General features: G+C 72.3%; 54 protein-coding genes. 34 read left to right on the top strand and 20 right to left on the bottom strand.

Annotated features, from left to right (window positions below; genetic code table 11):
- Positions 1 to 634, top strand: a 634-nt coding sequence (locus tag GB864_RS05685; RefSeq protein WP_160423374.1) for an HAD-IC family P-type ATPase, incomplete at its 5' end; no start/stop codon positions are given.
- Between the two features lie 48 nt (positions 635 to 682).
- On the opposite strand, the gene GB864_RS05680 is transcribed toward GB864_RS05685, so the two are convergent.
- Positions 683 to 922, bottom strand: a complete 240-nt coding sequence (locus GB864_RS05680) for a hypothetical protein (protein WP_160423373.1) — start codon at positions 920 to 922, stop codon at positions 683 to 685.
- Positions 923 to 1203: 281 nt separating this feature from the next.
- On the opposite strand from GB864_RS05680, the gene GB864_RS05675 reads away from it, so the two are divergent.
- The 6 genes from GB864_RS05675 to GB864_RS05650 all read left to right on the top strand — a co-directional run bounded on the left by GB864_RS05675 (position 1204) and on the right by GB864_RS05650 (position 8153).
- A complete protein-coding gene (locus tag GB864_RS05675; RefSeq protein WP_160423372.1) occupies positions 1204 to 3330 on the top strand; it encodes a DEAD/DEAH box helicase in 2127 nt (708 codons plus the stop codon).
- Between the two features lie 93 nt (positions 3331 to 3423).
- Positions 3424 to 4455, top strand: coding sequence for a 6-phosphofructokinase (locus GB864_RS05670; protein WP_160423371.1), 1032 nt, complete (start codon positions 3424 to 3426; stop codon positions 4453 to 4455).
- 13 nt (positions 4456 to 4468) lie between these two features.
- Positions 4469 to 4948 (top strand): 8-oxo-dGTP diphosphatase, encoded by a 480-nt coding sequence (locus tag GB864_RS05665; RefSeq protein ID WP_160423370.1) that lies wholly within the window; start codon positions 4469 to 4471, stop codon positions 4946 to 4948.
- 148 nt (positions 4949 to 5096) lie between these two features.
- Complete coding sequence (locus tag GB864_RS05660; RefSeq protein WP_160423369.1) at positions 5097 to 6281, top strand: inorganic phosphate transporter; 1185 nt, start codon at positions 5097 to 5099, stop codon at positions 6279 to 6281.
- Positions 6278 to 6628: a peptidase gene (locus GB864_RS05655; RefSeq protein WP_160423368.1), complete on the top strand. Its 351-nt coding sequence runs from the start codon at positions 6278 to 6280 to the stop codon at positions 6626 to 6628. The genes GB864_RS05660 and GB864_RS05655 overlap by 4 nt, the downstream gene beginning before the upstream one ends.
- 70 nt (positions 6629 to 6698) lie before the next feature.
- A complete protein-coding gene (locus GB864_RS05650) occupies positions 6699 to 8153 on the top strand; it encodes an NCS2 family permease (RefSeq protein WP_160423367.1) in 1455 nt (484 codons plus the stop codon).
- Between the two features lie 100 nt (positions 8154 to 8253).
- On the opposite strand, the gene GB864_RS05645 is transcribed toward GB864_RS05650, so the two are convergent.
- Complete coding sequence (locus tag GB864_RS05645; protein ID WP_160423366.1) at positions 8254 to 9543, bottom strand: uracil-xanthine permease family protein; 1290 nt, start codon at positions 9541 to 9543, stop codon at positions 8254 to 8256.
- A gap of 154 nt (positions 9544 to 9697) precedes the next feature.
- Between GB864_RS05645 and GB864_RS05640 the strand changes: the two genes are divergently transcribed.
- Both GB864_RS05640 and GB864_RS05635 read left to right on the top strand, forming a co-directional pair.
- Positions 9698 to 10015 carry a DUF4190 domain-containing protein gene (locus tag GB864_RS05640; RefSeq protein ID WP_202106998.1) on the top strand — a complete coding sequence of 106 codons (318 nt, stop codon included), beginning with the start codon at positions 9698 to 9700 and terminating at the stop codon, positions 10013 to 10015.
- 98 nt (positions 10016 to 10113) lie between these two features.
- Positions 10114 to 11583: an aspartate ammonia-lyase gene (locus tag GB864_RS05635; RefSeq protein ID WP_160423365.1), complete on the top strand. Its 1470-nt coding sequence runs from the start codon at positions 10114 to 10116 to the stop codon at positions 11581 to 11583.
- Between the two features lie 50 nt (positions 11584 to 11633).
- Here GB864_RS05635 and GB864_RS05630 read toward each other — a convergent pair whose 3' ends face one another.
- Entirely contained in the window at positions 11634 to 12512 is an 879-nt protein-coding gene (locus GB864_RS05630; RefSeq protein WP_160423364.1) for a fumarylacetoacetate hydrolase family protein, read from the bottom strand.
- 133 nt (positions 12513 to 12645) lie between these two features.
- Here GB864_RS05630 and GB864_RS05625 point away from each other — a divergent pair, with 133 nt between their 5' ends.
- From GB864_RS05625 to GB864_RS05610, 4 genes are all read left to right on the top strand, one after another.
- Positions 12646 to 14067, top strand: coding sequence for an FAD-binding oxidoreductase (locus GB864_RS05625; RefSeq protein ID WP_202106997.1), 1422 nt, complete (start codon positions 12646 to 12648; stop codon positions 14065 to 14067).
- A 10-nt stretch (positions 14068 to 14077) separates the two neighbouring features.
- Complete coding sequence (locus GB864_RS05620) at positions 14078 to 15238, top strand: PrsW family intramembrane metalloprotease (RefSeq protein WP_336603890.1); 1161 nt, start codon at positions 14078 to 14080, stop codon at positions 15236 to 15238.
- A 284-nt stretch (positions 15239 to 15522) separates the two neighbouring features.
- Entirely contained in the window at positions 15523 to 15894 is a 372-nt protein-coding gene (locus GB864_RS05615) for an FKBP-type peptidyl-prolyl cis-trans isomerase (RefSeq protein ID WP_160423363.1), read from the top strand.
- A gap of 110 nt (positions 15895 to 16004) precedes the next feature.
- Positions 16005 to 16799 carry a lysoplasmalogenase family protein gene (locus GB864_RS05610; RefSeq protein ID WP_160423362.1) on the top strand — a complete coding sequence of 265 codons (795 nt, stop codon included), beginning with the start codon at positions 16005 to 16007 and terminating at the stop codon, positions 16797 to 16799.
- Here the strand turns inward: GB864_RS05610 and GB864_RS05605 are convergent.
- Both GB864_RS05605 and GB864_RS05600 read right to left on the bottom strand, forming a co-directional pair.
- Positions 16705 to 17010 carry a protealysin inhibitor emfourin gene (locus GB864_RS05605; protein WP_160423361.1) on the bottom strand — a complete coding sequence of 102 codons (306 nt, stop codon included), beginning with the start codon at positions 17008 to 17010 and terminating at the stop codon, positions 16705 to 16707. The genes GB864_RS05610 and GB864_RS05605 overlap by 95 nt on opposite strands.
- A gap of 50 nt (positions 17011 to 17060) precedes the next feature.
- Positions 17061 to 18122: a M4 family metallopeptidase gene (locus GB864_RS05600; RefSeq protein WP_160423360.1), complete on the bottom strand. Its 1062-nt coding sequence runs from the start codon at positions 18120 to 18122 to the stop codon at positions 17061 to 17063.
- A 104-nt stretch (positions 18123 to 18226) separates the two neighbouring features.
- On the opposite strand from GB864_RS05600, the gene GB864_RS05595 reads away from it, so the two are divergent.
- Both GB864_RS05595 and GB864_RS05590 read left to right on the top strand, forming a co-directional pair.
- Positions 18227 to 19087 carry a CPBP family intramembrane glutamic endopeptidase gene (locus GB864_RS05595; protein WP_160423381.1) on the top strand — a complete coding sequence of 287 codons (861 nt, stop codon included), beginning with the start codon at positions 18227 to 18229 and terminating at the stop codon, positions 19085 to 19087.
- Between the two features lie 367 nt (positions 19088 to 19454).
- Positions 19455 to 19985 (top strand): AAA family ATPase, encoded by a 531-nt coding sequence (locus tag GB864_RS05590; RefSeq protein WP_160423359.1) that lies wholly within the window; start codon positions 19455 to 19457, stop codon positions 19983 to 19985.
- Positions 19986 to 20347: 362 nt separating this feature from the next.
- Here the strand turns inward: GB864_RS05590 and GB864_RS05585 are convergent, their stop codons facing one another.
- The gene (locus tag GB864_RS05585) at positions 20348 to 20746 is read right to left on the bottom strand and encodes a DUF488 domain-containing protein (RefSeq protein ID WP_160423358.1); all 399 of its coding nucleotides are present in this window, start codon (positions 20744 to 20746) and stop codon (positions 20348 to 20350) included.
- A 224-nt stretch (positions 20747 to 20970) separates the two neighbouring features.
- On the opposite strand from GB864_RS05585, the gene pflB reads away from it, so the two are divergent.
- The 3 genes from pflB (at position 20971) to rpsO (ending at position 24491) form a co-directional block, all read left to right on the top strand.
- A complete protein-coding gene (pflB, locus tag GB864_RS05580) occupies positions 20971 to 23241 on the top strand; it encodes a formate C-acetyltransferase (protein ID WP_160423357.1) in 2271 nt (756 codons plus the stop codon).
- Between the two features lie 2 nt (positions 23242 to 23243).
- Positions 23244 to 24053, top strand: a complete 810-nt coding sequence (pflA, locus tag GB864_RS05575) for a pyruvate formate-lyase-activating protein (RefSeq protein WP_160423356.1) — start codon at positions 23244 to 23246, stop codon at positions 24051 to 24053.
- A 168-nt stretch (positions 24054 to 24221) separates the two neighbouring features.
- Positions 24222 to 24491, top strand: coding sequence for a 30S ribosomal protein S15 (gene rpsO / locus GB864_RS05570; protein ID WP_160423355.1), 270 nt, complete (start codon positions 24222 to 24224; stop codon positions 24489 to 24491).
- A gap of 113 nt (positions 24492 to 24604) precedes the next feature.
- Here rpsO and GB864_RS05565 read toward each other — a convergent pair whose 3' ends face one another.
- Positions 24605 to 28213, bottom strand: coding sequence for a DUF3376 domain-containing protein (locus GB864_RS05565; RefSeq protein WP_160423354.1), 3609 nt, complete (start codon positions 28211 to 28213; stop codon positions 24605 to 24607).
- Positions 28214 to 28337: 124 nt separating this feature from the next.
- Positions 28338 to 28883 carry a CGNR zinc finger domain-containing protein gene (locus GB864_RS05560; RefSeq protein WP_160423353.1) on the bottom strand — a complete coding sequence of 182 codons (546 nt, stop codon included), beginning with the start codon at positions 28881 to 28883 and terminating at the stop codon, positions 28338 to 28340.
- A 100-nt stretch (positions 28884 to 28983) separates the two neighbouring features.
- Here GB864_RS05560 and GB864_RS05555 point away from each other — a divergent pair, with 100 nt between their 5' ends.
- From GB864_RS05555 to GB864_RS05545, 3 genes are read left to right on the top strand one after another with little or no spacing between them, the layout of a single operon-like run.
- Complete coding sequence (locus tag GB864_RS05555; protein ID WP_336603889.1) at positions 28984 to 30111, top strand: EamA family transporter; 1128 nt, start codon at positions 28984 to 28986, stop codon at positions 30109 to 30111.
- An 18-nt stretch (positions 30112 to 30129) separates the two neighbouring features.
- The gene (locus tag GB864_RS05550; protein ID WP_160423351.1) at positions 30130 to 30744 is read left to right on the top strand and encodes a hypothetical protein; all 615 of its coding nucleotides are present in this window, start codon (positions 30130 to 30132) and stop codon (positions 30742 to 30744) included.
- Between the two features lie 56 nt (positions 30745 to 30800).
- Positions 30801 to 31457 carry an HNH endonuclease family protein gene (locus GB864_RS05545; RefSeq protein ID WP_336603888.1) on the top strand — a complete coding sequence of 219 codons (657 nt, stop codon included), beginning with the start codon at positions 30801 to 30803 and terminating at the stop codon, positions 31455 to 31457.
- Positions 31458 to 31475: 18 nt separating this feature from the next.
- On the opposite strand, the gene GB864_RS05540 is transcribed toward GB864_RS05545, so the two are convergent.
- On the bottom strand, positions 31476 to 31859 hold the full coding sequence (locus tag GB864_RS05540; protein WP_336603887.1) for an SHOCT domain-containing protein: 384 nt from the start codon (positions 31857 to 31859) through the stop codon (positions 31476 to 31478).
- Positions 31860 to 31980: 121 nt separating this feature from the next.
- Positions 31981 to 32376 (bottom strand): thioredoxin, encoded by a 396-nt coding sequence (gene trxA / locus GB864_RS05535; RefSeq protein WP_160423350.1) that lies wholly within the window; start codon positions 32374 to 32376, stop codon positions 31981 to 31983.
- A 141-nt stretch (positions 32377 to 32517) separates the two neighbouring features.
- On the opposite strand from trxA, the gene GB864_RS05530 reads away from it, so the two are divergent.
- On the top strand, positions 32518 to 33450 hold the full coding sequence (locus GB864_RS05530) for an alpha/beta fold hydrolase (RefSeq protein WP_160423349.1): 933 nt from the start codon (positions 32518 to 32520) through the stop codon (positions 33448 to 33450).
- Here the strand turns inward: GB864_RS05530 and GB864_RS05525 are convergent.
- Positions 33437 to 34186, bottom strand: coding sequence for a glycosyltransferase family 2 protein (locus tag GB864_RS05525; protein ID WP_160423348.1), 750 nt, complete (start codon positions 34184 to 34186; stop codon positions 33437 to 33439). The two genes, GB864_RS05530 and GB864_RS05525, sit on opposite strands and share 14 nt — an antisense overlap.
- A gap of 83 nt (positions 34187 to 34269) precedes the next feature.
- Here GB864_RS05525 and GB864_RS05520 point away from each other — a divergent pair, with 83 nt between their 5' ends.
- The 5 genes from GB864_RS05520 (at position 34270) to GB864_RS18925 (ending at position 40740) form a co-directional block, all read left to right on the top strand.
- The gene (locus GB864_RS05520; protein WP_160423347.1) at positions 34270 to 34755 is read left to right on the top strand and encodes a SixA phosphatase family protein; all 486 of its coding nucleotides are present in this window, start codon (positions 34270 to 34272) and stop codon (positions 34753 to 34755) included.
- Positions 34756 to 34894: 139 nt separating this feature from the next.
- A complete protein-coding gene (locus tag GB864_RS05515) occupies positions 34895 to 36523 on the top strand; it encodes a M28 family metallopeptidase (RefSeq protein ID WP_160423346.1) in 1629 nt (542 codons plus the stop codon).
- A gap of 185 nt (positions 36524 to 36708) precedes the next feature.
- Entirely contained in the window at positions 36709 to 37938 is a 1230-nt protein-coding gene (locus GB864_RS05510; protein ID WP_160423345.1) for an LLM class flavin-dependent oxidoreductase, read from the top strand.
- The gene (locus tag GB864_RS05505; RefSeq protein WP_160423344.1) at positions 37935 to 38564 is read left to right on the top strand and encodes a CE1759 family FMN reductase; all 630 of its coding nucleotides are present in this window, start codon (positions 37935 to 37937) and stop codon (positions 38562 to 38564) included. Before GB864_RS05510 ends, GB864_RS05505 begins: the two co-directional genes overlap by 4 nt.
- Before the next feature lie 169 nt (positions 38565 to 38733).
- A complete protein-coding gene (locus GB864_RS18925) occupies positions 38734 to 40740 on the top strand; it encodes a glycosyltransferase (RefSeq protein WP_160423343.1) in 2007 nt (668 codons plus the stop codon).
- A gap of 88 nt (positions 40741 to 40828) precedes the next feature.
- On the opposite strand, the gene GB864_RS05495 is transcribed toward GB864_RS18925, so the two are convergent.
- From GB864_RS05495 to GB864_RS05485, 3 genes are all read right to left on the bottom strand, one after another.
- Complete coding sequence (locus GB864_RS05495) at positions 40829 to 41230, bottom strand: DUF779 domain-containing protein (protein ID WP_336603886.1); 402 nt, start codon at positions 41228 to 41230, stop codon at positions 40829 to 40831.
- 12 nt (positions 41231 to 41242) lie between these two features.
- Positions 41243 to 42829, bottom strand: a complete 1587-nt coding sequence (gene exaC / locus GB864_RS05490) for an acetaldehyde dehydrogenase ExaC (protein ID WP_160423342.1) — start codon at positions 42827 to 42829, stop codon at positions 41243 to 41245.
- A gap of 196 nt (positions 42830 to 43025) precedes the next feature.
- A complete protein-coding gene (locus tag GB864_RS05485; RefSeq protein WP_236778904.1) occupies positions 43026 to 44252 on the bottom strand; it encodes a GAF domain-containing protein in 1227 nt (408 codons plus the stop codon).
- Between the two features lie 347 nt (positions 44253 to 44599).
- Between GB864_RS05485 and GB864_RS05480 the strand changes: the two genes are divergently transcribed.
- Positions 44600 to 46861 (top strand): polyribonucleotide nucleotidyltransferase, encoded by a 2262-nt coding sequence (locus tag GB864_RS05480; RefSeq protein WP_160423340.1) that lies wholly within the window; start codon positions 44600 to 44602, stop codon positions 46859 to 46861.
- Positions 46862 to 46955: 94 nt separating this feature from the next.
- Here GB864_RS05480 and GB864_RS05475 read toward each other — a convergent pair whose 3' ends face one another.
- A complete protein-coding gene (locus GB864_RS05475) occupies positions 46956 to 47678 on the bottom strand; it encodes an MBL fold metallo-hydrolase (RefSeq protein WP_160423339.1) in 723 nt (240 codons plus the stop codon).
- A gap of 79 nt (positions 47679 to 47757) precedes the next feature.
- Between GB864_RS05475 and GB864_RS05470 the strand changes: the two genes are divergently transcribed.
- From GB864_RS05470 to GB864_RS05455, 4 genes are all read left to right on the top strand, one after another.
- Complete coding sequence (locus GB864_RS05470) at positions 47758 to 48354, top strand: TetR/AcrR family transcriptional regulator (RefSeq protein WP_160423338.1); 597 nt, start codon at positions 47758 to 47760, stop codon at positions 48352 to 48354.
- 88 nt (positions 48355 to 48442) lie between these two features.
- Positions 48443 to 49585: an aldo/keto reductase gene (locus tag GB864_RS05465; RefSeq protein WP_336603885.1), complete on the top strand. Its 1143-nt coding sequence runs from the start codon at positions 48443 to 48445 to the stop codon at positions 49583 to 49585.
- Between the two features lie 54 nt (positions 49586 to 49639).
- Positions 49640 to 51076 (top strand): M16 family metallopeptidase, encoded by a 1437-nt coding sequence (locus tag GB864_RS05460; protein WP_160423337.1) that lies wholly within the window; start codon positions 49640 to 49642, stop codon positions 51074 to 51076.
- On the top strand, positions 51073 to 51675 hold the full coding sequence (locus GB864_RS05455; RefSeq protein WP_160423336.1) for a histidine phosphatase family protein: 603 nt from the start codon (positions 51073 to 51075) through the stop codon (positions 51673 to 51675). Before GB864_RS05460 ends, GB864_RS05455 begins: the two co-directional genes overlap by 4 nt.
- A 38-nt stretch (positions 51676 to 51713) precedes the next feature.
- Here GB864_RS05455 and GB864_RS05450 read toward each other — a convergent pair whose 3' ends face one another.
- On the bottom strand, positions 51714 to 52199 hold the full coding sequence (locus GB864_RS05450) for a GNAT family N-acetyltransferase (RefSeq protein ID WP_160423335.1): 486 nt from the start codon (positions 52197 to 52199) through the stop codon (positions 51714 to 51716).
- Between the two features lie 85 nt (positions 52200 to 52284).
- Between GB864_RS05450 and dapB the strand changes: the two genes are divergently transcribed.
- Positions 52285 to 53034 carry a 4-hydroxy-tetrahydrodipicolinate reductase gene (gene dapB / locus GB864_RS05445; protein ID WP_336603884.1) on the top strand — a complete coding sequence of 250 codons (750 nt, stop codon included), beginning with the start codon at positions 52285 to 52287 and terminating at the stop codon, positions 53032 to 53034.
- Positions 53035 to 53065: 31 nt separating this feature from the next.
- Entirely contained in the window at positions 53066 to 53497 is a 432-nt protein-coding gene (locus GB864_RS05440; RefSeq protein ID WP_202106999.1) for a tetratricopeptide repeat protein, read from the top strand.
- Here GB864_RS05440 and GB864_RS05435 read toward each other — a convergent pair.
- The 4 genes from GB864_RS05435 to GB864_RS05420 all read right to left on the bottom strand — a co-directional run.
- Positions 53454 to 54377 carry a TIGR01777 family oxidoreductase gene (locus tag GB864_RS05435; RefSeq protein ID WP_160423334.1) on the bottom strand — a complete coding sequence of 308 codons (924 nt, stop codon included), beginning with the start codon at positions 54375 to 54377 and terminating at the stop codon, positions 53454 to 53456. The two genes, GB864_RS05440 and GB864_RS05435, sit on opposite strands and share 44 nt — an antisense overlap.
- Entirely contained in the window at positions 54377 to 54802 is a 426-nt protein-coding gene (locus GB864_RS05430) for an OsmC family peroxiredoxin (protein WP_160423333.1), read from the bottom strand. Before GB864_RS05430 ends, GB864_RS05435 begins: the two co-directional genes overlap by 1 nt.
- Before the next feature lie 70 nt (positions 54803 to 54872).
- Positions 54873 to 55337: a DUF4395 domain-containing protein gene (locus GB864_RS05425; RefSeq protein ID WP_160423332.1), complete on the bottom strand. Its 465-nt coding sequence runs from the start codon at positions 55335 to 55337 to the stop codon at positions 54873 to 54875.
- A partial coding sequence (locus tag GB864_RS05420) for a thioredoxin family protein (RefSeq protein ID WP_160423331.1) occupies positions 55324 to 55763 on the bottom strand: 440 nt, incomplete at its 5' end. The genes GB864_RS05425 and GB864_RS05420, both read right to left, overlap by 14 nt.

Below are 55763 nucleotides of genomic sequence, written 5' to 3'. Positions count from 1 at the left end.
CGCGCTGCCGGCGCCCCTCGCCGAGGCGGCGGACGCGGCCGACGGCACCCTCGTGGCCGTCGCGCGCGCGGGACGCGCGCTCGGTCTCCTCGAGCTCCGCGACGAGCCCGCCGAGGGCGCGGCCGACGCGATCGCCTCGCTCCGTGGTCTCGGGCTCCGTCCCGTGCTCCTCACGGGAGACCGCCGGGCACCGGCCGAGCGGCTCGCCGCCCAGGTCGGCATCGCCGCCGACGACGTGCGCTGGGGCGTCGACCCCGAGGGCAAGCTCGCCGAGGTGCGTTCCCGGCAGGCGGCGGGGGAGCGGGTCGCGATGGTCGGCGACGGCGTCAACGACGCGGCCGCGCTCGCGGCATCGGATCTCGGCATCGCCATGGGCGGCGGCACGGACGCGGCGCTCGCCGCGAGCGACCTCGCACTCGTCCGCAGCGACCCTCGTGCGATCCCGGAAGCGGTCTCGCTCGCCCGCGCGACGCTCGGCACGATCCGCGGCAACCTGTTCTGGGCCTTCGCCTACAACGCGCTCGCGATCCCGCTCGCCGTGCTCGGCATCCTGCCCGCGGCGGCGGCGGCGGTCGCGATGGCGGCCTCGTCGATCTTCGTCGTGCTCAACTCGCTGCGCCTCGCGCGGCGCTGACGGGCGCACCCCTCCCGGGTCGCCGCGGCGACGCTCGTCGCGGGCGGCCTACTCCTCGCCGTCGTCGTCGACGTCCGCGGCCTCGGCGGCACCGGTCGCTTCCGGGGCGCCGTCGCCGAGGTCGACGCGTCGTTCCGCATCGACGCCGAGCGGCTCGTCTTCGAGCGAGTCGTCGACCGGTCGGTCCTCGTCGGCCGCCGCGAGCGCGTACTCGTGCTCGAGCTCCTCGGCTTCGAGGTCTTCGTCTTCGGGCGTGAAGCCGTCGCCCGTCCCCACGAGTCCTGACATATCCTCAGTGTAATCCCGTGGGTTCGCGGCGTCCGCGTGTCCCGTGGTGCGAAGGTGAGGATTCGGGGCGTAGAATAGTCGACGCCTGACCGGCTCGTTCCCGTGGTCGACGGCGTGCGAACTGCACGCGGTGCTCGACCGCCCGCCGCGTCCGCGGCACCTTCAGCGGAAGCCGCGACCCGACAGTGCTCCATCGAGCCGCAGGCCGTTTCGTGCGGCACGGCTGCGCGCGACGGACCGGAAGCGGTCGCGCGAGGGGCGCGGCCCGAGACTGGAGGACCATGGCTCAGACGAGGCAGCGATCGCGCGTGCGATCGCGCGACGACGACGCCCCCGTCATCCCGATCCTCGCCCGCAAGGTGCGCGAGGTCGAGGCGAAGGCCCAGAAGGGCCGGCTCGGCCCCACGAACCGCACGAAGTTCCAGGTCATCGCGCTGCTCATGCGCGAGGAGCGCGCCCGGGTGAAGGCCGACGGCGAGATCGGCGAGGCCGCCCGCGCCGAGCTGCTGAAGCGCCTCGACGGCATCGCCCAGATCCTCGCACGCACCGCGGCGCGCGACACCAGCCTCATCGCCCTCCTCGAGCCCGACGCCTCCGTCGGCCAGGTCGCGCAGCGCTTCCGCCGCGACTGGCTGCTCGAATCCGGCGCGGAACTCAGCCCCGACGAACTCATCATCACCCGCGACCCCGAGCCGACCCCCATCCAGCCGGCCGCGAACCAGGTCGTGCCGGCGTCGGTGAAGTCGTTCCACCTCGCGAACCCGTTCCTCGCCCCCGACCTCGAGAGCGCTCCGGAGCCGGCCGTCCCGGTGCGCCGCCTCGCGAACTGGGAACTCCTCGGCCCGCTCTTCAAGTCGTTCGAGCAGGGCGCCGGCGGCCGCGCCGCGAGCATGGAACTGCCGCCCACGCCGAAGGTCGACCGGCTCTCGCCGCGCGGCCTCGAGCTCATGCCCCACCAGGTGCGCTTCATCGAGTCGGCGCGCGAGGGCCACCGCACGTTCCTCCTCGCCGACGAGCCCGGCCTCGGCAAGACCGCGCAGTCGGTGCTCGCCGCCTCCGTCGCCGACGCGTACCCGCTGCTCGCGATCGTCCCGAACGTCGTCAAGATGAACTGGGCCCGCGAGGTCGAGCGCTGGACGCCGCACCGTCGCGCCACGGTCATCCACGGCGATGGCGCTGGTCTCGACGCGTTCGCCGACGTCATCATCGTCAACTACGACGTGCTCGATCGGCACATGTCCTGGCTCGGCGAGTACGGCTTCAAGGGCATGGTCGTCGACGAGGCGCACTTCATCAAGAACCTGCAGTCGCAGCGCTCGAAGAACGTGCTCGCCCTCGCCGACCGCATCCGCCAGCGCACGCCCGGCCACGACCCGCTGCTGCTCGCGCTCACCGGCACCCCGCTCATCAACGACGTCGACGACTTCCGCGCGATCTGGCGCTTCCTCGGCTGGATCGAGGGCGACAAGCCGTCCGCCCAACTGCTCGGCAAGCTCGAGGAGAACGGCCTCACCCCGGCCGAGCACGGGTTCTACCCGGAGGCGCGGCAGACGGTCGTCGACCTCGGCATCGTGCGCCGCCGCAAGGTCGACGTCGCCGCCGACCTGCCCGCCAAGCGCATCGCCGACCTCCCCGTCGAACTCGACGACGAGCTCGGCCGCTCGATCCGCGCCGCCGAGCGGGAGCTCGGCCACCGCCTGCTCGCACGCTTCACCTCCCTCGTCGAAGCACGGGGCCTGCGCCGCGGCGACCTCGACGACGACGTGCGCGACCAGCTCATCCGCGCGGTCGCCCACTCGGAGCTCGAGGAATCCAAGTCCGCGAAGTCCGGCGAGAACGTCTTCACGATGGTGCGCCGCATCGGCCAGGCCAAGGCCGGCCTCGCCTCCGACTATGCGGCGCAGCTCGCCCGCTCGGTCGGCAAGGTCGTGTTCTTCGCCAAGCACATCGACGTCATGGACCAGGCGGAGGCCGCGTTCGCGGCACGCGAGCTCAAGACGGTCTCGCTCCGCGGCGACCAGTCGGCGATCGCCCGCCAGGCGGCCATCGACGCGTTCAACAAGGACCCCGAGGTCTCGATCGCGGTCTGCTCGCTCACCGCGGCAGGCGTCGGCGTGAACCTGCAGGCCGCCTCCAACGTCGTGCTCGCCGAGCTGTCGTGGACGAGCGCGGAGCAGACGCAGGCCATCGACCGCGTGCACCGCATCGGCCAGGACGAGCCCGTGACGGCATGGCGCATCATCGCCGCGCACACGATCGACGCGCGCATCGCCGAGCTCATCGACGCCAAGCAGGGGCTCGCCGCGCGCGCCCTCGACGGCGTCGACGTCGAGCCCGGTTCGGCCGACTCGGTGCAGCTCGACGCCCTCCAGCACCTGCTGCGAGCGGCCCTCGACGGCACCCTGTGAGGTTCCCGCTAGGCTGACCGATGTCGCCGCTTCCGATGACGCCGGCGGCGACATCATCACCATCGACGACAGGCCACGGGAGTCGAACCAGAAATGAAAATCGGAATCCTCACCAGCGGCGGCGACTGCCCCGGACTCAATGCGGTCATCCGCGGAGCGGTCCTCCAAGGCGTCATCGAGCACGACACCGAGTTCGTCGGATTCAAGTGGGGGTGGAAGGGCGTCGTCGAGGAGGACTTCGTCCCGCTCGTCCGCCACGACGTCCGCGGTCTCGCGCGTCAGGGCGGCACCATCCTCCACTCGTCCCGCACGAACCCCTTCGAGGGCGAGGGCGGCGGCCCCGAGAACATCCAGCGCATGATGGACCGCAACGGCATCGACGCGCTCATGGTCATCGGCGGCGAGGGAACGCTCACCGCCGCGCGCCGGCTCTGGGACGAGGGCGGCATCAAGGTCATCGGCGTGCCGAAGACCATCGACAACGACCTCGCCGCCACCGACTACTCGTTCGGCTTCGACACGGCCGTCGAGATCGCCACCGAGGCGATCGACCGCCTCCGCACGACGGCCGACTCGCACGGCCGCTGCATGGTCCTCGAGGTCATGGGCCGCCACGTCGGCTGGATCGCCCTGCACTCGGGCATCGCAGGCGGCGCGCACGCCATCCTCATCCCCGAGCACCCGCAGTCGATCGAGCAGATCGCCGAGTGGGTCGAGTCGGTCCGCGACCGCGGCCGCGCCCCGCTCGTCGTCGTCGCCGAGGGCTTCATGCTCGACGGCATGACCGAGGCGTACTCCGACAAGGGGCTCGACGCCTTCAACCGCCCGCGTCTCGGCGGCATCGCCGAGCAGCTCGCGCCCATGATCGAGGCGGCCACCGGCATCGAGTCGCGCGCCACCGTCCTCGGCCACATCCAGCGCGGCGGCGCGCCCACCGGCTACGACCGCGTGCTCGCGACGCGCCTCGGCATCCACGCGGTCGAAGCCGCCTACGACGGCGCCTGGGGCGAGATGGTGACGCTGCGCGGCACCGAGATCGAGCGGGTGAGCATCGCCGAGGCCACCGGCGGGCTCAACGTCGTGCCGGAGAGCCGCTACGCCGAGGCGAAGATCTTCTTCGGCTGAGCGGCGACGTTCCATGGGCTTGCCGCAGGTGTGCGTGGTCTACGTGCTGCGCGAACGCGGCGGCCGCACCCGGGTGCTCCTCGGCCGCAAGCGCGAGGGGCTCGGTGCGGGCCGCCTCGTCGGCCCCGGCGGCAAGCTCGAACCGGGGGAGACCCCGGTGCAGGCCGCGGTGCGCGAGGTGCGCGAGGAGGTCGGGCTCGAACTCGACCCCGCGCACCTCGAGGCCCGCGGCCGGCTGACGTACACGTTCCCGACCCGGCACGCCTGGTCGCAGGAGTCCCACGTGTTCGTGTGCCGTACGTCCGCGGGGGAGGCGACGCCGTCGGACGAGCTCGATCCCGAGTGGTTCGACCTCGACGCGGTCCCCTACGCCGACATGTGGGACGACGCGGCGCGCTGGCTGCCCGGGGTGCTCGCCGGCGGCGTCGTCCGGCGCGCGTTCGAGTTCGCGCCCGACCTCGCGCACGTCGCGCGCGAGCTTCCGATCGGCTGAGGATCGGCCCGGGAGGGCATCCTCCGTTTGACCTCTCGGGCGGCCCGTGAAACCATCGACCGGTTGCACGGCTCCGCCCGTTTCCGCAACCGAACTTTCCTGAACGATCGACGAACTCCTCGATCGCGACCTCGAACGAAAGACGCCGGTGGAACTCACCCTCATCGTCGTGCTGGTCATCGCGCTGGCCCTGTTCTTCGACTTCACGAACGGCTTCCACGACACCGCGAACGCGATGGCGACGCCGATCGCGACGGGCGCGCTGCGCCCCAAGACGGCCGTCACGATCGCCGCGATCCTGAACCTGATCGGCGCCTTCCTCTCGACCGAGGTCGCCAAGACCATCTCGGGCGGCATCATCCGCGAGGGTGAGAACGGCATCGCGATCGGCCCGGAACTGATCCTCGCCGGCCTCATCGGCGCGATCATCTGGAACATGCTGACGTGGCTGCTTGGTCTGCCGTCCTCCTCCAGCCACGCGCTCTTCGGCGGGCTCATCGGCGCGGTGATCGTCGGCGCCGGCGTCGCCGCCGTCGACTTCGGCGTCGTCATGTCCAAAGTCATCCTGCCCGCGCTCCTCGCGCCGCTGACCGCCGGGCTCGTGGCGTACACGGCCACCAAGCTCGCCTACGCGATCACCCGGCGTTACGACGGCAAGCCCGACGGGCGCGACGGCTTCCGCTACGCCCAGATCTTCTCGTCCTCGCTCGTCGCGCTCGCGCACGGCACGAACGACGCGCAGAAGACGATGGGCGTCATCACGCTGACGCTCATCTCGGTGAACCTGCAGGCGCCCGGCACCGGCCCGGAGTTCTGGGTCATCACCGCGTGCGCCCTCGCGATCGCGCTCGGCACGTACGTCGGCGGCTGGCGCATCATCAAGACCCTCGGCACGGGCCTCACCGACGTCAAGCCCGCGCAGGGCTTCGCGGCGGAGACCTCGACGGCCGTCACGATCCTCGCCTCGAGCCACGTCGGCTTCGCGCTCTCGACGACGCAGGTCGCCTCGGGCTCGGTCATCGGGTCGGGCCTCGGCCGCCGCGGCTCGAAGGTGCGCTGGCGCACCGCCGGCAAGATCGGCCTCGGCTGGCTCCTGACGCTCCCGGCCGCCGGCATCGTCGGCGCGATCGCCGCCTACGTGGCGAGCTTCGGCATCGTCGGCGTCGTCCTGGATGCGGTGGTCGGCTCCGCCGTGATCCTCTTCATCTTCCTGTGGTCGCGTCGCGGCGAGAGCGAGCCGCGCGGCGTCGTCTCCGAGGTCGCGGACTCGGGTCTCGCGGTGAAGATCAAGAAGAACCCGAAGCCGATCAAGAAGGCGAAGTCCAAGTCATGACCATCGACTGGGGCGCCTTCGGCGTCGTCCTCATCGCCGCGCTGATCGTGACGGCGATCGTCGTCTCGCTCTACTCGCTCGGCCTGCGCCTGCTGACGGTCTCGGGACGCACCCCGATCGTCGCCCCGGCGGAGTTCACCGACGCGATCGCGATCATCACGCCGGCAGAGCTCGAGAAGGCCGAGAAGCGCGCGGCGAAGGCCGCCCGCAAGTCGCCGCTGACGGAGCGCGAGAAGCGCTTCGCGTACCTCGGCGCCTACGGCTGCTTCGGCCTCTCGGCGCTCGCCGTGCTCATCGGGATCTGGCTGATCGTCGGCGAGAACGTCATGCACCACCTCGGTCTCTGAGGCTGCCCGGTCCGGCCGAGTCGCGGAGCGGGACTCGATCCTGAGAGTTCCTCGGCGATATGGTGCCGATATGACGAGTTCGACCGAGCAGGGCTCCGAGGCGCCGGAGCGCCGGGTCTCCGGGTTCGACCGGTACTTCGAGATCACCGCCCGCGGCTCCACGCTCTCGACGGAGATCCGCGGCGGCGTGGTCACCTTCGTGACGATGGCCTACATCGTCATCCTGAACCCGATCATCCTGTCGTCGGCGCCGGACGTCGACGGCGACGTGCTCCCGTTCGCCGCCGTGTCGGCGTCGACCTCGCTCACCGCGGGGGTCATGACGATCCTCTTCGGCGTCATCGCACGGCTCCCGTTCGCGTTCGCCGCTGGGCTCGGCATCAACTCGTTCCTCGCCGCCTCCGTCGTCGGCGAGCTCACCTGGCCCGAGGCGATGGGCCTCATCGTGATCAACGGCCTCATCATCGTGCTGCTCGCGGCGACCGGCCTGCGCAAGCTGATCTTCGACGCCGTCCCCGTCGAGCTCAAGCTCGCGATCACGGTCGGCATCGGCCTCTTCATCGCCTTCGTCGGGTTCGTGGATGCCGGATTCGTGACATCGACCGGGGCGGCTTCGCCGCCGATCACCCTCGGCGTCGACGGCTCGATCGCGACGATCCCGACGCTCGTCTTCGTCGTGACGCTGCTGCTGACCGGCGTGCTCGTCGCGCGCAAGGTGCGCGGCGGGATGCTCATCGGACTCGTGTCCGGCACAGTCATCGCGATCGTCCTCGAATCGATCCTCCACCTCGGGGCCGCGACCGAGAACCCCGGCGGCTGGGGGCTCTCGGTGCCTTCGCTGCCGACGCAGCTCGTCGCCTGGCCGGACCTCTCGCTCGTCGGCCAGGTCGACCTGCTCGGATCGTTCCAGCGCGTCGGCGGGATCGCGGCGTTCATGTTCGTGTTCACCCTCGTCTTCACGAACTTCTTCGACGCCATGGGCTCCTTCACGGGGCTCTCGCGCGAAGCTGGCCTCGCCGACGAGCACGGCAACTTCCCGCGCCTGCGCCAGGCGCTGCTCGTCGAGGGCTTCGGCGCGATCGCCGGCGGGGCGACGAGCTCCTCCTCGAGCACCGTCTTCATCGAGTCCGGCTCGGGCATCGGGGAGGGTGCGCGCACCGGCGTCGCGAACCTCGTGACGGGCTTGCTGTTCTTCATCGGCATGTTCTTCACGCCGCTCGTCTCCATAGTGCCGACCGAGGTCGCGGCCGCCGCGCTCGTCATCGTCGGCGCCATGATGATGTCGCAGATCGCGCGCATCGAACTCGTCGACTTCACCGTGCTGCTGCCGGTCTTCCTGACGATCGCCGTCATGCCGCTGACGTACTCCATCGCCAACGGCATCGGCGCCGGCTTCATCAGCTGGGTGGTCATCCGCACCGCAGCCGGCAAGGGGCGCGCGATCAGCCCGATCCTCTGGGTCGTCGCGGCCGGCTTCGTGATCTTCTTCGCGCGCGGTCCGATCGAGTCGCTGCTCGGCCTCTGAGCATGCCCGGGGCCGGGCCCGCCCGGCCCCGGGCGGACGCAGCGTCGACCCGCGGTCATCCGCCCGCGTCGAGGATGCCCGCGAGCGACGGATGCCCGCCTCAGGACGTGCCGCGCGCCTTCGCAATCGCGTGCATGACGTGGTAGATCACGATCGCGGCGATGGTGCCGAGCGCGATGCCGTTGAAGGTGAGCGTGCCGAGCTGGAGCGTGAAGTCGGCGATGGCGATGATGAGCGCGGTGCCCGCCGTGAACTGGTTCACCGGCTTGGAGAAGTCGACCTTGTTGTCGACCCAGATCTTGATGCCGATGATCCCGATGAGGCCGTAGAGGGCCGTCGTGACGCCGCCCAGCACGCCCGGCGGGATCGTGAAGATGACCGCGCCGAACTTCGGCGAGAGGCCGAGCAGCACCGCGACGCCGCCGGCCACCCAGTACGCGGCCGTCGAGTAGACGCGCGTCGCGGCCATGACGCCGATGTTCTCTCCGTATGTGGTCGTGCCCGAGCCGCCGAAGAAGCCCGCGATGGTCGTCGCGACGCCGTCGGCGAGGAGCGCCTTGCCCGTGGACCGGTTGATGCTCTGGTCGCCCGTCATCTGCGCGACGCCGCGGATGTGCCCGACGTTCTCGGCGATGAGCACGAGCACGATGGGCACGAACGCGGGCAGGAGCCCCCAGATCGCGGCGTCCGCGAACGGGTTCGCCGGCAGGTGGAACTCGGGCAGCCCGATCCATGCGGCGCTCTCGATCGGCGCGAAGTCGATCTCGCCCTGGATCGTCGCCGCGAGGTAGCCGACGAGCACACCCACGAGGATCGAGAGACGGCCGAGGAGGCCGCGGAAGAGCACCGCGCAGATGAGGACCGCGGCGAGGGTGATCGTCGCAGTGAGCGGCGCCTGGGTGAAGTTGTCCCGCGCCGCCGGCGCCAGGTTGAAGCCGATGAGGGCGACGATGCTGCCCGCGACCACCGGCGGCATGAGCGCGTCGATCCAGCCCGTGCCCGTCCAGATGACGATGGCGCCCACGATCGCGAGCAGCAGGCCGACCGAGACGATGCCGACGAGGGCCGCGCCCATGGGGTCGGCGACGCCCTCAGCGGACATCGCCGCGACGATGGGGGCGATGAACGCGAACGACGAACCCAGGTAGCTCGGCACCCGGTTGCGCGTGATCGTGAGGAAGAGCAGCGTGCCGATGCCGGAGAAGAAGATCGTCGTCGTCGGCGGGAAGCCCGTGAGGATCGGCACGAGGAAGGTCGCGCCGAACATCGCCACAATGTGCTGCGCGCCGAGCCCGATCGTGCGGGGCCAGCTGAGTCGTTCGCCGGGGGCGACGATCTCGTCGGGGCCGACGTTCCGGCCGTCGCCGTGGACGGTCCAGGGTAGCTGCATCCGGATCTCCTGTGCTCGGTGGTGCTCTCAATATGGGGATGCGGACCGCAGGCCGCAACGGGGGGTTGTCCGCATACCGTCGGGGAACGGGCTTGCGTAGCGTCGAAGCCGCACTCGGAACCGTTCCGGGGCATTCCCCAACGAGGAGCATCCCATGACCACCGTCAGCCCGAACGCGACCGCCGACACGTACGGCACCGCGCCCCGCACCGCGGCGGGCGACGAGCCCCGCGGCTTCAGCGTCTCGAGCCTCGTGCTCGGACTCGTCTCGATCGTCGCCGGCTTCACCTTCATCGTCCCGATCGCCGGCCTGGTGACGGGCATCCTCGGCCTCAAGCGCGAGCCCGCCGGCCGCACGATGGCGATCTGGGGCATCGTGCTCAACTCGGTGATGCTCGCGGGCGTCATCCTCTTCGGCCTCGCCGTGGCGGCCCTCGGCCTCCTGGCGCTGCCGTTCGCGTTCATCGGCTGAGCAGTGCGGGACGACCCGGGGCGGTGCCGATCCGGCGCCGCCCCGGTGCCGTTCACGGACGGCGGAAGGGGCATGCGAGTGCGACTACCCTCGAATGCATGACCGCCATCACCGTCAGCGTCGACGGGGCGACGCGCATCGAGACCGACTCGCTCGGTTCGATCGCCGTTCCCGCCGAGGCCTACTGGGGCGTGCACACGATGCGCGCCGAAGAGAATTTCCCCATCTCCAAGCGACCGATCTCGGTGTACCCCGAGTTCGTCGTAGCGCTCGCGCAGGTGAAACTCGCCGCGTGCCGCGCGAACCTGGAGCTCGGCGTGCTCGCGCCCGACAAGGCCGCGCTCATCGACGAGGCCTGCCGCCGCATCATCGCGGGCGAGCACCACGACCAGTTCGTGGTCGGCGTCGTCCAGGGCGGCGCCGGCACCTCGACGAACATGAACGCGAACGAGGTGATCGCGAACCTCGCGCTCGAGCTCGGCGGCTACGAGAAGGGCCGCTACGACGTCATCCACCCGATCGACCACGTCAACCGCAGCCAGTCGACGAACGACACCTACCCGACCGCCCTCAAGGTCGCGCTCATCGCGATGGTCAAGAGCTTCCTCGACGAGCACGCGCTGCTGCGCGACGCGTTCGACGCGAAGGGCCGCGAGTTCCACGACGTGCTGAAGGTCGGCCGCACCCAGCTCCAGGACGCCGTGCCCATGACGCTCGGCCAGGAGTTCCATGGCTTCGCCACGACGGTCGAGGAGGACCGGGAGCGGCTCTACGAGCTCATCCGCCTGCTCTCCGAGGTCAACCTCGGCGCGACCGCGATCGGCACCGGCATCACCGCCGAACCCGGCTACGGCGCCGCCGCGATCCGCAACCTCCGCAAGATCACCGGCCTCGAGATCGTCGCCGCCGACGACCTCATCGAGGCGACGAGCGACGTCGGCGTCTTCATGTCGCTCTCGGCGGCGCTCAAGCGCGCGGCGATCAAGCTCTCGAAGATCTGCAACGACCTGCGGCTGCTCTCCTCGGGCCCGCAGGCGGGGCTCGGCGAGATCAACCTCCCGCCGCGCCAGGCCGGGTCCTCGATCATGCCCGGGAAGGTCAACCCGGTGATCCCGGAGGCCGTCACCCAGGTCGCCTACGCGATCGCCGGCTCCGACCTCACGATCACCATGGCCGCGGACGGCGGGCAGCTCCAGCTCAACGCGTTCGAGCCGATCATCGCCCACTCGCTGTTCCAGTCGATCACGTGGCTGCGGCAGTCCTGCCGCACGCTCCGCATCAACTGCATCGACGGCATCACGGCGAACACCGACCGGCTCGCCGAGATGGTCGCCTCGAGCGTGGGCGTCATCACCGCGCTCATCCCGTTCATCGGCTACCAGGAGGCGTCGAAGCTCGCCAAGCTCGCCCTGCTGACGGGCCGCCCGGTCGCCGACCTCGTCGTCGAGGCGGGGCTCATGAGCCGCGAGGACGTCGAGCGGCAGCTGCGACCGTCGAAGCTCTCGGGCCTGCAGCCCGTCACGCAGGCGATTCCGGTCGTGAAGCTGAAGGCCGAGCCCGCGGAGTGAGGCGTGCCGGTCGGGCGACGCCGCATCCCGCGGTCCGTCCGACCGGTCACTCAGACCACCCGGCAGTGGGTCGTCAGCGAGCCGATGCCGACCACCGAGACGGTGACGGTCGAGCCGTCGCCGAGGAATACCGGCGGCTTGCGCGAGTAGCCGGCGCCGCCGGGGCTGCCCGTCGAGATGAGCGTGCCGGGCGGGATCGTCGCGGACTTCGAGAGGTAGGCGACGATCTCGGCGACGCTGCGCACCATCTCGCCCGTCGAGCCGTCCTGCAGGATGCGGCCGTCGACGTTCGTCGTGAGCCAGAGGTCCTGCGGGTCGGCGACCTCGTCGGCGGTGACCACGACCGGCCCCGTCGGCGTGAACCCGTCGAACGACTTGCAGCGCGACCACTGGGCTTCCGAGAACTGGATGTCGCGGGCCGTGATGTCGTTGACGACCGTGTAGCCCCAGACGCAGTCGAGGGCGTCGCGCTCGGCGACGTTGCGCGTCGGCCGGCCGATGATGACGCCGAGTTCGGCCTCGTAGTCGACCTGCTGCGTGAGGTCGTCGGGCCAGGTCGTCGTCTGGCCGTGCCCGGACAGGGAGTTCGGCCACAGCGCGAAGACCGTCATCGCGGTCTCGCTGCGCAGCTTCAGCTCGCTCGCGTGCGCGGCGTAGTTGGCGCCGACGGCGAGGACGTGCGGCGGGCGCAGGACGGCGGAGGCGTGGCGGAAGCCCTCGACGGGGCGGAGGACGGCGCTGCCGTCGGCGGTGGCGCGGTCGACGTGCTCGCGCACCGCAGCCAGTCCCTCGTCGCCGCGCTCGATGAGCTCCTGCAGGTCGAGCGGCGCGTCCGGCATCGATTCGTCCAGGAAGAGCGCGTGATCGCCGAGCACCACGACCAGTCTGGGCTCGGGGTCGCCGTCGGTCCGGAGGTGCGCGAATCTCACGCTCTCCACGGTAGTGCCGACGAGGGGGCGGGAGCCGTCGACCTCCGGGCTCCGGAACGCGGGCGGATGTTGTGGGAATCCGCAGTTGCGGTGCCCGGGATGCGCTGAGCGACGCGCGTCGTAGCCTGAACGGATGACTCCGTCGACCGCGCCGCAACCCGCCGATCCGAGCCTCCTCGCGGAGATGACGGGGGCGGGGCTCGACGTCGCGACCGATGCCCGGTCCCTCGAGGCGGCCCGCGCCGACAAGTCCGGACAGCGCGCGACCGGTCGCCCGATGGCGCTCGTGCGGGCGCATTCGGTCGCCGACGTTCAGCAGTGCCTGCGGATCGCGCACGCACGCGGCCTCCCCGTCGTGCCCCGCGGTGCCGGCACCGGGCTCGCGGGCGGCGCCATGGGCGGAGCCGGGCGGCTCGTGCTCGACCTCGCCGGGCTCGACCGCATCCTCGAGATCGACGCGGCCGACGGCATCGCCGTCGTCGAGGCGGGCGTGCTCAACGGCGACCTGAACGATGCGCTCGCACCGCTGGGGCTCTGGTACGCGCCCGACCCGGCGAGCCGCGCGATCTGCTCGATCGGCGGGAACATCGCCACGAACGCGGGCGGGCTGCTCTGCGCCAAGTACGGCGTGACGCGCGAGGCGGTGCTGGGCCTCTCGATCGTGCTCGCCGACGGCACGCTGCTCCGCACGGGGCGGCGCACCGTCAAGGGCGTCGCCGGCTACGACCTCACCGCGCTCTTCACCGGCTCGGAGGGCACGCTCGGCGTGATCGTGGAGGCGACCGTGCGGGTGCGGCCGCTGCCGCCGGGCGCTCCGGTGACCGTCGCGGCCGCCTTCCCCGACGTCGAAGCCGCGGCGAGCGCGTGCAGCGCCGTCACGGCGGCGCGGCTGGCCCCGTCGATCCTGGAACTGATGGGCGCCGATGCCTTCTCGCGCGTCGCGGACTTCCTCGGCCCGGATGCCCTCGCCGGCACGCCGGCGGCCGACGTCGCCCCGGGGGAGTCGTTCGTCGTCGCGCAATGCGACGGCCGGGGCGCCGCCGAGGAAGCAGCCGGGGTGCTCGCGGCCTTCGCCTCGCACGGCGGCCGAGTGGAGCTGACCGAGGATGCCGCGACGGGCGAGCGGCTCCTCGCGATCCGCCGCGCCTTCCACGGCGCCCTCGAAGCGCGGGGGAGCGTGCTCATCGAGGACGTCTCGGTGCCGCGCTCCGCGCTGCCGGCGATGTTCCGGGCGATCGAGGCGATCAGCGCGCGCACGGGCATCCCGATCCCGACGATCGCGCACGCGGGCGACGGCAACCTGCATCCGAACTTCGTCGTCGAGGGCGACGAGCCCGACGATGCGGTGTGGTCGGCGGCCGACGAGCTCTTCCGCGCGGCGCTCGCGCTCGGCGGCACGCTCACGGGCGAGCACGGGGTCGGCGTGCTCAAGCGGCGCTGGCTGGCCGACGAGCTCGGGCCCGAGCAGGTCGAGTGGCAGCGCCGCATCAAGTCGCTCTTCGACCCGAGCGGCATCCTCAATCCGGACGTCATGTTCGAGCCGGGCATGTCCTAGGCTCCTGACTGTGGGGCAGGGGGCGCACGCGGCGGAGCCGGATCAGTCGGCGTGGATCGATGCCGTGCGCTCGGCCGCACGTCGTCGTACCTCGCGCGCGCGCGGCGTCTGGGTCGCGGGGGTCGGCATCGCCCTGACGGCCGTCGTCGCCGTGCTGCTGCTCGTGTACTTCATCTCGGGCATCGGCTTCTTCGGGGTCGCGGTCTCGTTCCTGCTGGCGCTCGTGCCGCTCGCGATCGTGCTGTTCTCGATCCGCTGGGTCGACCGGTGGGAGCCGGAGCCGCGCTGGGCGCGCTGGTTCGCGTTCCTGTGGGGGGCGGCGGTCTCGGTCGCGGCGGCCCTCATCTTCGACGCGTGGGCGCAGTCCGCGTTCGGCCGCATCGCGGACGACGATGCGACGGCCCGCTTCCTCTCCACGGCGATCCAGGCGCCGATCGTGGAGGAGGGCGTCAAGGGGCTCGGCGTGCTGCTCATCTTCCTCGTCTGGCGCACGAACTGGGACGGCCCGCTCGACGGCGTCGTCTACGCGGCGACGGTCGCGGCGGGCTTCGCGTTCAGCGAGAACATCCTCTACTTCGCCGACGCGCTCGGCCGAGGCGGGGACGCCCTCGGGGCGACCTTCGTCATCCGCGGGCTGTTCTCGCCGTTCGCGCACGTCGTCTTCACGGCGTGCGTCGGCATCGCCCTCGGCTGGGCCGCGAGACGCGGACCAGCCGTCGTCACGGGCGCCTACCTCGTCGGCCTCCTCGGGGCGATGCTGCTGCACGGCGGCTACAACGCCGCGCTGCTGCTCGTCGACGACTACCCGACGTACTACGCGGTCGTGCAGGTGCCGCTCTTCGTCGCCGTCATCGCGTTCGTGCTGCACCTGCGCACCACGGAGGCGCGCACGACCTTCGACCGGCTCGCCGAATACGGCGAGGCCGGCTGGTTCACCCCGGGCGAGGTGCGGATGCTCGCGACGACCGAGGGCCGACGGAACGCGATCGACTGGGCCGCCGCGCTCCGCCCGCCGCGGGCCGACGTCATGCGCTCGCTCATCGCCGACTCGACCCACCTCGCGTTCACCCGGCAGCGGATGCTCGACGGCGGCGACGACCTCGCCGCGCGCGCCGACGAGCGCGCGCTCCTCGACCGCATCGAGGACGCCCGGATGCGTCTGCTGGCCTGACGTTCGGGTCGCGAGCGCACTCGTCGGTCGAGGAGCCGGCGCGAAGACGGCGTATCGAGACCTCGAACGGTGCCGCCCGGACTCGGTGCGCCTCGTCGCACGACTGACGGGGCTGCCGGCGGGCGATATGAAACCCGCCCGACGGTGGTGTGGCAGTGCCGACAGCCGACTCGATCGGGCGGGTTCGTACAACCAGGATCCGCAGTGTTCGCGCTCCGCGCAACCGGTCCCGGACGAGCGGCCCCGCGTTGCCGCATCCGCCCGATGTGGGCTTGACTGGGTGCATGACCGATACGAACAGCAAGCCCGAGATCGACGCTCCCGAGGGCCCGGCGCCCGCGGAACTCGTGATCGAAGACATCGTCGTCGGCGACGGCGCTGAGGCGACCGCGGGGTCGACCGTCGACGTGCACTACCTCGGCGTGGAGTACGAGAGCGGCGAGGAGTTCGACTCGTCGTGGAGCCGCGGCCAGTCGGTGAACTTCCCGCTGAACCGCCTCATCAAGGGCTGGCAGGAGGGCATCCCCGGCATGCAGGTCGGCGGACGCCGCAAGCTCACCGTGCCGCCGGCGCTCGCCTACGGCCCCGCGGGCGGCGGCCACCCGCTGTCCGGCCAGACCCTGATCTTCGTCATCGACCTCAAGGGCGTCGCCTGAGCGACACCTCGTGACGTCGGCCCCGGGAGTCCGCTCCCGGGGCCGACGCGCGTCCCGCCGCCGGCGCGGCTAGCATGGCGGGGATCCGCCGACCCGAAGGACACGACGAAGTGACCGACTCCCTGGGCGCTGCCGCCCGTGCCGGGCGCGAGCCCGCGCCGACCGACCTCGACGCGGCCGCCCGCCCCGGCCTCCCGATGCTGCTGGCGTTCCTGCCGTACCTGCTCGTCGCCGGGCTCCATCTCGCCTGCATCGCGGGCGGCTTCGACGAGGCCGCCCGCCTCAGCAAGTACCTGCTCATGCCCGTGCTCGCCGGCTCGGTGCTCGTCGCCGTGCGCCTGCGCCGCCCGGCCCGGCCCGCGGCGGTCGCGCTGCTCGTGGCCGGCATCCTGGCGTCGTGGGCGGGGGACTCGCTGCTCACGTTCGACGGCGGGGTGATGTTCGTGGTCGGGCTCGGAGCGTTCCTGCTCGCCCACGTGGCGTACATCGCGGCCTTCGTCGTGCTGGGCCGCGGCGCCCGCGCGCGCCGTCTGCCGCCGTGGACCCTGCTGTACCCGATCGCGGTCGTCGGCCTGGCGATCTCGCTGTGGACCGGTCTCGGGAGCCTTGTCGGCCCGGTGCTCGTGTATGCCGGAGTTCTCGCGACAATGGCGGCCATGTCGGCCCGGCTCACCCCCGTGCTCGCCGCCGGCGGCGCGCTGTTCCTCGTCTCGGACAGCCTGCTCGCCCTCGACCGCTTCGGCGACGGCTGGTACGCGTTCGCCCTCAACGGCCTCGTCGTGATGCTGACCTACACCGCGGCGCAGGGCCTCATCGCGATCGGGGTCGTGCAGGCGGCCGCGAACGACGCGTCGGCTCGACCGTCTGCTGCACCCGGTCGACGAGGCTCCGCCACGGTCCGGTGAGCTGCCCCTCGCCGAGGGTCGCCTCGTGCGACGCGCAGGAGATGCGGTAGACGTAGCGGTCGGGCGTCGGGGCGGTCGACGTGGCCGTGCGCCACGGCAGCGACCGGAGCAGCCCGTCCCACTCGTCGGCGTCGGGCTGCGCGCCGACGTCGACGCGCCACTCGGTGCGCAGGCCGGCGAGCCCGCCCGATCGCACGACGACGACATCCATGGCACGGATGCTACGCGCCGATGCCGCGAGTCGGCCAGATTCCGGCGCGCTCAACGGGCCGGTTCCGCCGCGGCCACCGGCACGCCGACGGTCTCCCAGCCGGAGCGCACCGCTGCGGCGATCGCCGAGCCGACGCCGTATCGACGGACGGCCGCCGCGATCGTGAGGTCGGCGAACGCGGCGAACTTCGCGTTCTCGGCGAGCTCGCCGGAGACGAGGACGTCGTACCAGACGCGCCCGACGCCCTCCCACGCGAACCCGCCGGCCGCGCGCGCGGCGAGCGCGAACGCGCGGTTCGGGATGCCCGAGTTCAGGTGCACGCCGCCGTTGTCCTCGTCGGTGTCGATGAAGTCGTCGAAGTGGGCGGGCTGGGGGTCGCGGCCGAGCACGTCGTCGTCGTAGGCCGTGCCGGGCTCGAGCATCGAGCGGAGGGCCCTGCCCTCCACGGCATCCGTGAAGACCTCGGCGCCGACGAGCCACGAGGCGGTCTCGGCGGACTGCCCCCGCGCGTACTGCTCGACGAGCGAGCCGAAGACGTCGGCGACGTGCTCGTTGAGGGCGCCGGACTGGTACTCGTAGCGGAGCCGCGCGGTGTGCTCGACGACGCCGTGGGAGAGCTCGTGGCCGATCACCGTGAGCGAGTTCGCGAAGCCCGCGAACACCTCGCCGTCGCCGTCGCCGAAGACCATGCGGGCGCCGTCCCAGAACGCGTTGTCGTAGTCGCGGCCGTAGTGCACGCTCGCCTCGAGCGGCATGCCCCGGCCGTCGATCGAGTCGCGGCCGTAGACCTGGTCGAACAGGCGATGCGTGTCACCGAGACCGTCGTAGGCGTCGTCGACCGCCTCGTCGCCCGTCGCGCGCTCGCCCTCGCGGCGCACGAGGCGGCCCGGGAGTCGCGTGGTGCCGCCGGCGTCGGAGATGCGGCGGTCCGGCTGCGAGGGGGAGTCGGGCAGCGCGTAGGACTGCGACGGGTCGAACGGGCGCACCGGTGCGGGTTCGCTCGGCGCCCCGGCGCGCAGCGAACGACGGGCCGCGGCCGCGGCCGTCGGGTAGTGGTCGCCCGCGGCGGCGACGCGGCGGAGCAGGTACGGGGGCACGATCGCGTAGGGCATGCAGGCATGGTGGCAGCCACCGCCGACGTCCCGGCACCCGCGCGGCGGCGCGCCGCGCATGGCAGGGTGGACCCGTGCCCGCGCCGACGCCCGACACCACGCTCCTGCCACCGCCGCCCTCGCTCCGCGATGCGCCCGCGCGGCTCGGGCCCGCGCTGCTCGTCGTCGGGGCGGCCGTGCTGCTCTTCGGGGTGCAGGTCGTCTGGGCGGGCTGGATCGCGCTCGCGCTCGGCGTCGCCTGGGCACTCCTCGTGGACCGGCGCGCACGGGCATCCGGCACCCGGGTCGGGCTCGCCCGCGATCTCGGGCTCATCGCGATCGGCCAGGCGATCATCTCGACGATCTCGGTCGAGGCCGACATCTCCTGGGGCAACATCGCGCGCATGGGCATCGTGCTCTCGCTCGCCGTGGCGGTGCCGTTCCTGCTGCAGCGCTTCGTCTTCCGCGATCGCGGCCTCGACCGCATCCGCTTCCCCTGGCGGGCGACCTGGCCCTGGACCCGTGTGCAGTGGGCGTACCTCCTGGGCGTGACGTTCGCCGGCTGGCTGATCCTGCCGTTCTACTTCATCACGAGCGGCGTCTACACGAACTGGCCGACGGTGACCGAGCCGTCTGAGATCGCACGGCTGTTCGTCGGCGTCAACGCCGTCGGCACGTGGGACGAGCTGTTCTTCATCTGCACGGTCTTCGCGCTGCTGCGGCGCTGGTTCCCCGACTGGCTCGCGAACCTGCTGCAGGCCGTCGTGTTCGTCTCGTTCCTCTGGGAACTCGGCTACCAGTCGTGGGGCCCGCTGCTGACGATCCCGTTCGCCCTCGTGCAGGGCTGGACGTTCCGCCTCACGAAGTCGCTCACCTACGTGCTGACGGTGCACCTGATCTTCGACCTCGTCGTCTTCCTCGTGATCGTCTACGCGCACACGGGCGTGCCGCCGATCTTCCTGGTGCCGTCCCCGCTGGTCGAGTAGCGCCCCCGTCGGTCGAGTAGCGAAGCGTATCGAGACCCCCGTCGGTCGAGTAGCGAAGCGTATCGAGACCCGTCGGTCGAGTAGCGCAGCGTATCGAGACCCCGTCGGTTGAGTGCCCGGCGGTCGAGAAGCTCACTGGCTGGAGGAAGTCGTCGGCGCACGGGAAGGGTGGTCACGGGGCCCCGATACGGCGCTGGCGCGCCTACTCGACCACCGGAGCCGACTCCTCGATCTCAGCGTGCAAGTGCCAGTATCCGGCTTCCTCGCCGGGCTCGAGCGCTGGGCTCCTCGTATCGTTTGTCGAGGTAGTGGAGAAGCAATACGAACCCGCAGCGTGCGACGCAAGGCCCGCCGATAGCATCGCCGCATGCGCATCGTCGTCTCCGGCACCCATGCGAGCGGCAAGTCGACGCTCGTCGACGCGTTCGCCGACCGGCATCCGGGGTTCGAGGTGCTCGCCGACCCGTTCGAGTTCGTCGACGACGCGGGCGACGAGCCGGATGCCGGGGTGTTCGCCGCGCAGCTCCGCATCGCGAGTGCGCGGCTCATCGCGCTCGCGCCGGCGGAGCGGGCGATCGCCGAGCGCGGGCCGCTCGACTTCCTCGCCTATCTCGCGGCGCTCGACGCGCTCGGGCGGCCGGGGCGCGCGGGCGCGCTGTTCGAGCAGGGTGTCGATCTCGCCGCGCGGGCCATGTCGAACGTCGACCTGCTCGTGCTGCTGCCGTTGGAAGCGGGCATCCGCGTGCCGGAGGACGAGGATCCGGAGCTCCGCGCGGCGATGGACGGCGCGCTGCTCGACCTCGCCGACGACATCGACCTGACCGGCGGCGCGCGGGTCGTCGAGCTGGGCGGGAGCCCGGCGGCGCGGCTCGCCGGGCTCGAGGCCGAGCTCGGGTGAGCCCGGGCGTCCGTGCTCAGTCACCGACGCGGATGCCGAGCCGCTCGGCGAACGCCTCCGTCGGGAGGCCCGCCTGGAGCCCCGGGATCGTCGCGCCGGCGAAGCCGTCGAGGCCGGACCTCGCTGGTCGAGTAGCGAAGCGTATCGAGACCTCGCTGGTCGAGTAGCGAAGCGTATCGAGACCCCGGCGGGGGAAGGCGGGTCGCGGGGTCTCGATACGGCGCTGCGCGCCTACTCGACCGGCGGAAGGGGTCGCGGGGTCTCGATACGGCGCTTCGCGCCTGCTCGACCAGCGGGAGGGCGGGTCGCGGGGTCTCGATACGGCGCTTCGCGCCTACTCGACCAGCGGGGGCGGTGCGCGCCTACTCGACCGGCGGGGGCTCGACCGGCGGCGCCGGCTCCTCGACCTCCGCGCCGTGGTGGCGGAGCCAGTCGAGCAGCACGTGGGCGTGATTGACGAGGCGGTCGCGCGCGCCGAAGAGCAGGGTCACGTGCGCATCGGAGGCGCTGCGCGCGAGCAGATCCGCTGCGGCCGGGTTGTCGTCGAGCTCCGCGCGGTAGCGCGCCGCGAACTCGTCGAAGCGGTCGGGGTCGTGGTGCCATTCGGTGCGGAGCTCGGGGGAGGGCGACACGTCCTTGGCCCACTCGTCGAGCTCGGCGCGCTCTCTGGAGACGCCGCGCGGCCACAGCCGGTCGACGAGGATCCGGGTGCCGTCGGCCGGGTCGGCCGGGTCGTAGATCCGTTTGATCGCGAACACCATGCCCCCTCTCTACCGCAGTTGCGGGGCATCCGACGAGCATCGGCCGATGCTGCGGCCGACTCGCCGATCGTCCGTTCCGCTTGATTGTCGAACAAAACGAGGACTAGGCTGAACGTGCCTAATTGTTCAACAATAATGACGCACCTGAGCGCGACGCGGCCGTCCGTTCGGGCCCGCCGCAGGAGCCGCCGACGGTCACCGACCGTCGGACGAAGGGAGTCGACATGACGATCACCACGCCGAGCCGCAGCCGGGCGAGCGGAACCGAAGGGCTGGACGCCTGGGAGGGATTCGCCGAGGGCGCGTGGCAGCACGGCATCGACGTGCGCGACTTCATCCAGCGCAACTACACGCCCTACGAGGGCGACGCGGCCTTCCTCGCCGGCCCCACCGAGCGCACGCTCGGCATCTGGTCGAAGCTGACCGAGCTGTTCCCCGAAGAGCGCGAGCAGGGCGTCTACGACGTCGACACTCGCACCCCCTCGAGCATCACCGCCCACGCGCCCGGCTACATCGACGAGGGCAACGAGCTCATCGTCGGCCTCCAGACGGATGCGCCGCTCAAGCGCGCCATCATGCCCTTCGGCGGCTGGCGCATGGTCGAGGGCGCCCTCACGACCTACGGCTACGAGGTGCCGGACGACCTCCGCGATATCTTCACGAAGTACCGCAAGACGCACAACGACGGCGTCTTCGACGTGTACCCGCCCGCCGTCCGTCGCGCCCGCAGTTCCCACATCGTCACCGGCCTGCCCGACGCCTACGGCCGAGGCCGCATCATCGGCGACTACCGCCGCGTCGCCCTCTACGGCGTGGATGCGCTCATCGCCGCCAAGCAGGGCGAGCGCGCCGAGCTCGACGCGAAGTTCTCGAGCGAGGACGTCATCCGCGACCGCGAGGAGAACGCCGAGCAGATCAAGGCCCTGCGCGAGCTCATCGCGATGGGGGAGTCGTACGGCGCGGACCTCCGCCGCCCGGCTCGCGACGCCCATGAGGCCGTGCAGTGGCTCTACCTCGCCTACCTCGGCGCGGTGAAGGAGCAGAACGGTGCCGCGATGTCGATCGGCCGCAACGCGACCTTCCTCGACGTCTACCTCGAGCGCGACCTCGCCGCCGGCCGAATCACGGAGGAGTTCGCGCAGGAGCTCATCGACGACCTCGTCATCAAGCTGCGCATCGTGCGCTTCCTCCGCACCCCCGAGTACGACGCGCTCTTCTCGGGCGACCCGACGTGGGTCACCGAGTCGATCGGCGGCATCGGGGAGGACGAGCGACCGCTCGTGACGAAGAACTCCTTCCGCTACCTCCAGACGCTCTACAACCTCGGGCCCGCGCCGGAGCCGAACCTCACCGTGTTCTGGAGCGACCGACTCCCCGACGGGTTCAAGCGGTTCTGCGCGCAGGTCTCGATCGACACGTCGGCCATCCAGTACGAATCGGATGACGACATCCGCGCGCTCTGCGGCGACGATGCGGCCATCGCGTGCTGCGTGTCGCCCATGCAGGTCGGCAAGCAGATGCAGTTCTTCGGCGCGCGCGTGAACATCGCGAAGTCGCTCCTCTACGCCATCAACGGCGGCCGCGACGAGATCACCGGCAAGCAGGTCGCCCCGGCGACCGCGCCGATGTCCGGCGACGTCCTCGACTACGACACCGTCTGGAGCGCCTACCTCGGGCTGCTCGACTGGCTGGCCGGCACCTACGTCGAGGCGCTCAACTGCATCCACGCCATGCACGACAAGTACGCGTACGAGCGCCTCGAGATGGCCCTCCACGACGGCGACGTGCTGCGCACCCTCGCGTGCGGCATCGCAGGCCTGTCGGTGGCGGCCGACTCGCTCTCGGCGATCAAGTACGCGACCGTCCGCCCCGTGCGCGACGAGCACGGCCTCATCGTCGACTACGTCACCGAGGGCGATTTCCCGACCTTCGGCAATGACGACGACCGCGTCGACGAGATCGCCGCGGCGATCGTGCACGAGTTCATGGAGCGGGTGCGGACGTACCCGAGCTACCGCGGCGCGACCCACACGCAATCGGTGCTGACCATCACCTCGAACGTCGTCTACGGCAAGGCCACCGGCAACACCCCCGACGGCCGCCGCGCGGGCGTACCCTTCGCCCCCGGCGCCAACCCCATGAACGGCCGTGACACCCACGGGATGCTCGCGTCGGCGCTCTCGGTCGCGAAACTGCCCTTCGACGAGGCGCAGGACGGCATCTCGCTCACCAACACGGTCGTCCCGCAGGGACTCGGTCGCACGACGGACGAGCAGGTGACGAACCTCGTCGGCCTCCTCGACGCCTTCACCGGGGAGGGCGGCTACCACGTGAACATCAACGTGCTGAACCGCGAGACGCTCCTCGACGCCATGGAGCACCCCGAGGAGTACCCGCAGCTGACCATCCGCGTCTCCGGCTATGCGGTCAACTTCGTTCGCCTCACGCGCGAGCAGCAGCTCGACGTCATCAGCCGCACCTTCCACCAGGCCTGATCATGAGCGTCGTGCGACTGCCCTCGCGGGGGCTGCCCCCCGTCGAACTCGACCGCACCGAGCGCCTGCTCGCGCGGCGGTCGGGCGAGGTCGCGAGCGTCCACTCGTGGGAGCTCGTGACCGCCGTGGACGGTCCCGGCACCCGGCTGACCGTCTTCCTGGCCGGATGCCCGCTGCGCTGCAAGTACTGCCACAATCCCGACACCTGGTACGAGCGGGACGGGCGGCTGACCGAGCTCGAGGAGATCGTGCGGCTCGCCGAGCGATATCGTCGGGTCTTCGACGCCACGGGCGGCGGCGTCACGATCTCCGGCGGCGAGCCGCTGCTGCAGTCGAAGTTCGTGGAGCGCCTGTTCCGCGAACTGCGCGAGCGCGGCATCCGCACGGCTCTCGATACGTCCGGGTATCTCGGTCGACGGGCATCCGACGCCTTGCTCGCCGACACCGACCTCGTGCTGCTCGACGTCAAGTCGGGGCTGCCCGAGACCTACCGGGACGTCACCGAGCGGGAGCTGGCGCCGACCCTCGAGTTCGGGAAGCGGCTCGCCGAGCGCGGCACCCGGGTGTGGGTGCGCTTCGTGCTCGTGCCCGGCCTCACCGACGCGTGGGAGAACGTGGAAGCCGTCGCCGACCTCGTCGCCGGCTGGGACAACGTCGCGCGCGTCGAGGTGCTGCCGTTCCATCAGATGGGCCGCGACAAGTGGGCGAAGCTCGACCGGCCGTACGCGCTCGACGACGTGCGTCCGCCCGAACCCGCGCTGATCGACCGGGTGCGGTCGCAGTTCCTCGCCCGCGGGCTGACCGTCCACTGAGCGCAGGGCGCCGAGCCGGGCGACCGACCTGGCCGCCGCCTGTGGGCGTTCGTCACGAGCTGGAAACACTGGTAGACTCTTCAGGTTGCCGTCACGACGGCCGCGCACGAAGAGAGCCCCGGACAACAGGTCCGGAGCAGCGCGCAACGAGAGAAAGGGGATCCCTCTATGGCACTGGATGCAGACGTCAAGAAGGCGATCATCGAAGAGTACGCGACGCACCCCGGTGACACCGGGTCCCCCGAGGTCCAGGTCGCGATCCTGACCAAGCGGATCAAGGACCTCACCGAGCACCTCAAGGAGCACAAGCACGACCACCACTCGCGTCGTGGCCTGCTCCTCCTGGTCGGTCAGCGCCGCCGTCTGCTCGGCTACCTCGCCGATGTGGACATCAACCGCTACCGTTCGCTCATCGAGCGCCTCGGCCTGCGCCGCTAAGTCCTCCTCGAGAGAACACGGCTCTTCGGGATACCGCGAGCTTCTTGCGAACGCCCCCCGCCGCCTTCGGGCCGCCGGGGGCGTTCGTCGTTTCCGGACGACCGTGCCGGCGCCTACCGGGGCCGGAACTCCGGCGCCCGCGCCGAGTCGTCCGGCCGATAGCGCAGATCGCCCGAGGGCCACGGGAAGAGCTGGGGCAGCCACCACAGCGCCGTGCCCCAGAGCCAGATCGCACCGACGACGAGCCAGCCGCGCCACTCGGGTGCGGCCTCCCACAGCGCGAGCGGCGCGGCCGCGGCGAGCGCGGCGACGAGGCACGTCTCGAGCAGTACGCCGATGCCGATGCGGGCGACCCGCGGCGCGTTCGGTGCACGGCCGGTCAGCCAGCCGAGCGTGAGGGCGAGGGCCGCCGCGAGCCCGAGCAGGCCGCCGGCCGCCGCGGGCAGCCACGGCGCGGACGGGAGTCCGATCGAGCCGAGGACGCCCGCCGCTCCGAGGATCGCGCCCGCGAGGGCGTACCCCCAACGGCGCCAGCGGCCGCGCGCGTGACGGACCCGCGGGCGGTTCGCCCGCAGGCCGGGCAGCGCCGCGAGCACGACCACGAGGATCGCGAGCAGCCAGGGCAGGGCGGGCGGCAGACGGTCGAGCAACGGCAGGATGCTCCATGCGTGCAGCGCGTCGAGTGCGACCAGGAGCGCGGTCGCGGCGGCCGGTGCGGCGATCCAGCCCGCGCCGGTCGAGACGGGGCCGACGAGGTACTGCCGCTCCGGATCCAGCGTCTTGAGGACGGCCTCCCGTTGCGAGCGGGTGCGGCCGACGGCGGCTGCGGCGATGCCGAGCGCGAGGGCGCAGAGCAGGAGCTGCGCGGTCGCGGCGACGAGGTCGAGCCCCGCGCCCGCGGGCGGTGCGAGCACGACGATCGGGGCGACGGCGAGCGCCGCGACGACGGCGAGCCGCGGCGGATCTGCGACGGCCGGCACGACCGCGAGGGCCGGACGCAGCACCCAGACGACGGCGCGGGCGAACGCGCCGCGCTCGAGCGCGAGCGGCAGCAGGCGCACGAGCCGGGAGAGCACGGCGACCCGGTAGCCCGCATCGAGTGCGGGCAGCCCCGCGCGCTCCTCGTCGCCGAGGTCGGGCTGTCGGACGGCCGGCGTCGCGGCACTGCCGTCTGCGGGGCCGGCCGCAGGGACCGATCCGGCGCGCTGCCGGACGAGCGAAGTCTGCACGGCGACGCGCTGCGCGAAGCGGGACCCCTCGTCCGCGGCGGCGGACGCCGATCCGTCTCCGGCGCCGAGGCCGTCGAGGATGCGGACGATGCCGGCGGCGGCGTCCAGTCGGCCCCACCACCAGTCGTCGCTGCGCCAGTCACGGCTGAGGAACCCGGCGAAGTTCGCGAGCGACGCGCCGCCGAGCTTCGTTGTCGGCAGCAGCCGCTCGGTCTCGACGACACGCGCGACGTAGGGCACGACGCGTTGCGGCCCCGGACTGGCGAGGTCGAGCAGGTCGGCGTGGGGCAGCCCGAGCAGCGCCCGGAAGCCCCGACGCGCCTGGCGTTCTCGGAGGGCTGCCGCATCGACGCCGGGAACGGCCCGGGCGAGAGCGATGTCCGTCTCCTCGGCGGTGATCTCGTCGTAGCGCAACGAGGCCAGGTTCAGCGGGATGCCGCGGACGGCGATCGTCGGCGCGAGGTCCGGGGCGGCGGACTCGAGGCGGCGCAGCGCCGCCCAGGGCGTGGCCTCCCAGGACTCGGCGCCCGACTCGGCGACGGCGTCCGAGAGTTCGCGCAGTCCGGCGACGAGCCGGTCGTAGGCCGGGTCCCACTCGACGCCGACGTTCCGCCGGAGCCACTCGGCGGCGAGCGCGGCCGGGTCCGGCGCGGTGCAGCCGGCGACGGCGTCGAAGAGCGCGCCGTCGCGCTCGGCGAGCGCGAGCGACATCCGTCGGCCCAGTTCGTCGCGGAGCGAGGCGCGGAGCCCGGCGGCGACGCGATCGTCGAGACCGGGGATGCCGCCCGGCGATCGTTCCGCGGCCCCTTCGATCGCCCGGATCCAGGCGAGCAGGGTGCGGCACGCGTCGACACGGGCCTGCGGGCCGAGGCGGATCGCCGCGCGCTGCCAGGGCTCGGCGGTCGCGTAGGACGTGTGGAAGACGCGCTCCAGTGCGAGCAGCCCCGACCGGTCCCACGGGGCGATGCGCCGCCGGCCCCGGATGCGGGCGGTGAGCTGCCACCGGGACGGCTCGGCGAGCAGTTCGGCGAACTGCTGCGCGTCGGCGGTCGCCCGGGTGCGCAGGTACGCGGCGCCGAGGTCGTCGGGGTCGGGCCGGCCGCGGGCGAGGAGGACGCCGAGCGGGGCCTCGCGCATCCGCTCCGTGGCGAGCCGACGGCGTAGGCGATCGACCTCGTCGACCTCCTCGTCCTTGGACTCCCGCCCGAACATGCGCCCGAGGCTCGTCAGCACGGTGCCGAACAGCGCGGACTTCGGGTCGGCCGAGGTCGGCGGGGCGCCGTTGCCGGGTCGGATCGGCGGCAGGCCGTCGTAGCGGGCCGGCGGGCGCAGCCCGGCGAGGTCCGGTTTCGGGCTCGGGTCCAGGTAGACGAGCATCCGGGTGACGGCGCCGTCGGCGACGCGATCGAGCACCGTGCGCATCGCCCGGTCGATCGGCACGTTGTCGGTCGCGCCGCCGTCGACGACGCGGAACGGGTCGAGCCGCGGATGCTGGTAGCTGGGGCGGAGCTCGCGGTGGGCGTGGAACGCTCTGCTGAAATCGAGCGGGTGCGCCGGTCCGGGGATACCGGACAGGCGCGCATCCGCGGGGACGCGCAGCGGCGCGGTCGAGTAGATCTTGGCGGGCTCGAACGCCCCGGGGAACGAGGAGGTGCTGCGGGCGGCGTAGGCGAGTCGGTCGAGGTCGTCGTCGACGCCGTCCGGATCCTCGGTGGAGGCGCTGGGCAGCGGGATGCGGCGGCGCTCCCGTTCGGCGTCGCCGGTCTGCGAGCCGCCGACGAAGTGGAAGTGGGCGCGGCCCTCGCGCGTGCCGCGTTCGGACTCGCCGGCGGTCTCGAGCATGGTCGCCGACAGGTCGATCGTGAGCCGGGTCGGACGCACCGAGTCGGGCACCGACTGCTCGGCCCGGATGGACTCGAGCGCGTCGCGGGCGGCCTTCCAGAAGAAGCCGTCGCCGTCGAGGACCGAGTCGATGCGGGTCGTGCCGGAGGGGCGGAGCAGATCCCAGACCGCGCCGGCGCGCTCCCAGAGGTCGAAGACGCCGTCCATCGTGGAGCCGCCGAGCTGGGCGACGCCGAAGAGGACGGCGTTGAGGCCCCCGGCGCTCGCGCCCGCGAGCACGTCGATCTCGACGCGGTCGTAGCCGTGCCGGTCGAGCAGCTCCGCGTAGCGGCGTGCGCGCTCGAGCTCCTCGGGGTCGTCGCCGCCGTAGTACGCCGCACGAGGACGCCCGCGTCCGCCGTCGGGTTCGGGAGAGCCCTCGATGATGCGGATGCGGCGGAGCACGTCGAGCTCGGCGACCGCGCCGCCGATCCAGACCGCGAGGCTCACGCCGCCCTTCATCGCGAGGGCGATGCGGAGGCGCCGACGGTGGTAGCCGTCGCCGGTCTCGTCGAACACCGACGTCGCGTCGATCGCGCTCGCCGCGAAGTGCGACCCGGGGCGGAGGGTGCGCCAGGCGAGTTGCGATGCTCCAGCCGGCCGACCGTCCATGAACCGCCCCCATCCGCGCCGACCCGAGGTACTCTCCCGCGGATTCTAGCGAGGGATGCGGGGTCGGGCGCGAGAGCGTCGGGGCGGTTCGAACGAAGTCGCGACCGGGTCGGCGGCCGTCGCCTCAGTCCTGACGCGCACGGTAGGCGCGCACGGCCATCCGGTTGCCGCATTTCGTCGAGCAGAATCGCCGCGACGCGTTCTTCGAGAGGTCGACGTAGAGGCTGCCGCAGTCCTCGGCCTCGCAGTCGCGGAGACGGTCGGTCTGATCCGCCCGGATGACGTCGACGAGGGCGAGCGACGCTTCGACGAGGATGCGCTCGGCGAGCGGCGCCTCCCGGCTGGTGGCGTGCAGGTGCCAGTCGAGGCGGTCGTGGCGGGCCAGCTGGGGCACGGCGTTCGACGAGGCGAGGATCAGATTGACGGCGTCGACGAGTTCGTCGCGATCGAGCATCCAGAGTTCGCGGAGCCGGGTGCGTGCCGCGGCCACCTCGGCGAGCTCGGCGGCGTCGCCGTCGCGTCGGCCGGCGTAGTCGTAGTCGTCGAGGAGGGCCGTCAGCCGGGCCGGGGAGCCCAGTTCGTCGGCGCCCGATTCGGATGCTTCGGGGGCCGTGTCGGAGAGGGCGACGACGAACGCGAGCCCGACGATCGTGTCATGGGTGAAAAGCATTTGACTCCTGACGGCCCGGGGATTTACCGTCATGAGCATAACCACCTTCGCCCATGACGGGCGCCGCCGCCCCGGTCGGGCGAGTTCGAAAGGGCACCCCGTGTCGAAGGGCGTTCTCGGCATCATCCTCGGCCTCGCCGCCGGCCTCGCGTTCGGCGTCGGCGGCGTCTTCGTCAAGCCGCTCCTGGAGGCCGGTTGGTCGCCCGGTGCGGCAGTTCTCGCGCGCATCACCGTCGCCGCGCTCATCCTCGCCGTGCCCGCGCTCATCGCCCTGAAGTGGGATCTGCGGCCGCTGTGGAAAGCGCGCTGGATCGTGCTGCTCTACGGCCTCGTCGCCGTCGCCGCGGTGCAGTTCTTCTTCTACGCCTCGCTCTCCCGCATCCCCGTCTCGATGACGCTGCTCATCGAGTACCTCGCGCCCATCGCCCTCGTCGGCCTCGTCTGGGTCCGTACGCGCCGTAGCCCGCAGGGCATCGTCATCCTCGGTTCGCTCCTCGCCCTCGGCGGCCTCGTGCTCGTGATCGGCCCCGGCGGCGGGACGCTCGATCCGCTCGGCCTGCTCTTCGCCGGCATCGCCATGATCGGCGTCTGCGTCTACTACACCGTCGGCGAGAAGGCCGGCGACCTCCCGCCCATCGCCCTCATCGCCGCCGGCTTCGTCGTCGGCGCGATCGCCCTCGGGCTCGTGGGCGCGACCGGACTGCTGCCGATGGAGGCGAACTTCGGCGAGGTCGCCTTCCTCGGCGGCGCGGCTCCGTGGTGGGTGCCGCTCGTCGTGGTCGGCGCGCTCTCGACGGCGTTCGCCTACTTCGCGGGCGTCACCGCCATCGGTCTGCTCGGCACCCGAGTCGCCGCCTTCCTCGGCCTCTCCGAGGTCGTCTTCGCCGCGGTCGCGGGCTGGCTCCTGCTCGGCGAGGCGCTCGGCGCGCTGCAACTGCTCGGCGGCGCGCTCATCCTCGCGGGCATCGTGTGCGTCCGGCTCGAGCGCTCGCGCGTGCCCGAGCAGGTGGATGACTCGCCCGCGCCCGCCGTCGAGCTCGGCGCCCAGCCGGTGCCGATCACCGCGGCCATCCCGATCGTGACCGCGACCTCCGTCGTCCCGAGCCCGGGCGTCGACGCGTCCGCCGCCCCGACCGAGGGGCGCACCCCGCCGACCGCCGAGATCCCGATCGTGCCGAACGCGGCCGCCGCCCTGCCGACTGCCGCCGTCAGGATCGCCGGAGCCTAGACGGATACCCTGGAGCGTATGAGCGCCCCCCGACGCGTCCCCCTGCTTCGCTGGGAGCCACTCCCGTTCCTCGTGCTCCTCGTGCTCGCCCTCGGCACCGGGGTCGTCCGGCCCGACGGGCCCGCGCCCCTCTTCTGGGCGTACAACGCGCTGCTCGTCGCGGTCGTGATCTGGGTCCTCGTCGTCGTCCTCCGGCCCGATCCCGCGCGCAATCCCGACCGGTGGGGCTCGTTCGAGAGCCTCGAGCACGCCGAGCTCGTCGACGCGCCCGCGGCGGTCGACCGGGAGCTGCAGACGCTCGTGCCGGTCGACGTGCAGCGTCGGCAGTCGAAGATCGACCTCGCCCGCATCGCGGCCGGTCCGTCGCAGCACGCCGTGCTCGTGCCGCGCTCCCGGCGCTGGCTCAGCCCCCGCTACCGCGTCGGCGTCGTCCTCGAGGGCGGCGGCAAGCCGCGCCAGGGCGGGTACCTGCAGCCCGCCGCCGACGAGCGCCGTCGCGAGCAGCTCGACGCGCTCGCGCAGCAGGGGCGCTACGTCCGCGTCCCGGTGCGCATCACGGGCGACCAGCAGCCCTACGGGCTCGACCTCGACCTCTCGGGGCTCGACGACCTGGACGCGCTCGACCCCGCCTGAGCGCGCCTGAGCGCGTCGGTTCGCGCCGAGCCGCGCGCGGCCGATAGCCTCGCCCGGTGCGAACCCGACGCCGAACCGCGCGCACGAGCGCGCGCTCCGCCCTGACCACCATCGCGCTGGCGATCCTCGTGCTCCTCGCCTGGTACCTGCTCGCCGAACCCGACGGTTCGAGCGGCGCCGATCCGGGCGACGGCCCCGTGGTGGATGCCGGCGGCGACGGCCGCGACTACGAACGGGATCTGTTCGGCCACGGATGGCTCGATCCCGACGGCAACGGCTGCGACGCCCGCAACGACGTGCTCGCCCGCGATCTCGCGTCGATCACTCTCGACGGGGACGGGTGCACCGTGCTCACGGGGATTCTCGACGACCCGTACACCGGCTCGCAGATCGCCTTCGCGCGCGGCGTCGACACCTCGGCCGCCGTACAGATCGACCACGTCGTGCCGCTGTCCTACGCGTGGCGGCACGGCGCCGACGAGTGGGACGAAGGCCTTCGCGAGCGCTTCGCGAACGATCCCGAGAACCTGCTCGCGGTCGACGGCCCGGCGAACAACGCCAAGTCCGACTCGGGACCGGGGGAGTGGTTGCCCGGCGACGCCTACGTCTGCGCGTACGCGGACCGGTTCGAGGCCGTGCTCGTCGAGTACGGCCTCACGATCGCGCCCGAGGACGAGCGCGCGCTGAGCTCGCTCGCCCCGGGCTGCCGCTGACAGCGGCCGGCCGGCGGGTCAGTAGCGCCCGGTGAGGGCCTTGCTCTTGATCGCCTCGAACTCGCCCTGGGTGATGACGCCGCTGCTCAGCAGCTCTTGGGCCTTGGCGATCTCCTCGGTCGGATTCGCCGCGGGCCGCGGTCGGTAGTCGTCGTCCTCGTACACCGCGCTGCGACGGCTCTGCGAGCGCTCGGCCATGCCCTGGCCTCGGGCGATGAGGTACACCAGGCCCGCGATGACGGGCACGACGATGAGGAAGAGCAGCCACCCCGCCTTGCCCCAGCCGCCGAGGCTGTGATCGCGGAACACGTCGATGATGATCCAGATGATCGCGAACAGATACGCGATCTCGATGAAGATCCAGATCATCAGCCAGAACCAGTCCCACAGCGACTCGAACACGATTTCCCCCTCGATCGGGGGTCCGTCGTTCGCGGCCCCCACGCCACACCGTAGTGCCGGGGATCGGCGGGGCGATAGCGCCGCGCGGTGGGTTCCGACTGCGTCGAACGGGCGCTTCGGATCAGGAGGCGTCGACCGGCGTGGCCGCTTCCTCGGCCGCCTCGGCGGCGGAGAGCTGCGCGCGGACCTGGTCCATGTCGAGCGCCTTGACCTGCGTGATCAGGTCGTCGAGGACGGGCTTGGGCAGGGCCCCGGCCTGCGCGAAGACGCCGATGCCGTCGCGGAACGCCATGATCGTCGGGATCGAGGTGATGTTCATCGCGGCGGCGAGCTGCTGCTGCGCCTCGGTGTCGACCTTGGCGAACACCACGTCCGGGTGCTCCTCGCTCGCGGCCTCGTAGTGGGGTGCGAACATGAGGCACGGTCCGCACCAGGCGGCCCAGAAGTCGACGAAGACGGTTCCGCCCTCGAGGATCGTCTGCTCGAAGTCGTCCAGGGTCAATGCGACGGTGGCCATTGCCCCAGCGTACGGCCGTTCTCCGTGAGCTCGGCCAGGTTCGGCGATGCGGACGCTGAAAGCGAACAGTCCGGCCACCCTCGAGCGGGCATCCGGGCGAGTGCGGAAGACGTCGGCGCGCACGCTCGCTATCGTGTCCCCGTGACGGCGCACGAATCGCTCCGAGGTGCGAACGGGCCGGCAGAACTGGATGCCGGGATCCCCGATCTGGATTGGCGCGCGCTCCCCGCGGGGACGCGGCGCTCGTTCTTCGAGGCGCCGAGCGGTCCGCTCGCGCGCATCGAGCACGGGCCGGAGAACGGGCAACGGGTGCTGCTCGTGCCCGGCGCCACCGGCTCGAAGGAGGACTTCCTCCTGATGCTGCCGCTGCTGGCGGCTGCCGGCTACCGCGTGGAATCCTTCGATCTCGCCGGCCAGTACGAGTCGGCCGAAGCCGGTCCCGAACGCCTCGGCAGGGAGTCCTACGACGAACGGCTGTTCCTCGACGACCTCCTCGCAGTGCTCGACGACGGCGACGTGCCGGGAACGGAGCGCCGGCCGGTGCACGTGCTCGGGCTCTCCTTCGCCGGCACGCTCGCCCAGCTCGCGCTCCTCCGCCGGCCGCGACGCTTCGCGAGCCTCACGCTGCTGAGCTCGCCGCCGCTGCCGGGGCAGGCCTTCCGCGGCGTGAAGACGATCGGACCGCTCAGCCGCTTCACGACCCCGCACCAGGGGGCCGCGCTGATGCTCTGGGGCGTGCGCAACAACCTCAACAAGGTGCCGCCGGGGCGGCTGCGGTTCGTGCGCGAGCGGTTCGACCTCACGAGGCGGGCGAGCGTCGACGACATCATCGGGCTGATGATGCGGACGCCGGATCTCCGCGATGCGGTGCGGGCGGCGCGCATCCCCAAGCTCGTCGCGGTCGGCGAGCACGATCTCTGGCCGATCTCCGACCACGAGGCGTACGCGAGATCGATCGGCGCGGACCTCGCGGTCTACCCGACGGGGCACTCGCCGTGCGAGACGACCCCGCACCAGCTCGTGCGGGACCTGCTGGCGCTCTACGCCTCGGACGCGGACGTCACCGCCCGCTAGCGCGCCACGGCGCGGCCCCGCGGCGCTCGCGGGCGCGGCGGTGCAGCGGCCAGGCGCGCTGGAGGACGGCGAGGGTGTGGAAGGCCATGCGCACCCGCCGGAGGAAGCCCGGCCAGGTGTCGAACGGCCGCGCCGAGATGCCGACGACGAGATCGCGATCGCGGACGACGTCCATGCCCGGGCGCAGCATCCACGCCAGGTCGAGGTCGTCGTGCAGGTCGGCGCGGTCGCGGTGCACGACGTCGCGGAGCTCGAGCCAGGCGTCGCGGCGCAGCCCGAAGTTCGAGCCGAAGACCGGCGGATGTCCGAGGAGGAGGCCGCAGAACCAGAAATAGCCCCCGAGGTAGACGTTCGTGCCGAGCCATCGCACGATCGGCCCGTTGCCGTAGAAGACGCCCGAGTCCGTGACGACGGTCGGCGAGTCCTCGGCGTCCATGCGCCGTTCGAGTTCGGCGAGCCAGCCCTGCGCGGGCAGCGAGTCCGCGTCCAGTCGGGCGAGGTAGTCGCTCGTGGCGGCGTCGAAGCCGGCGCTGGAGGCCGGCCAGATGCCGCGCCGCGGCTCGTCGACGACGCGGGCGCCGCCGGCGCGGGCGACCTCGGCGGTCGTGTCCGTCGAGCCGTTGTCGACGACGATGATCTCGTCCGGGGCGCGCGTCTGCAGGGCGATGGCGCGCAGGCAGCGCTCGAGGAACTCGGCATCGTTCAGGCTGGGAATGACGATCGCGATCGTGCTCATCGCGTGCGAGTCTATGGGCGACGCACGTCCCGGACGGTGCGGAGGCCTCGCGCTCGTGCGGACCCGGCTGGCAGCATGGCCGCATGAAGACGCTCTTCCTCGTGCGGCACGCCAAGAGCGACTGGGGCGACCCGGGGCTCGCGGACCATGATCGACCCCTCGACGCGCGCGGCCAACGGGACGCTCCGGCGATGGGGCTCCGACTCGCCGAGCGTCACGTCCGACCCGACGTCATCCTGACGAGCACGGCGCTGCGGGCGCGCACGACCGCCGCGGCGATCGCCGGCGCGCTCGGGCTCGACGGGCTCGTGGTGGAGAAGCGCTCGCTCTACGGGGCGTCGTCGCGGGGCATCCTCTCGGTCGCCGCGGGACTGCCGTCGGAGGCGGAATCGGCGATGCTCGTCGGCCACAACCCCGGCATGAGCGAGGCGGTGTCGGAGCTCTGCGGCGAATGGCTCGAACTGCCGACCTGCGCCGTCGCGGAACTCGTGCTCGACGTCGGCGATTGGGCGGAGGTCGTCGAGGGCACGGGGGAACTCGCCCGACTCTCGGTTCCGGGCGATCGATGAGAGTCCCTTCATGAACGGCCGGAATTCAGCCCGTTCATAGCCGGAAGGCATCCGAAGGTCAACCCTGGTACTGAGGATGGCTCAGGGCTAGCGTCGCCTCCCGAGCGCGTCGTCGGAGACTCGCTCGGAACGGAGAGAGATGTCCAGATCTGCACCCCTTCCCCGTCGGGCCAAGCTGCTGGCGACCGCATCCGTCGCGGTCCTCGCACTGGCCTCGGTGCCCACGGGCGCCGCGATCGCCGCACCCTCCTCGAAAGCGTGCGACGTCCGCTCCACCGATTCCGTCTCGAAGCTGCTCTCGTGCGTGAGCGCGAACGGCGTGATCGGCCATCTCCAGGAGTTCCAGAAGATCGCCGATGCCAACGGCGGCAACCGCGCCGCCGGGCTGCCCGGCTACGACGCGAGCGCAGCCTACGTCCAGAAGGTCATGAAGGCGGCCGGGTGGAAGGTGTCGACGCACACCTTCGACTACACCTACAACGGGCCGTCGACGCTCACTCAGCTCGCCCCGGCTCCGGCGACGCACGAGAGCGAGTCGATGACCGGCACCGGCTACGGCACCGTGGAGGGGATCGTCATCCCCGTCGACGTCGTGCTGGGCCAGCCGAACTCCACGGCGGTCACGAGCGGCTGCGAGCCCGAGGACTTCGCGGGGCTCGGCTTCGACGCGCCGGGATCCCAGATCGCCCTCATCCAGCGCGGCACGTGCGAGTTCGGCGTCAAGGCGCAGAACGCGCAGGCCGCGGGCGCGGAGGCGGTCATCGAGTTCAACCAGGGCAACACGCCCGAGCGCTCGGGCGTCCTGCTCGGCACGCTCTTCGGCGTCAACACGGAACCGCTCGAGATCCCCGTCGTCGGCGCGAGCTATGCGGCGGGCGAGGCCCTCGCCGCCGCCGGCTCGACCGCGACCGTCGTGACGCCGGAGCCGGAGCAGCGGCCGCAGACCAATGTCATCGCGGAACTGCCGGGCAGGAACCCGAACAACGTCGTGATGGCCGGTGCGCACCTGGACTCCGTCTCGGCGGGGCCGGGTATCAACGACAACGGCAGCGGCAGCGCCGCGCTGCTCGAGATCGCCCAGAAGATCGGCAAGCTCAAGCCGCAGAACACCGTCCGCTTCGCGTGGTGGGGCGCAGAGGAGGACGGCCTCCTCGGATCCCAGGCGTGGGTCGACAGCCGGACCCAGGCCGAGCTCGACAAGATCGCGCTCTACCTGAACTTCGACATGGTCGCCTCGCCGAACTACATCCAGATGGTGTACGACGCGGACCAGTCGAGCTGGCCGGCCCCGGTGGACGTGCCGGCGGGCTCGACGGCGATCGAGGACCTCTTCGAGCGGTACTACACCGCGCTGAAGGTGCCCTACGACGACGCCGAGTTCAGCGGCCGCAGCGACTACGAGGCGTTCATCCTGGCGGGCATCCCGTCGGGCGGGCTCTTCACCGGCGCCGAGGTCGTCAAGACCGAGGAGCAGGCGGCCATCTGGGGCGGCGTCGCGGGCGAGTCCTACGACCAGTGCTACCACCAGGCCTGCGACACGATCGAGAACATCGACAAGAAGGCGCTCTACACCAACCTCGGGGCGGTCGGGACGGCGGTGCTCGAGTTCGCCGGCTCGACCGAGGCGGTCAACGGCGTGCGCGGCGACCGCATCACGGTCGGCGACTTCCTGCCGAAGACTCCGGCCGGACCGGAGCTCACCGTGAACAACCCGGGCGGCGGCGGTCTCGGCCACGACCACTCGCACGGACCGGGCGACGCATCCTGATCGCCGGATGATCCCGGGAACGGGGCCCGTCGCGTGAGCGGCGGGCCCCGTTCCCGTGCGTGCGCCATTCGTCCGCGAGGTCTGCGACGGCGGGGAATAGAGTTGCGCCGCGCTCGGTTCAATGCAAACGTATTGAACGAAGCGCGCAACGCGATTCGCCGCAACCCTGGCCCAGGAGGCTGAAAATGCAGTTCGGAATCTTCTCGGTATCGGACATCACCGAGGACCCCACGACGGGCGTCACGCCCAGCGAGGCGGAGCGCATCCGGGCGATCACGACGATCGCGAAGCACGCCGAGGAGGTGGGCCTGGACGTCTTCGCCCTGGGCGAGCACCACAACCCGCCGTTCTTCTCCTCGTCGCCGACGACGACCCTCGCCTACATCGCGGGCCAGACCGAGCGACTCCAGCTCACCACGGCGACCACCCTCATCACCACGAACGACCCGGTGAAGATCGCCGAGGACTTCGCGATGCTCCAGCACGTCTCCGGCGGTCGCACCGATCTCATGCTCGGCCGAGGCAACACCGGCCCGGTCTACCCGTGGTTCGGCAAGGACATCCGTCAGGGCCTGCCCCTCGCCGTCGAGAACTACGAGCTCCTGCACCGCCTGTGGCGCGAGGACGTCGTCGACTGGGAGGGCCGCTTCCGCACCCCGCTGCAGGGCTTCACCTCGACGCCGCGACCCCTCGACGACGTGCCGCCGTTCGTGTGGCACGGCTCCATCCGCACCCCCGAGGTCGCCGACCAGGCCGCCTACTACGGCGACGGGTTCTTCGCGAACCACATCTTCTGGCCCGCCTCGCACACGCAGCGCATGATCGCCCTCTACCGCCAGCGCTTCGAGCACTACGGGCACGGCACCGCCGCGCAGGCGATCGTCGGCCTCGGCGGCCAGGTCTTCATGGGCAAGACCTCGCAGGCGGCCAAGGACGCGTTCCGCCCGTACTTCGACAACGCCCCCGTCTACGGCCACGGCCCGACGATGGAGGAGTTCACCGAGCAGACCCCGCTCACCGTCGGCAGCCACCAGGAGGTCATCGACAAGACGCTCGGCTTCCGCGAGTACGTCGGCGACTACCAGCGCCAGCTCTTCCTCGTCGACCACGCGGGCCTGCCGCTCAAGACGGTCCTCGAGCAGCTCGACCACCTCGGCGAGATCCTGCCCGCGCTGCGCGCCGGCTTCGCCGAGGGCCGCCCGGCCGACGTGCCCGACGCGCCGACCCACGCCTCGCTGGTCGCCGCGAAGTACGGTGACGCCGAGCCCCGTCAGCCCCGTCCGCGTGCGAACCGCGGCGACAACGTCACCGGCGGCTCGCCCTACCAGGACACCTCGGCGAAGCCCGCCGAGCCCGTCGGCCGTTCCGGCTCGGCATTCGGCCCGGCCGCGACCCGGACGGAGGCCGTGCGATGACGACCAAGCGCATCGTCGTCGTCTCCTCGGGGCTCTCGACGCCGTCCTCCACCCGTCAGCTGGCCGACCGGCTCGCCGACGACACCGCGACCGAGCTGCGCGAGCGCGGCGTCGAGGCGGAGTTCCAGTTCGTCGAGCTGCGCGACCTCGCCCACGACATCGCCAACCACCTGCTGCTCGGCTTCGCGCCGCCCAAGCTCGAGGCGGTGCTCGAATCGCTCGGCCGCGCCGACGGCCTCATCGCCGTGACGCCGATCTTCACGACGAGCTACGCGGGCCTGTTCAAGTCGTTCGTCGACCTGATCGACCCCGACGCGCTGACCGACCTGCCGGTGCTGCTCGGCGCGACCGGCGGCACGCCGCGCCACTCGCTCGCGATCGACTACGCGATGCGTCCGCTGTTCACCTACCTGCACGCGGTGCCCATGACGACCGGCGTCTTCGCGGCGACGGGCGACTGGGGCACCGGCGGCGACGGCGTGCGCTCGCTGCCCGACCGCATCCGCCGCGGTGCGAGCGAGTTCGCCGAGGCGGTCGACCGTTTCGACCGCACGGCCGTGCACGGCGACCCGTTCGCCCTCGACCGGCCCATGGGCCACCTCCTCGGCGGGCTCGCGGGGGAGTAGGTCTCCGGCACCTCGCGGCGGGCGGGCATCCGAATCGGGATGCCCGCCCGCCGCGTTCCTCTGCCCGGAGGCGACCGGCCGCGGACCGGACGGCGACCATCGGGTGAACCCTCGGCGATCAGCACCGCCACGGGCGCCGGACGGGCGCCAGACCGCGCATCCTGGCCTCGTGCGCGTGATCGTCTTCGCTGAAACGTTCCTCCCGCAGGCCAACGGCGTGGTCAACTCCGTGGTCCAGGTGCTGCGTCGACTCGACGCCCTCGGGCACGACGCCCTCGTCGTCGCACCGGCGCCGCCCGTCGGGCATTCCGCACCCGACGCCCCGTTCGGCGCCGAGCTCGCCCTCATCCCGTCGGTCGCACTGCCCGGATATCCGGAGGTGCGCCTCGCGCCGGCGACGCCTCGGCGCCTCGCGCCGATCGTGCGCCGCTTCGGCCCCGACGTCGCCCACCTCGCCTCGCCCTTCGTGCTGGGCGGGGCCGGAGTGCGGGCGAGCGCCGCCGCCGGCGTGCCGACCGTCGCCGTCTACCAGACCGACGTGCCCGGCTACGCCCGCCGATACGGCGCCGCGCCGGCGGAGGCCGCGCTCGCCCGTCGCGTCGCGGACATCCACGGCCGGGCCACCCTCACGCTCGCGCCCTCGACGGCCGCCGTCGCCGATCTCGAACGCCTCGGCGTGCCGCGCGTGCGCACCTGGGGTCGCGGGATCGACGCCGAGCGCTTCCGCCCCGAGCGACGCAGCCGCGCCTGGCGGGCGCGGAACGCCCCCGGCGGGGAGACCGTCATCGGCTACGTCGGCCGGCTCGCCCCCGAGAAGCAGCTCAGCGACCTCGCCGCGCTCGCCGGGCTCCCGGGCACCCGGCTCGTCATCGTCGGCGAGGGTCCCGAGCGGAGCCGGCTCGAGGCGCTCCTGCCCGAGGCGGTCTTCCTCGGACGGCTCGACGGCGACGCGCTCGCCGAGGCGGTCGCGGGCTTCGACGTCTTCGTGCACCCCGGCCCGCACGAGACGTTCGGACAGACGATCCAGGAGGCCCTCGCGAGCGGCGTGCCGGTCGTCGCCGTCGGCGCGGGCGGTCCCCTCGACCTCGTCGACGTCTCCCGCACCGGATGGCTCTACGAACCGGGCGATCTCGCCGGGATGCGCGCGCACGTCGCCGACCTCGTGGGCGACGCGGCGAAGCGCCGGGCCTTCGGCGAGGCCGCCCGCGACGCGATGCGCGGCCGCGGCTGGGACCGGCTCGTCGACGAGCTCGTCGAGCACTACGCCGACGCGATCGAGCTCGCGCGCGCGGGCGACGCGCGCTTCCTCACCGCCGTCGGCGGCATCCCGGAGCCGCAGCCGGCGGGGCTGCGTCCCGACCGATTCGTCGCCGTCGGCGATTCGCTCACCGAGGGGCTCGACGACACCAGCCGGCAGGCCGACGGGCAGTACCGGGGCTGGGCCGACCGGCTCGCAATGCTCCTCGCGCTCTCGCGCGGCGCGGCGGGCGACTCCGCCGGCCAGGATGCGCCGCCCCTGCGCTACGCGAACCTCGCCGTGCGCTCCCGCCGTGTCCGGGACGTCGTCGACGAGCAGATCCCCGCCGCGATCGGCCTCGGCGCGGACCTCGTCGCCGTGCTCGTCGGCGGGAACGATCTCGTGAAATGGCGGGCCCGGCCCGACGCGCTCGCCGCGCGCCTCGACACGGGCATCGCCCGGCTGCGCGACGCCGGGGTCGAAGTGCTCCTCGTGACGGCGTTCACGCCGCCGAACCCGCTCGTCGCGCGACTGCAGCCGCGCTTCGCGCGCTTCAACCGGGCGCTCGCCCAGATCGCCGAACGGCGAGGATGCCGCCTGCTCGACTTCGGGGCGCACCGCGAGTTCCTCGACGAGCGCGTCTGGTCGCCCGACCGCGTGCACCTCGGCTCCCGCGGGCACCGGCTGCTGGCCTACCGCGCCGCCGCCGTCCTCGGCGTGCCCGATGCCGCGGCCCTCGCCGCGCTCGACGACGCGCTGCACGACGGCGACGGCGACGACCCGCTGCCGACTCGCGAATGGGTGCGGCGCCACGCCGCCCCCTGGGCCTGGCGCCGCCTCCGCGGCCGCACCGCCGGCGACGGGATGTCCGCCAAGCACGACCGGCTCATCGAGCTGCGGCCGGGCGACGGCGCGCGGGCGCCGCACGAGACCACCTGATCGCCTGGCGCGCCCCTCGCCCGACGGCGGCGTGGGCGCCGCACGAGGCATCCGAACCCCCGATCGGATGCCTCGCGCGGCCGTTCCCTCAGCCCTGCGGCAGCAGGCCGAACTCGGCCAGTTCCGCGTCGTCCAGCAGGCGCGAGCGGATCAGGAACCGCTTGCCCTCGGGGGCCTCGACCGAGAACCCCGAGCCGCGCCCGTCGACGACGTCGATCGTCAGGTGCGTGTACTTCCAGTACTCGAACTGGAAGGCCGACATGAACACCTCGATCGGTTCGAGCCCGTCGATGCGGAGTTCCCCCAACCGCACGTCGCCCGGGCCCGTGCGGAACATCCCGACGGGGTAGCACATGGGCGAGGACCCGTCGCAGCAGCCGCCGGACTGATGGAACATGAGCGGGCCGTGGGCCGCGGTGAGCCGGCGGAGGAAGTCGCCCGCCTCCGCCGTCACCGCGACCCGCGACGTCCCGGACTCACCGGTGCCCACGGCATCCGCCGATCAGAAGAAGCCCATGGGGCCGTCGGCGTACGACACCAGGAGGTTCTTCGTCTGCTGGTAGTGGTCGAGCATCATCTTGTGGTTCTCGCGGCCGATGCCCGACTGCTTGTACCCGCCGAACGCGGCGTGCGCCGGGTACTGGTGGTACGTGTTCGACCACACGCGGCCGGCCTCGATGGCGCGGCCCGCGCGGTAGAGCTGCGACCCGTTGCGGCTCCACACGCCCGCGCCGAGGCCGTAGAGCGTGTCGTTGGCGATCGAGATGGCGTCGTCGTACGTGTCGAACGAGGTGAGCGCGAGCACGGGCCCGAAGATCTCCTCCTGGAAGATGCGCATCGAGTTGCGCCCCTCGAACACCGTCGGCTGCACGTAGTAGCCGCCGGCGAGGTCGCCGCCGAGGTCGGCGCGCTCGCCGCCGGTGATGAGCTTCGCACCCTCCGCCTTGCCGATCTCGATGTAGCTGAGGATCTTCTCCAGCTGGTCGTTCGAGGCCTGGGCGCCGATCATCGTCGACAGGTCGAGCGGGTCGCCCTGCTTGACCTTGCCGACCCGCTCGAGGCCGTCGGCGACGAAGCCGTCGTAGATCGAACGCTGCACAAGCGCGCGCGACGGGCACGTGCAGACCTCGCCCTGGTTGAGGGCGAAGAACGTGAAGCCCTCGAGCGCCTTGTCGTAGAACGAGTCCTTCGCGTCGGCGACGTCTTCGAAGAAGATGTTCGGGCTCTTGCCGCCGAGCTCGAGCGTGACGGGGATGAGCCGCTCGCTCGCGTACTGCATGATGAGCCGGCCCGTCGTCGTCTCGCCCGTGAAGGCGATCTTGCGGATGCGCGGGTGCGAAGCGAGGGGAGCGCCGGCCTCGAAGCCGAAGCCGTTGACGACGTTGAGCACGCCGTCGGGCAGCAGGTCGCCGATGAGGTCGATGAGCACGTGGATCGACGCCGGCGTCTGCTCGGCCGGCTTCAGCACGACGCAGTTGCCCGCGGCGAGCGCGGGAGCGAGCTTCCACACGGCCATCAGGATCGGGAAGTTCCACGGGATGATCTGCCCGACGACGCCGAGCGGCTCGTGGAAGTGGTACGCCACCGTGTCCTGGTCGAGTTCGGCCGCACCGCCCTCCTGGGCGCGGATCGCGCCGGCGAAGTAGCGGAAGTGGTCGATCGCGAGCGGAAGGTCGGCGGCGAGCGTCTCCCGGACGGGCTTGCCGTTCTCCCAGGTCTCGGCGACGGCGAGCGCCTCCAGGTTCGCCTCCATGCGGTCGGCGATCTTGTTCAGGATGACCGCCCGCTCCGCGGGGCTCGTCTTCCCCCAGGCGGGGAACGCGGCCCAGGCGGCATCCACGGCCCGGTCGACGTCGGGCGCGGTGCCGCGCGCGATCTCGCAGAAGCCCTGGCCCGTGACCGGGGTGATGTCCTCGAAGTACTGGCCGGAGGCGGGGGCGACGTACTTGCCGCCGATGTAGTGGTCGTAGCGCGCTCGGTACGAGACCACGGAGCCGTCCTCGCCGGGGCGGGCGTAGACGGTCGGGGCGTCGGCGGCGGGGACGTCGTCGGGCTCGGCGACGGCGGAGGGATCGGCGGTGAGGGTCATGGGAAGGCTCCTTCGACTTCGCATGCGCACCGGGTGTGCGCCGATCTGGACGCTACGGGCGGCGACGTTGCAGTCCGTTGCACGCCGTCGGTCGAGGAGCGCACCTGAGCTGGTCGAGGAGCGACGAAGGAGCGTCTCGAGACCGCAGAGGCCCGACCAGGTCTCGAGACGCTTCGCTGCTCGACCGACGAGACCGCTAACCGAGTTCGCGCTCGATGCGCTCGAGCGCCGCGACCGCGATGGCGCGCTTCGGCGAGAGCCGCGGCAGCGCGTGGAGGGCCGCGCGCCACACTTCGGCGTCGTCGCGCCCGCGGTCGCGCCCCCACGCGAGCAGCAGGTCGGCCGAGCCCGACTCGAGCAGCGCCTCGCGCAGCCCCGCGGCGACGTCGGCATGCAGCTCGGCGACGCCGGGCGACGCGGAGCCGGGCAGTGGGCCGCCGCCGAACGCCTCTACGGCCGCGCGGTGCGCGCCGCGGCGCTGCAACTCGACGACGCCGCCGAGGTCGAGCTCGAGTTCCGCGCCGAGCCGGTAGGGGCGGGCGAGCGGTCCGAGTTCCGGGGCGACGCCCGCGAGTGCGCGACGCAGCCGCACGATCTCGGCGCGCAGGGTCACCGTCGAGGGCGCGTCGCCGTAGACGAGGGCGGCGAGCGCCTCCGCGCCGATGCCGCCGCGATGCCAGGCGAGCAGCGCGAGGAGCTCGGAGTGCCGGGCGCTCAGCGTCGTGCGCTCGCCCGTCGCGCCGACGAGCTCGCCCGTGTCGCGCCCGAGGATGCTGAGCCGCGCCGCTCCCGTGCGCCGCGTCGGCTTCGGGCGGGATCGCGCCGGCCGGCGCAGCCGTTCGATGAGGAGCTCCCGCTCGACCGCGGCGGCCGTGGCCACGAGCAGCGGCAGCACGTGCGCGGCCGCCGCGTCGGAGCCGCCCGTGACGTCGAGCACCCCGATGAGTTCGCCGTGCTCCGGGTCGTGCACCGGCACCGCCGTGCAGCTCCACGGCTTCACGGTCTCCGCGAAGTGCTCGTCGGCGCGGATCTGCACGCCGCGGTCGACGGCGAGCGCCGTCCCCGGCGCGCTCGTGCCGACGGTCGCCTCGCTCCAGTCGGCGCCCTCGACGAATCGCATGCCCTCGGCCTTCGCGCGGAGGCCGGGGTCGCCCTCGACCCAGAGCAGCCGGCCCCGCGCGTCGCCGACCGCCACGAGCACGCCGGATCCGGGCTCGGCGTCCTGCACGAGGAGCCGGCGCACGACGGGCAGGGCCGCGGCGAGCGGATGCGCGGCGCGGAGGTCGTCGAGGGCGTCGGCGTCGAGGTCGAGCGGGGCGGCGGCGAGCTCCGGCTCGAGCCGGGCGGCCCGCGCCCGCAGCCACGACGAGGCGACGAGGTCGCGCAGCCCGCCGGGCTGGGGCGCGCTCGTGCGCTCGGGCATCCTCGCCTCCGATCGCCGTCGATCCGATTCCGGCGTCATCCTAGGCAGGTCGCGCCGGGATCCGACAGCCCCCGACCGGGTTCGCGGTCCCGACCGCGCGGAGCGGAGGGCGACCGTGCGCCGCGAATCGGGGCGCGATCAGGCCCGACTGCTAGGATCGACGGCGGAGCAGCGACGGAACGCTGGTCTCCTGCAGTGGCCTTCCGATCACCGGCTCGACGAGTCGGGCTCGGCGGACTTCTCCGGGTTACCAGCACCGGCGTCGCCAGACGCCCGTTCCGCCGATCTGCTCCGCGTTCGAGTCGTGCCCGCACGGGGTGCGACGTTAAACAAAGGAGAGAGACCTCTTGGAAGGTCCTGAAATCACGTTCGCCGAAACGGTCATCGACAACGGCCGCTTCGGCACCCGCACGATCCGATTCGAAACCGGCCGTCTCGCCCAGCAGTCGCAGGGCTCCGCGGTCGCCTACCTCGATGACGAGACGATGCTGCTCTCGGCGACGTCCGCCTCGAAGCAGCCGAAGGATCAGTTCGACTTCTTCCCGCTCACGATCGACGTCGAAGAGCGCATGTACGCCGCGGGCCGCATCCCCGGCTCGTTCTTCCGTCGCGAGGGCCGCCCCTCGACCGACGCCATCCTGACCTGCCGTCTCATCGACCGCCCGCTGCGCCCGTCGTTCGTCGACGGTCTCCGCAACGAGATCCAGGTCGTCGTGACGGTCCTCTCGATCGCCCCCGACGAGCTGTACGACGTGCTGGCCATCAACGCCGCCTCCATGTCGACGCAGATCGCCGGCCTGCCCTTCTCCGGCCCGATCGGCGGCGTCCGCGTCGCACTCGTGCCGACCGAGCCGGGCAAGGGCCAGTGGGTCGCGTTCCCGAAGTACTCCGAGCTCAACGACGCCGTGTTCAGCATGGTCGTCGCCGGCCGCGTCGTCACCGACGCGAACGGCGTCGAAGACGTCGCGATCATGATGATCGAGGCCGAGGCGACCGACACGTCGTTCGAGCAGATCCGCGCCGGCGCGATCAAGCCCGACGAGACGGTCATCGCCGAGGGCATCGAGGCCTCGAAGCCCTTCATCAAGCAGCTCGTCGAGGCGCAGGCGAAGGTCGCGGCCACCGCGTCCAAGCCGACGGCCGACTACCCGGTCTTCCCGTCGTACTCCGACGAGGTCGGCGCGTTCGTCGCCGAGCTCGCCTCGGCCGAGCTCGCCGGCGTTTACCAGATCGCCGACAAGATCGAGCGCCAGAACGCCGACGACGCCCTCAAGGCGCGCGTCAAGGAGGCCGTGGCCGCCAAGGTCGAGGCCGGCGAGCTGCCCGCCTCGGCGAACAACCAGGTCTCGGCCGCCTACAAGTCGGCGACCAAGAAGGTCGTCCGCGGCCGCGTCCTCTCCGAGGGCGTGCGCATCGACGGCCGCGGCCTCGCCGACATCCGTCCGCTCGACGCCGAGGTGCAGGTCGTGCCCCGCGTGCACGGGTCGGCGATCTTCCAGCGCGGCGAGACCCAGATCCTGGGCGTCACCACGCTGAACATGCTCAAGATGGAGCAGCAGATCGATTCGCTCTCGCCCGAGACGAAGAAGCGCTACATGCACAACTACAACTTCCCGCCCTACTCCACGGGCGAGACGGGTCGTGTGGGTTCGCCGAAGCGTCGCGAGATCGGCCACGGCGCCCTCGCCGAGCGCGCGCTCGTGCCGGTGCTGCCGAGCCGCGAGGAGTTCCCCTACGCGATCCGCCAGGTGTCCGAGGCCCTCGGCTCCAACGGTTCGACGTCGATGGGCTCCGTCTGCGCCTCGACGCTGTCGCTGCTCAACGCGGGCGTGCCGCTGAAGGCGCCCGTCGCGGGCATCGCGATGGGCCTCATCTCCGAGACCGACGAGTCGGGCGAGACGCGCTACGCGGCCCTCACCGACATCCTCGGCGCCGAAGACGCCCTCGGCGACATGGACTTCAAGGTCGCCGGCACGTCGGAGTTCGTCACCGCGATCCAGCTCGACACGAAGCTCGACGGCATCCCCGCCTCGGTGCTCGCCGGCGCGCTGACGCAGGCGAAGGACGCCCGCACGACGATCCTCTCGGTGCTCAACGCCGCGATCGACGGCCCCGACGAGATGGCCCCGACCGCGCCCCGCGTGATCTCGGTCCAGATCCCCGTCGACAAGATCGGCGAGCTGATCGGCCCGAAGGGCAAGACGATCAACGGCATCCAGGACGAGACCGGCGCCGACATCTCCATCGAGGAGGACGGCACCGTCTACATCGGCGCCGTCGACGGCCCGTCGGCCGAGGCCGCCCGTGCCCAGGTCAACGCGATCGCCAACCCGACCAACCCCGAGGTCGGCGAGCAGTTCCTCGGCACCGTCGTGAAGATCGCGACCTTCGGCGCGTTCGTCTCGCTCCTGCCCGGCAAGGACGGCCTGCTGCACATCAGCGAGGTCCGCAAGCTCGCCGGCGGCAAGCGAGTCGAGAACGTCGAGGACGTGCTCGGCGTCGGCCAGAAGATCCTCGTCGAGATCACGAAGATCGACGACCGCGGCAAGCTCTCGCTCGCGCCGGTCGTCGCCGAGGAGGAAGGCGCCGAGGCTCCCGCCGAGGCCTGATCCGCCGAGATCGACAGATCCGCGGAACGCCCGTTCCGACTCCGGTCGGGGCGGGCGTTCTGCATGTTCGATCCGCGGATGCCGCGGTGCGGCGTCAGCGGAGGGCGCCGGCCCGCTCGCGGACGGCGCGCACGACGTCGGCGGGGGCGGCCTCGAGCGCCGGGCCGTGGCCGGGGATCACCCAGCGGGCGTCGAGGTGATCGATGGCCGCGAGCGATTCGAGCGCGGTCGCCGGATCGTCGGTGAACGGCGCCGGCTGCGGGCCGCGCTCGCCGGTCAGCACATGGCCGGTGGTCAGTGCGTCGCCGACGAAGAGGGCGCCGACGGCGGGCACGTGCACCGCGACGCTGCCGGGGGAGTGGCCGGGCAGGCCGATGAGCACCGGGCTGCCGGGCAGGTCGAGCACGTCGCCGGCACGGACGGGGACGACCTCGGCGGGATGCTCGAGCGTGAAGCCGCGTTTGCGGAGGCCGTAGCCGATGAAGCGTGCGAGCGGGCCGATGCGGACCTTCCCCCAGGCGGGCTTGGTCGACTCCTCGCCGCGGGCGCGTGCGGCGTCGGCCTCGTGGACGTAGACCGCCGCGCCGTAGTCGCGGCGCAGTCGCTCGGCGATGCCGACGTGATCGGAGTCGCCGTGGGTGAGCACGACGCCGCGGATCTCGTCGGCGCTGCGGCCGATGCGCTCGAGCTCGGTTTCCAGTTCGGCCCAGTGGCCGGGCATGCCGGCGTCGACGAGGGTGAGGCCCTCGTCGGTGACGATGAGGTGGATGGCGACGAGATCGCCGCCGATGCGGTGGAGTCCGGGTGCGAGTTCCATGATGGCTACGATAGTTAGCCATGATGGCTACGCGCAATAGCTATGATCAATTCGTCCACCCCGAACGAAGGAGACGAGCATGCCGGCACCGGTGCGCACCACGAACGCCGAGATCGTCGCCGTGGCGCGCGACCTGCTCGAAGGGGGCGGACCCGATCGGATCACGATGCAGGCCGTCGCCGATCGCGTCGGCGTCAAGGCGCCCTCGCTCTACAAGCGCGTTCGCGATCGCGACGCGCTCCTGGCGCTCGTGGCCGACGCCGCGCTCGCCGACCTGCGCGTCCGCGTCGCCGCCGCGACCGGCGAGCGCGATCCGCGCGACGCACTGGTCTCCCTCGCCGGTGAGATCCGCAGGTTCGCCCACGAACGGCCCGAATCGTTCCGCTTCGTCTTCGCCCCCGGTGCGGGCGACGGCCGGCGCGAAGCCGCGCTCGCCGAGGCGGCGGCGCCCTTGCTCGAGGTCACGACCGCGCTCTGCGGTCCGGCGGATGCGCTGCCCGCGGCCCGCACCCTGACCGCCTGGAGCACGGGCTTCCTGCTCATGGAGCTCACCGGCGCCTTCCGGCTCGGCGGCGATGTCGACAGGGCCTGGGAATGGGGGCTCGAACGCCTCGTGCTCGCGATCGCCGGCCCGATCGCCAGGCTGACAGGCGGGTCGATCGGCGCGGTGCGATGAACTTTCGATAACGGTCGTCCGCGTCGACTACGGCGCGCACCCCGGCCCCGAATAGGATCGGGGGCAATCCTTGGGGGAGGAGAACGACGTGGGGGATGACGCAATCGGCTCGGCGCCGATCGGCTCGCAGCCGATCGAGACGCAGCCGATCGAGACGCAGCCGATGAGCACGGTCGAGATCGGCGAGCAGCTCAGCAGTCTCGACGTGGAGGCCGCGACGCTCGTGCGACGCTCCGGCCGGCACCGCGCGCCGGACGCCGATGAGCGCGTCGAGTACGTCGACACCAACCTGTTCTCCGGGCCGATCGCCGTCCAGCGGCGTTCTGCCATCGCCGACACGGGCATCACGGTGCACCCGCTGTGCCTCGGCGGCAGCACGTTCGGCTGGACCCTCGACCCCGAGGCCGCGTTCCAGGTGCTCGACCGGTTCGCGGGCATCGGCGGCGACTTCGTCGATACCGCCGACTCCTACGCGGCCGGGCGCAGCGAACTCATGATCGGGGCGTGGCTGAAGAGCCGGCGCCAACAGGGGCGGGTCGCGGTCGCGACGAAGATCGGACGGCACCCCGACGCGCCCGGTCTCTCGCCCGCGAGCATCCGGGCCGGTGTGGATGCCTCGCTCTCGCGCCTCGGCATCGAGCGCATCGACCTGCTCTACTTCCACGGCGAAGACCCGGCGACCCCGCTCGGCGAGAGCCTCGGCGAGGTCGACTCCCTCATCCGCGCCGGCAAGGTCCGCGCGATCGGTGCGAGCGACTTCTCGCCCGATGCGCTCATCGAAGCCCGGGTGCTCGCCGCCAACGGACTGCCGCGATTCGAAGCCCTCACCGTCGAGTACCACCTCATGCAGCGCCGCGCCTACGAGGGCGCGCGCGAGCTCGTCGCGCACGCGCAGGGCATCGCGGTCCTGCCCTACTTCGCCCTCGCCGGCGGTTTCCTGGCGGGTGCGGTGCGCCGACGCGCCGACATCCGGCACGACGCCCGCGGCTCGCGCGTCGCCCGGCACCTGAACCGTCGCGGGCACCGCGTGCTCGGGGCACTGGACGCCGTGGCGTTCAAGCACGGCGTCGAGCCGGCGACCGTCGCCCTCGCGTGGCTCACCGCCAAGCCGGGCGTCGTGGCGCCCGTCGCGAGCGCCGCCGATCCCGAGCAGGTGGACGCGCTCATGGCGGCCGCATCGCTCCAGCTCAGCCGCAGCGACCTCGTCGAGCTCGATCGCGCCTCCGCCTGACTCCGGTCCGACCGCCCGGCCCGCTGTCGGGCCCCCTGCCGTAGGCTGGACGGGATGAACAGCGCCGTCGCACTCCCGCTCGAAACGACCGAACTCTCCTTCCGGGCGGCCGGCGACTCGCTCGTCCGACGCACGCTCCTGCCGAGCGGCGTCCGCGTCCTCACCGAGGCCGTGCCGGGCGCGCGCAGCGCCACGATCGGCTACTGGGTGGCCGTCGGTTCGCGCGACGAATCCGGCCCGCACGGCACGAGCGCCGGCAGCTACGGCTCGACGCACTTCCTCGAGCACCTGCTCTTCAAGGGCACGCCGACGCGCACTGCGCTCGATCTCGCGGTCGCGTTCGACGAGGTCGGCGGCGAGCACAATGCGCTCACGGCCAAGGAGTACACCTGCTACTACGCCAAGGTGCAGGACCGCGACCTCGGCATGGCCGTCGACGTGCTCGCCGACATGTTCACCTCCTCGACCCTCGACCCGGTCGAGTTCGAGAACGAGCGCGGCGTCATCCTCGAAGAGCTCGGGATGGCGGGCGACGACCCGGCCGACGTCGCGGGGGAGCGCCTGTTCGAGTCGGTCTTCGGCGACCACCCGCTCGGGCGCCCGATCGGCGGCAACCCCGACACGATCCGCGCCGCGACCCGCGATGCGGTCCACGAGCACTACCGCGCCAACTACCGGCCCCAGGACCTCGTCGTGACGGCCGCGGGCGCGGTCGACCACGACGCCCTCGTCGCCCGTCTGCAGGACGGTCTCACCGCGGGCGGCTGGGACCTCGGCGTCGCAGGCTCGCCGGTGCCGCGCCGCGTCGGCGTGCCCACGTCGTACTCCCGCGCCGCCGCGCTCAACCTCACGCATCGGCCCAACGAGCAGGTCAACCTCTTCCTCGGGATGCCCGGCTTCGCCGCCGGCAACGACCGCCGCCATACCCTCTCGGTGCTCAACGCGATCTTCGGCGCCGGCATGTCGAGCCGCCTGTTCCAAGAGGTCCGCGAGCGTCGCGGCCTCGCCTATTCGGTCTATTCGTTCGGTGCGGGCTACTCCGACGCCGGCATGTTCGCGATGTACGCCGGCTGCACGCCCGGCAAGGCCGGCGAAGTCGCGAAGATCCTGCGGGGCGAGCTCGAGCGGCTCGCCGAGCACGGCGTCACCGATGTCGAACTGCGCCGCGCATCGGGTCAGCTCGGCGGCGCCTCGGCACTCGCCCTCGAGGACTCCGATACGCGGATGTCGCGGCTCGGCCGTGCCGAGCTCACCCTCGGCGAGTTCACGGACCTCGACGAGGGGCTCCGCCGCATCGCCGCCGTGACGGCGGAGGACGTCGCCGCACTCGCCGCCGATCTCGCCGCGGGCCCGCTCTCGATCGCGGCGGTCGGCGCGGTCGGCGCCGAAGTGTTCGACGGGGTCGCCGACCCGTCCGGCCCGGTCGTCGAGGAGTCCGCGGGCGTCGCGCCCGCGGCAGCCGCCGCTCGGGCGGGGGAGGCGCACGCATGACCCGGTTCCTCTACCTCGTGCGCCACGGCGAGCAGCTCGACGCCGAGCACGGTCTGCCCGACGGCCCGCTCTCCCCGCGCGGCCGCCGCCAGGCGCAGCTCGTCGCCGAGCGGCTCGGCGGGGTGCCCTTCGACGAGGCCTGGTATTCGCCGCTCACCCGCGCCGCCGAGACGGCCGCGATCATCGCCGAGAAGATGCCCGCCCTCGAGCCCGAGGAATCCGCCCTGCTCTTCGATTGCGTGCCGAGCGGTCCGGAGCAGGACACGCCGAGCGTCTACGACGGTTTCTTCGGCGGCGTCACCGAGGCGCAGATCGAGGCGGGCGCGGCGCAGATGGCCGATGCCACGGCCGAGTTCCTGGGCGCCGGCAATGGGGCGCACCACCAACTGCTCATCACGCACAACTTCGTGATCGCGTGGTTCGTGCGCGAGGTGCTCGAGGCGCCCGAGTGGCGCTGGCTGACGCTCAACCAGGCGAACTGCGGCCTGACCGTGCTCATGCAGCGGCCCGGCCGCCCCTGGAGCGTCGTGACCCACAACGACCTCGCCCACCTGCCCGCCGAACTCCGCACGGGACTGCCGGAGCCGTACCCGATCTGATCGGCGGTGCCGCGATCGGGGTGCGTCAGTGCTCGGCGTCAGAGCTCGAGCAGGTACCAGTCGGTCGCGTTGGGGTTGTCGTTGTACGCCGGGATGCTCCGGAAGCCCATCGACCGGTAGAGCCTGCCCGCGGCTTCGAGGCTCGCATTCGTGTCGAGCACGACTTCGGTCGCGCCGAACTCCCGCGCCCGCTCGATCAGCTCGGCGAGCACCGCGCGGCCGCGGCCGCCGCCCCGTCGCTCGGGGCGCACCCACAGGTGCTTGACCTCGTAGCGCACGGACGCATCCCCGGCCGGCAGCAGCCGCACGCCGCCGAGGCCGACCGACGGGACCATGCCGTCGCCGGTCTCGAGGTCGGCGATGAGGAGCACGCCCGCCGGCGGGGCGAAGGTCGCCTCCGAGGGGAACACCGGGCGGTAGGCGCCCGGGCCGCCCGGGAAGCCCGCCGCGCGTTCGGCGAAGTACTCGGCGAGCATCGCGACGGCTTCGGGGTCGGTCGCGGAGACCTCGCGGAAACGCAGCATCCTCCGAGCCTACGTCGGCGCAGCCCACCTGAACGCGGGGCGGGTGCGTCCGGGCTGTGAGTCCGGCGCGGCTAGGCTGGAAGGCGTGATTCGCGTGGCGGTGACCGGGGCCTCCGGTCGTATGGGGCGGCTCGTCGTCCGGCTCGTCGAGGAGGCCGACGACCTCGAACTGCATGCGGCGCTCGGCTCGGCCGACCCGCTCGAGCGGATGCTCGGCGCCGACGTCCTCGTCGACGTGACGGTCGCGCACTCAAGCGCCGAGATCGTGCCGTTCGCCGTCGATGCGGGCATCCCCGTCGTCGTCGGCACCTCGGGCTGGTCGCGCTCGCGCATCGCGGGCATCCGGCAGCAGGTCGAACGCCGTCTCGCGGCCGACGAGCGCGCCGCCGTGCGGTTCGTGCCGAACTTCTCGCTCGGCAGCGTCCTCGGCACTGCGTTCGCGCGCCTCGCCGCACCGTACTTCCCCTCGATCGAGATCCTCGAGGCGCACCACGCCGGCAAGGTCGACTCGCCCTCGGGCACGGCCGTGCGCACGGCCGAGCTCATCGGCGAGGCCCGCAGCGAGCTCGGCCCGGTGGCCGCGCCGCACGCCGACCAGCGCGCCCGGGGGCAGCTCGTCGCCGGCGTGCCGGTGCACTCGATGCGCCTCTCGGGCCTGCTCGCCAAGCAGGACGTCGTCCTCGGCGGCGACGGCGAGACCCTGACGATCACGCACACGACGTTCTCGGACGCCTCGTACGAGGCCGGCATCCTGCTCGCCGTCCGGTCGACGGTCGATGCCGCGGGCGTCGCCGTCGGGCTCGACGACCTGCTCGGCCTGCCCGGTTCGGAGTGACGTGAAGACCGCGCGCATCGCCGCCGTCGTCATGGCGGTGCTCCTCGCCCTGTACCTGGCCCTCGCCGGTTGGCGGGCGGTCCAGTTCATCCTGACGGGGGAACCGGTCGCCGTGATCATGGGCGTCGCCCTCATCGTGCTGCCGATCATCGCGGCGTGGGGGCTATGGCGCGAGCTCTCCTTCGGGTGGCGCTCGCAGGAGCTCGTCAAGCGGCTCGATGCCGAGGGCGGCCTCGACCTCGGCATCGCGGCGTCCGCGAGCGGTCGTGCCGACCGCACCGCCGCGACCGAGGCGTTCCCCCGGTTCAAAGACGCGGTCGAGGCGTCGCCGGAGTCGTGGCGCGACTGGATGCGCCTCGGGATCGTCTACGACGCCGCGGGCGACCGCAAGCGCGGCCGCGAGGCGGTGCGCACCGCGATCAGGCTGTCGCGCCCGCCGCGCTCCGACGACGCGACGCGCTGACGAGGGCGTCGACCGCATCCTCGATCGTGGGGTGCGCGAACTCGTAGCCGTCGGCGACGAGCCGCACGGGGGAGACCTTCTGGCTCGCGAGCAGCAGTTCGTCGGCGGCGTCGCCGAGCGCGAGCCCGAGCACCTTCTCGGGTACGACGAACGCGTGCGGGCGATGCATCCGCTCGGCGAGCGCACGGGTGACCCGGTCGGCGGTCGCGGGCGTCGGCCCGGCGAGGTTCACCGGCCCGGCGAGCTGCGAGGTCTCGAGCAGATGCAGGATCGCGCCGACCTCGTCGTCGAGCGAGATCCACGGCCAGTGCTGTCCGCCGAGGCCGATGCGGGAGCCGAGCCCGAACTTCGTGAGCGTGCGCACGGGAGCGAGCGCGCCGCCGGCGCCGATCACGAGACCGGTGCGGAATTGCACGGTGCGCGTCGCGCGCGGGGCGAGGGCGGCGGCGGTCTCCCATCGGGCGACGAGTTCGGCGAGGAAGCCGTCGCCGCGCGGGGACGACTCGACGAGCAGTTCACCGGGACGATCGCCGTAGTAGCCGACGGCCGAGGCGCTGAGGAAGACGCTCGGCGGTCGCTGCGCCTTGCGCATCGCGTCGGCGAGCGTGCGCGTCGCACCGAGTCGGCTGTCGATGAGCTCCTGCCGGTACGACTTCGTCCAGGGCAGTTTGGCGAGCGAGGCGCCCGAGAGGTTGACGACGGCGTCCGCGCGGTCCATGACCGTGAAATCGAGGATGCCGGAGGCCGGCGACCAGCTGGACTCGTCGGCCGATTCCGCGCGGCGTCGCACGAGCCGTACGACGTCGTGGCCGTGCTCGCGCAGCCGCGCCACGAGGGCGGTGCCGATGAACCCGGACGCGCCGGCGACGAGCACCCGCATCAGGCGAGCGACGCTTCGAGCGTGATCGGGATGGCCGCGAGCGCCTGGGAGACCGGGCAGTTCGCCTTCGCGTCCTCGGCGATCGCCGCGAACTGCTCGTCCGAGACGCCCGGCACCGTCGCATTGACGAGCAGGTGCGAGCCGAGGATGCCGGTGCCCGGTTGGAACGTGACGGCCGCGGTCGTCTGGATGGCGGTCGGTGGGAAGCCCGCCTGCGTCAGCGCGTTGGAGAACGCCATCGAGAAGCACGACGAGTGGGCCGCGGCGATGAGCTCCTCGGGGGTGGAGGTGCCGACGCCGCCCTCGGCGCGGGTCTTCCAATCCACCCGGAGTTCGGCGGCCTGCGACGAGTCGAGACTCACCGTGCCCTCGCCCTCGAACAGCGTGCCGTTCCAGACGGTCGTCGCCTCGCTCGTGATCGCCATCTCGGGCCTCCTCGTCTCCGTGCGGTGGGCACAGCCTAGCGAGACGACCCCCGTCCGGGGGAGAGCGGGTTCAGGCGTGCCGGATGACCCGTGCTCGCACGAGCAGCAGGTAGAACTGGCAGCCGAGGCAGTAGCCGAAGGCCGCGTTGAGGAACGCGGCGAGGAAGGCGACGGCGGCCGCGATCGGCACCGCGGCCGGGAGGCCGAGGGCGCCGAGGACGACGCCGACCGCGGTCACGGCGAAGCCGACGCCCTGCGCGAACGACGGCGGACGCGGGTCCTCGAGCTCGGCGGGCGGGGCGAGCCGCGGGCGGATGAAGCGCTTGAAGAACAGCCCGTACGGGTGCTGCTCGATGCCGCCGAACGCGCCCCACGCGAACAGGAGCGCGAGGAGCACGAGCAGCGCCCACGCGGCGACGATCGCCTCGACGAGCCCGAGCACGACGACGACCAGCAGGAGCGTCGCGGTCACGGCGGCGCCGAAGCGCGGGCCGCGCGGGTCGATCTTCGCTCGCGCGGAATCAGGCTGCGACATGGGGGCTCCCGCTCAATCGGTCGAGGTGCGCGCGGACGGCCTCCGCGCGGGGCAGGCCGCCGATGCGGGCGACCGGCGTGCCCGCGGCGTCGAGGATGAGGGTCGTCGGCGTCTGGAGGACGCGGAAGTGCGCGGCGATCTCGGGGGCGTCCGTCAGGTCGACCTCGACGCGACGGACGCCGGCGTAGTCGCCGGCCACCTGGTCGAGGCGGCGTGCCGCCCCGCCGCACTGGGCGCAGAACTCGCTCGTGAACTGCACGAGCGTCGCGGCTTCGCCGAGGTCGTCGTCGGAGAGGCGCAGGGCGTGAAGGGTCTCGCGGTGCGGCTCGTGGCCGGCCGCGCCGCGGACCGCCCGAGCCCGCCCGGCGCGTGCGCGGCCGACGAGGCCGATCGCCGTGGCGACCGCGACGAGGGCGGCGGCGGCGG

Origin of the sequence: Agromyces seonyuensis, assembly GCF_009789225.1 — a bacterium.
GTDB lineage: Bacteria > Actinomycetota > Actinomycetes > Actinomycetales > Microbacteriaceae > Agromyces > Agromyces seonyuensis.
Note: the sequence above shows the minus strand (reverse complement) of the source record. Positions and strands in the feature narration are given on the sequence as shown.

Excerpts from the sequence above, each read along its gene's own strand:
- GB864_RS05645 (WP_160423366.1), bottom strand. The coding sequence starts at position 9,543 with ATGCAGCTACCCTGGACCGTCCACGGCGACGGCCGGAACGTCGGCCCC.
- GB864_RS05485 (WP_236778904.1), bottom strand. The coding sequence starts at position 44,252 with ATGCCCGAGCGCACGAGCGCGCCCCAGCCCGGCGGGCTGCGCGACCTC.
- GB864_RS05460 (WP_160423337.1), top strand. The coding sequence starts at position 49,640 with ATGAACAGCGCCGTCGCACTCCCGCTCGAAACGACCGAACTCTCCTTC.
- pflB (WP_160423357.1), top strand. The coding sequence starts at position 20,971 with ATGACGATCACCACGCCGAGCCGCAGCCGGGCGAGCGGAACCGAAGGG.
- GB864_RS05640 (WP_202106998.1), top strand. The coding sequence starts at position 9,698 with ATGACCACCGTCAGCCCGAACGCGACCGCCGACACGTACGGCACCGCG.
- GB864_RS05560 (WP_160423353.1), bottom strand. The coding sequence starts at position 28,883 with ATGCTTTTCACCCATGACACGATCGTCGGGCTCGCGTTCGTCGTCGCC.
- trxA (WP_160423350.1), bottom strand. The coding sequence starts at position 32,376 with ATGGCCACCGTCGCATTGACCCTGGACGACTTCGAGCAGACGATCCTC.
- GB864_RS05665 (WP_160423370.1), top strand. The coding sequence starts at position 4,469 with ATGGGCTTGCCGCAGGTGTGCGTGGTCTACGTGCTGCGCGAACGCGGC.
- GB864_RS05590 (WP_160423359.1), top strand. The coding sequence starts at position 19,455 with ATGCGCATCGTCGTCTCCGGCACCCATGCGAGCGGCAAGTCGACGCTC.
- GB864_RS05425 (WP_160423332.1), bottom strand. The coding sequence starts at position 55,337 with ATGTCGCAGCCTGATTCCGCGCGAGCGAAGATCGACCCGCGCGGCCCG.
- GB864_RS05650 (WP_160423367.1), top strand. The coding sequence starts at position 6,699 with ATGACGAGTTCGACCGAGCAGGGCTCCGAGGCGCCGGAGCGCCGGGTC.
- GB864_RS05525 (WP_160423348.1), bottom strand. The coding sequence starts at position 34,186 with ATGAGCACGATCGCGATCGTCATTCCCAGCCTGAACGATGCCGAGTTC.
- GB864_RS05440 (WP_202106999.1), top strand. The coding sequence starts at position 53,066 with ATGGCGGTGCTCCTCGCCCTGTACCTGGCCCTCGCCGGTTGGCGGGCG.
- GB864_RS05550 (WP_160423351.1), top strand. The coding sequence starts at position 30,130 with ATGAGCGCCCCCCGACGCGTCCCCCTGCTTCGCTGGGAGCCACTCCCG.
- rpsO (WP_160423355.1), top strand. The coding sequence starts at position 24,222 with ATGGCACTGGATGCAGACGTCAAGAAGGCGATCATCGAAGAGTACGCG.
- GB864_RS05435 (WP_160423334.1), bottom strand. The coding sequence starts at position 54,377 with ATGCGGGTGCTCGTCGCCGGCGCGTCCGGGTTCATCGGCACCGCCCTC.
- GB864_RS05670 (WP_160423371.1), top strand. The coding sequence starts at position 3,424 with ATGAAAATCGGAATCCTCACCAGCGGCGGCGACTGCCCCGGACTCAAT.
- GB864_RS05655 (WP_160423368.1), top strand. The coding sequence starts at position 6,278 with ATGACCATCGACTGGGGCGCCTTCGGCGTCGTCCTCATCGCCGCGCTG.
- GB864_RS05605 (WP_160423361.1), bottom strand. The coding sequence starts at position 17,010 with ATGGATGTCGTCGTCGTGCGATCGGGCGGGCTCGCCGGCCTGCGCACC.
- GB864_RS05505 (WP_160423344.1), top strand. The coding sequence starts at position 37,935 with ATGACGACCAAGCGCATCGTCGTCGTCTCCTCGGGGCTCTCGACGCCG.
- GB864_RS05470 (WP_160423338.1), top strand. The coding sequence starts at position 47,758 with ATGCCGGCACCGGTGCGCACCACGAACGCCGAGATCGTCGCCGTGGCG.
- GB864_RS05475 (WP_160423339.1), bottom strand. The coding sequence starts at position 47,678 with ATGGAACTCGCACCCGGACTCCACCGCATCGGCGGCGATCTCGTCGCC.
- GB864_RS05675 (WP_160423372.1), top strand. The coding sequence starts at position 1,204 with ATGGCTCAGACGAGGCAGCGATCGCGCGTGCGATCGCGCGACGACGAC.
- GB864_RS05635 (WP_160423365.1), top strand. The coding sequence starts at position 10,114 with ATGACCGCCATCACCGTCAGCGTCGACGGGGCGACGCGCATCGAGACC.
- GB864_RS05625 (WP_202106997.1), top strand. The coding sequence starts at position 12,646 with ATGACTCCGTCGACCGCGCCGCAACCCGCCGATCCGAGCCTCCTCGCG.
- exaC (WP_160423342.1), bottom strand. The coding sequence starts at position 42,829 with ATGACCCTCACCGCCGATCCCTCCGCCGTCGCCGAGCCCGACGACGTC.
- GB864_RS05585 (WP_160423358.1), bottom strand. The coding sequence starts at position 20,746 with ATGGTGTTCGCGATCAAACGGATCTACGACCCGGCCGACCCGGCCGAC.
- GB864_RS05430 (WP_160423333.1), bottom strand. The coding sequence starts at position 54,802 with ATGGCGATCACGAGCGAGGCGACGACCGTCTGGAACGGCACGCTGTTC.
- GB864_RS05450 (WP_160423335.1), bottom strand. The coding sequence starts at position 52,199 with ATGCTGCGTTTCCGCGAGGTCTCCGCGACCGACCCCGAAGCCGTCGCG.
- GB864_RS05600 (WP_160423360.1), bottom strand. The coding sequence starts at position 18,122 with ATGCCCTACGCGATCGTGCCCCCGTACCTGCTCCGCCGCGTCGCCGCC.
- GB864_RS05520 (WP_160423347.1), top strand. The coding sequence starts at position 34,270 with ATGAAGACGCTCTTCCTCGTGCGGCACGCCAAGAGCGACTGGGGCGAC.
- pflA (WP_160423356.1), top strand. The coding sequence starts at position 23,244 with ATGAGCGTCGTGCGACTGCCCTCGCGGGGGCTGCCCCCCGTCGAACTC.
- GB864_RS05615 (WP_160423363.1), top strand. The coding sequence starts at position 15,523 with ATGACCGATACGAACAGCAAGCCCGAGATCGACGCTCCCGAGGGCCCG.
- GB864_RS05680 (WP_160423373.1), bottom strand. The coding sequence starts at position 922 with ATGTCAGGACTCGTGGGGACGGGCGACGGCTTCACGCCCGAAGACGAA.
- GB864_RS05455 (WP_160423336.1), top strand. The coding sequence starts at position 51,073 with ATGACCCGGTTCCTCTACCTCGTGCGCCACGGCGAGCAGCTCGACGCC.
- GB864_RS05515 (WP_160423346.1), top strand. The coding sequence starts at position 34,895 with ATGTCCAGATCTGCACCCCTTCCCCGTCGGGCCAAGCTGCTGGCGACC.
- GB864_RS05510 (WP_160423345.1), top strand. The coding sequence starts at position 36,709 with ATGCAGTTCGGAATCTTCTCGGTATCGGACATCACCGAGGACCCCACG.
- GB864_RS05565 (WP_160423354.1), bottom strand. The coding sequence starts at position 28,213 with ATGGACGGTCGGCCGGCTGGAGCATCGCAACTCGCCTGGCGCACCCTC.